This is a genomic window from Paenibacillus qinlingensis, assembly GCF_013204845.1.
In the GTDB taxonomy this organism is placed as follows: domain Bacteria; phylum Bacillota; class Bacilli; order Paenibacillales; family NBRC-103111; genus Paenibacillus_E; species Paenibacillus_E qinlingensis.
The window spans coordinates 1-56874 of sequence record NZ_JABMKY010000001.1 but is presented as its reverse complement, the minus strand read 5'-3'; the positions used below and the strand labels follow the sequence as shown (position 1 = coordinate 56874).

At 45.6% G+C, this 56874-nt stretch carries 61 protein-coding genes and 1 other annotated feature (1 of these 62 only partly in view); of the genes, 53 read left to right on the top strand and 8 right to left on the bottom strand.

Going from position 1 to position 56874, the window contains the following annotated elements:
* The 4 genes from HQN88_RS00300 to HQN88_RS00285 form a co-directional block, all read left to right on the top strand.
* On the top strand, positions 1 to 595 hold the 3' portion of the coding sequence (locus tag HQN88_RS00300) for a YjgB family protein (RefSeq protein ID WP_173108291.1). 80 nt of this gene lie to the left of the window's left edge; only the last 595 of its 675 coding nucleotides appear in the window; the start codon falls outside the window, past its left edge; the stop codon is at positions 593 to 595.
* Positions 596 to 695: 100 nt separating this feature from the next.
* Positions 696 to 1259, top strand: a complete 564-nt coding sequence (locus HQN88_RS00295) for a TetR/AcrR family transcriptional regulator (protein WP_173108289.1) — start codon at positions 696 to 698, stop codon at positions 1257 to 1259.
* A gap of 275 nt (positions 1260 to 1534) precedes the next feature.
* The gene (locus HQN88_RS00290) at positions 1535 to 2428 is read left to right on the top strand and encodes an oxidoreductase (RefSeq protein WP_173108287.1); all 894 of its coding nucleotides are present in this window, start codon (positions 1535 to 1537) and stop codon (positions 2426 to 2428) included.
* Between the two features lie 66 nt (positions 2429 to 2494).
* Positions 2495 to 2824 (top strand): antibiotic biosynthesis monooxygenase family protein, encoded by a 330-nt coding sequence (locus tag HQN88_RS00285; RefSeq protein ID WP_216855582.1) that lies wholly within the window; start codon positions 2495 to 2497, stop codon positions 2822 to 2824.
* 4 nt (positions 2825 to 2828) lie between these two features.
* On the opposite strand, the gene xerS is transcribed toward HQN88_RS00285, so the two are convergent.
* Positions 2829 to 3911, bottom strand: coding sequence for a tyrosine recombinase XerS (gene xerS, locus HQN88_RS00280; RefSeq protein ID WP_173108285.1), 1083 nt, complete (start codon positions 3909 to 3911; stop codon positions 2829 to 2831).
* A gap of 155 nt (positions 3912 to 4066) precedes the next feature.
* Here xerS and HQN88_RS00275 point away from each other — a divergent pair, with 155 nt between their 5' ends.
* The 4 genes from HQN88_RS00275 (at position 4067) to HQN88_RS00260 (ending at position 6105) form a co-directional block, all read left to right on the top strand.
* Positions 4067 to 4576 carry an RNA polymerase sigma factor gene (locus HQN88_RS00275; RefSeq protein ID WP_173108277.1) on the top strand — a complete coding sequence of 170 codons (510 nt, stop codon included), beginning with the start codon at positions 4067 to 4069 and terminating at the stop codon, positions 4574 to 4576.
* Between the two features lie 2 nt (positions 4577 to 4578).
* Positions 4579 to 5466, top strand: coding sequence for an anti-sigma-V factor RsiV (gene rsiV, locus HQN88_RS00270; RefSeq protein WP_173108275.1), 888 nt, complete (start codon positions 4579 to 4581; stop codon positions 5464 to 5466).
* A gap of 59 nt (positions 5467 to 5525) precedes the next feature.
* On the top strand, positions 5526 to 5765 hold the full coding sequence (locus tag HQN88_RS00265) for a hypothetical protein (RefSeq protein ID WP_173108273.1): 240 nt from the start codon (positions 5526 to 5528) through the stop codon (positions 5763 to 5765).
* 76 nt (positions 5766 to 5841) lie between these two features.
* On the top strand, positions 5842 to 6105 hold the full coding sequence (locus HQN88_RS00260) for a DUF3892 domain-containing protein (RefSeq protein WP_246319989.1): 264 nt from the start codon (positions 5842 to 5844) through the stop codon (positions 6103 to 6105).
* A gap of 98 nt (positions 6106 to 6203) precedes the next feature.
* Here the strand turns inward: HQN88_RS00260 and HQN88_RS00255 are convergent, their stop codons facing one another.
* On the bottom strand, positions 6204 to 6488 hold the full coding sequence (locus tag HQN88_RS00255; protein WP_173108271.1) for a hypothetical protein: 285 nt from the start codon (positions 6486 to 6488) through the stop codon (positions 6204 to 6206).
* Positions 6489 to 6580: 92 nt separating this feature from the next.
* The gene (locus HQN88_RS00250; RefSeq protein WP_246319988.1) at positions 6581 to 7444 is read right to left on the bottom strand and encodes a helix-turn-helix transcriptional regulator; all 864 of its coding nucleotides are present in this window, start codon (positions 7442 to 7444) and stop codon (positions 6581 to 6583) included.
* A gap of 141 nt (positions 7445 to 7585) precedes the next feature.
* Between HQN88_RS00250 and HQN88_RS00245 the strand changes: the two genes are divergently transcribed.
* The 5 genes from HQN88_RS00245 (at position 7586) to HQN88_RS00225 (ending at position 11533) form a co-directional block, all read left to right on the top strand.
* Entirely contained in the window at positions 7586 to 8785 is a 1200-nt protein-coding gene (locus HQN88_RS00245) for an MFS transporter (protein ID WP_173108269.1), read from the top strand.
* 160 nt (positions 8786 to 8945) lie between these two features.
* Positions 8946 to 9149, top strand: coding sequence for a YwbE family protein (locus HQN88_RS00240; protein WP_173108842.1), 204 nt, complete (start codon positions 8946 to 8948; stop codon positions 9147 to 9149).
* 23 nt (positions 9150 to 9172) lie between these two features.
* Positions 9173 to 9424: a YolD-like family protein gene (locus HQN88_RS00235; protein ID WP_173108267.1), complete on the top strand. Its 252-nt coding sequence runs from the start codon at positions 9173 to 9175 to the stop codon at positions 9422 to 9424.
* A 169-nt stretch (positions 9425 to 9593) separates the two neighbouring features.
* Positions 9594 to 10517: a tyrosine-type recombinase/integrase gene (locus HQN88_RS00230; RefSeq protein WP_173108265.1), complete on the top strand. Its 924-nt coding sequence runs from the start codon at positions 9594 to 9596 to the stop codon at positions 10515 to 10517.
* A gap of 92 nt (positions 10518 to 10609) precedes the next feature.
* The gene (locus tag HQN88_RS00225) at positions 10610 to 11533 is read left to right on the top strand and encodes a S66 peptidase family protein (protein ID WP_173108262.1); all 924 of its coding nucleotides are present in this window, start codon (positions 10610 to 10612) and stop codon (positions 11531 to 11533) included.
* Positions 11534 to 11932: 399 nt separating this feature from the next.
* Here HQN88_RS00225 and HQN88_RS00220 read toward each other — a convergent pair whose 3' ends face one another.
* Positions 11933 to 12559, bottom strand: a complete 627-nt coding sequence (locus HQN88_RS00220) for a C40 family peptidase (RefSeq protein WP_173108260.1) — start codon at positions 12557 to 12559, stop codon at positions 11933 to 11935.
* Between the two features lie 331 nt (positions 12560 to 12890).
* On the opposite strand from HQN88_RS00220, the gene HQN88_RS00215 reads away from it, so the two are divergent.
* From HQN88_RS00215 to HQN88_RS00185, 7 genes are all read left to right on the top strand, one after another.
* Entirely contained in the window at positions 12891 to 13694 is an 804-nt protein-coding gene (locus tag HQN88_RS00215; protein WP_274319926.1) for an ABC transporter ATP-binding protein, read from the top strand.
* Positions 13695 to 13858: 164 nt separating this feature from the next.
* A complete protein-coding gene (locus HQN88_RS00210) occupies positions 13859 to 15232 on the top strand; it encodes an aspartate aminotransferase family protein (protein ID WP_173108258.1) in 1374 nt (457 codons plus the stop codon).
* A 15-nt stretch (positions 15233 to 15247) separates the two neighbouring features.
* A complete protein-coding gene (locus HQN88_RS00205) occupies positions 15248 to 16510 on the top strand; it encodes a M20 family metallo-hydrolase (RefSeq protein ID WP_173108840.1) in 1263 nt (420 codons plus the stop codon).
* Between the two features lie 16 nt (positions 16511 to 16526).
* A complete protein-coding gene (locus HQN88_RS00200) occupies positions 16527 to 17897 on the top strand; it encodes an NAD(P)-dependent oxidoreductase (protein ID WP_173108256.1) in 1371 nt (456 codons plus the stop codon).
* A 33-nt stretch (positions 17898 to 17930) separates the two neighbouring features.
* The gene (gene preA, locus HQN88_RS00195) at positions 17931 to 19226 is read left to right on the top strand and encodes an NAD-dependent dihydropyrimidine dehydrogenase subunit PreA (protein ID WP_173108254.1); all 1296 of its coding nucleotides are present in this window, start codon (positions 17931 to 17933) and stop codon (positions 19224 to 19226) included.
* Positions 19227 to 19228: 2 nt separating this feature from the next.
* Positions 19229 to 20671 carry a dihydropyrimidinase gene (gene hydA / locus HQN88_RS00190; RefSeq protein WP_173108252.1) on the top strand — a complete coding sequence of 481 codons (1443 nt, stop codon included), beginning with the start codon at positions 19229 to 19231 and terminating at the stop codon, positions 20669 to 20671.
* Positions 20664 to 20879, top strand: a complete 216-nt coding sequence (locus tag HQN88_RS00185; protein ID WP_173108250.1) for a hypothetical protein — start codon at positions 20664 to 20666, stop codon at positions 20877 to 20879. The genes hydA and HQN88_RS00185 overlap by 8 nt, the downstream gene beginning before the upstream one ends.
* Here the strand turns inward: HQN88_RS00185 and HQN88_RS00180 are convergent.
* The gene (locus HQN88_RS00180) at positions 20876 to 22483 is read right to left on the bottom strand and encodes a PucR family transcriptional regulator (protein WP_173108248.1); all 1608 of its coding nucleotides are present in this window, start codon (positions 22481 to 22483) and stop codon (positions 20876 to 20878) included. The two genes, HQN88_RS00185 and HQN88_RS00180, sit on opposite strands and share 4 nt — an antisense overlap.
* 124 nt (positions 22484 to 22607) lie before the next feature.
* On the opposite strand from HQN88_RS00180, the gene HQN88_RS00175 reads away from it, so the two are divergent.
* From HQN88_RS00175 to HQN88_RS00090, 18 genes are all read left to right on the top strand, one after another.
* Positions 22608 to 24050, top strand: coding sequence for a CoA-acylating methylmalonate-semialdehyde dehydrogenase (locus HQN88_RS00175; protein ID WP_173108246.1), 1443 nt, complete (start codon positions 22608 to 22610; stop codon positions 24048 to 24050).
* Between the two features lie 226 nt (positions 24051 to 24276).
* A complete protein-coding gene (locus tag HQN88_RS00170) occupies positions 24277 to 26040 on the top strand; it encodes an ABC transporter ATP-binding protein (RefSeq protein WP_173108244.1) in 1764 nt (587 codons plus the stop codon).
* Positions 26037 to 27830: an ABC transporter ATP-binding protein gene (locus HQN88_RS00165; RefSeq protein ID WP_173108242.1), complete on the top strand. Its 1794-nt coding sequence runs from the start codon at positions 26037 to 26039 to the stop codon at positions 27828 to 27830. Before HQN88_RS00170 ends, HQN88_RS00165 begins: the two co-directional genes overlap by 4 nt.
* A gap of 594 nt (positions 27831 to 28424) precedes the next feature.
* Positions 28425 to 29219: a lipid II flippase Amj family protein gene (locus HQN88_RS00160; protein WP_173108240.1), complete on the top strand. Its 795-nt coding sequence runs from the start codon at positions 28425 to 28427 to the stop codon at positions 29217 to 29219.
* An 86-nt stretch (positions 29220 to 29305) separates the two neighbouring features.
* Complete coding sequence (locus HQN88_RS00155; protein ID WP_173108238.1) at positions 29306 to 30184, top strand: radical SAM/SPASM domain-containing protein; 879 nt, start codon at positions 29306 to 29308, stop codon at positions 30182 to 30184.
* 148 nt (positions 30185 to 30332) lie between these two features.
* Positions 30333 to 32279, top strand: a complete 1947-nt coding sequence (locus tag HQN88_RS00150) for an ATP-dependent DNA helicase (RefSeq protein ID WP_173108236.1) — start codon at positions 30333 to 30335, stop codon at positions 32277 to 32279.
* A gap of 819 nt (positions 32280 to 33098) precedes the next feature.
* Positions 33099 to 34232 (top strand): acyl-CoA dehydrogenase family protein, encoded by a 1134-nt coding sequence (locus HQN88_RS00145; protein WP_173108234.1) that lies wholly within the window; start codon positions 33099 to 33101, stop codon positions 34230 to 34232.
* Between the two features lie 17 nt (positions 34233 to 34249).
* Complete coding sequence (mmgD, locus tag HQN88_RS00140; protein WP_173108232.1) at positions 34250 to 35401, top strand: citrate synthase; 1152 nt, start codon at positions 34250 to 34252, stop codon at positions 35399 to 35401.
* Positions 35398 to 36846, top strand: a complete 1449-nt coding sequence (locus HQN88_RS00135; protein WP_173108230.1) for a bifunctional 2-methylcitrate dehydratase/aconitate hydratase — start codon at positions 35398 to 35400, stop codon at positions 36844 to 36846. Before mmgD ends, HQN88_RS00135 begins: the two co-directional genes overlap by 4 nt.
* Positions 36847 to 36885: 39 nt before the next feature.
* Positions 36886 to 37794, top strand: a complete 909-nt coding sequence (gene prpB / locus HQN88_RS00130; protein ID WP_173108228.1) for a methylisocitrate lyase — start codon at positions 36886 to 36888, stop codon at positions 37792 to 37794.
* A 214-nt stretch (positions 37795 to 38008) separates the two neighbouring features.
* On the top strand, positions 38009 to 39148 hold the full coding sequence (locus HQN88_RS00125) for an acyl-CoA dehydrogenase family protein (protein WP_173108226.1): 1140 nt from the start codon (positions 38009 to 38011) through the stop codon (positions 39146 to 39148).
* 23 nt (positions 39149 to 39171) lie between these two features.
* Positions 39172 to 40338, top strand: a complete 1167-nt coding sequence (locus HQN88_RS00120) for an acetyl-CoA C-acetyltransferase (RefSeq protein ID WP_173108224.1) — start codon at positions 39172 to 39174, stop codon at positions 40336 to 40338.
* Positions 40339 to 40396: 58 nt separating this feature from the next.
* Positions 40397 to 41251 (top strand): 3-hydroxybutyryl-CoA dehydrogenase, encoded by an 855-nt coding sequence (locus HQN88_RS00115; RefSeq protein ID WP_173108222.1) that lies wholly within the window; start codon positions 40397 to 40399, stop codon positions 41249 to 41251.
* 124 nt (positions 41252 to 41375) lie between these two features.
* Positions 41376 to 41804 (top strand): HIT family protein, encoded by a 429-nt coding sequence (locus HQN88_RS00110; protein ID WP_246319986.1) that lies wholly within the window; start codon positions 41376 to 41378, stop codon positions 41802 to 41804.
* 123 nt (positions 41805 to 41927) lie between these two features.
* Entirely contained in the window at positions 41928 to 42326 is a 399-nt protein-coding gene (locus tag HQN88_RS00105) for a DUF1871 family protein (RefSeq protein ID WP_173108218.1), read from the top strand.
* On the top strand, positions 42319 to 42579 hold the full coding sequence (locus HQN88_RS00100) for a hypothetical protein (protein ID WP_173108216.1): 261 nt from the start codon (positions 42319 to 42321) through the stop codon (positions 42577 to 42579). The genes HQN88_RS00105 and HQN88_RS00100 overlap by 8 nt, the downstream gene beginning before the upstream one ends.
* Positions 42580 to 42861: 282 nt before the next feature.
* On the top strand, positions 42862 to 43419 hold the full coding sequence (locus HQN88_RS00095) for an AAA family ATPase (RefSeq protein ID WP_173108214.1): 558 nt from the start codon (positions 42862 to 42864) through the stop codon (positions 43417 to 43419).
* Between the two features lie 34 nt (positions 43420 to 43453).
* Positions 43454 to 43906 carry a GNAT family N-acetyltransferase gene (locus tag HQN88_RS00090; RefSeq protein ID WP_171636245.1) on the top strand — a complete coding sequence of 151 codons (453 nt, stop codon included), beginning with the start codon at positions 43454 to 43456 and terminating at the stop codon, positions 43904 to 43906.
* Between the two features lie 87 nt (positions 43907 to 43993).
* Here the strand turns inward: HQN88_RS00090 and HQN88_RS00085 are convergent, their stop codons facing one another.
* Complete coding sequence (locus tag HQN88_RS00085) at positions 43994 to 44842, bottom strand: SDR family NAD(P)-dependent oxidoreductase (protein WP_173108212.1); 849 nt, start codon at positions 44840 to 44842, stop codon at positions 43994 to 43996.
* Between the two features lie 168 nt (positions 44843 to 45010).
* Here HQN88_RS00085 and HQN88_RS00080 point away from each other — a divergent pair, with 168 nt between their 5' ends.
* The 11 genes from HQN88_RS00080 (at position 45011) to HQN88_RS00030 (ending at position 53075) form a co-directional block, all read left to right on the top strand.
* Positions 45011 to 45439, top strand: a complete 429-nt coding sequence (locus tag HQN88_RS00080) for a MerR family transcriptional regulator (protein ID WP_173108210.1) — start codon at positions 45011 to 45013, stop codon at positions 45437 to 45439.
* A gap of 201 nt (positions 45440 to 45640) precedes the next feature.
* Positions 45641 to 46123, top strand: coding sequence for a DUF6530 family protein (locus tag HQN88_RS00075; RefSeq protein WP_173108208.1), 483 nt, complete (start codon positions 45641 to 45643; stop codon positions 46121 to 46123).
* A 5-nt stretch (positions 46124 to 46128) separates the two neighbouring features.
* Complete coding sequence (locus HQN88_RS00070; RefSeq protein ID WP_173108206.1) at positions 46129 to 46512, top strand: GIY-YIG nuclease family protein; 384 nt, start codon at positions 46129 to 46131, stop codon at positions 46510 to 46512.
* A gap of 145 nt (positions 46513 to 46657) precedes the next feature.
* On the top strand, positions 46658 to 47641 hold the full coding sequence (locus tag HQN88_RS00065; RefSeq protein ID WP_173108204.1) for an aldo/keto reductase: 984 nt from the start codon (positions 46658 to 46660) through the stop codon (positions 47639 to 47641).
* Positions 47642 to 47679: 38 nt separating this feature from the next.
* Positions 47680 to 48294: a DUF3990 domain-containing protein gene (locus tag HQN88_RS00060; RefSeq protein WP_173108202.1), complete on the top strand. Its 615-nt coding sequence runs from the start codon at positions 47680 to 47682 to the stop codon at positions 48292 to 48294.
* Entirely contained in the window at positions 48263 to 48559 is a 297-nt protein-coding gene (locus HQN88_RS00055) for a hypothetical protein (RefSeq protein ID WP_173108200.1), read from the top strand. Before HQN88_RS00060 ends, HQN88_RS00055 begins: the two co-directional genes overlap by 32 nt.
* A gap of 65 nt (positions 48560 to 48624) precedes the next feature.
* On the top strand, positions 48625 to 49443 hold the full coding sequence (locus tag HQN88_RS00050; protein WP_173108198.1) for a class I SAM-dependent methyltransferase: 819 nt from the start codon (positions 48625 to 48627) through the stop codon (positions 49441 to 49443).
* 49 nt (positions 49444 to 49492) lie between these two features.
* Positions 49493 to 50623 carry an MFS transporter gene (locus HQN88_RS00045; RefSeq protein ID WP_337995209.1) on the top strand — a complete coding sequence of 377 codons (1131 nt, stop codon included), beginning with the start codon at positions 49493 to 49495 and terminating at the stop codon, positions 50621 to 50623.
* Positions 50624 to 50736: 113 nt separating this feature from the next.
* The gene (locus HQN88_RS00040) at positions 50737 to 51225 is read left to right on the top strand and encodes an SRPBCC family protein (protein ID WP_173108196.1); all 489 of its coding nucleotides are present in this window, start codon (positions 50737 to 50739) and stop codon (positions 51223 to 51225) included.
* A gap of 511 nt (positions 51226 to 51736) precedes the next feature.
* Entirely contained in the window at positions 51737 to 52567 is an 831-nt protein-coding gene (locus HQN88_RS00035) for a sugar phosphate isomerase/epimerase family protein (protein ID WP_173108194.1), read from the top strand.
* Between the two features lie 88 nt (positions 52568 to 52655).
* Positions 52656 to 53075, top strand: coding sequence for an HIT family protein (locus HQN88_RS00030; protein ID WP_173108192.1), 420 nt, complete (start codon positions 52656 to 52658; stop codon positions 53073 to 53075).
* 66 nt (positions 53076 to 53141) lie between these two features.
* On the opposite strand, the gene HQN88_RS00025 is transcribed toward HQN88_RS00030, so the two are convergent.
* Both HQN88_RS00025 and HQN88_RS00020 read right to left on the bottom strand, forming a co-directional pair.
* Entirely contained in the window at positions 53142 to 53561 is a 420-nt protein-coding gene (locus HQN88_RS00025) for a DUF3995 domain-containing protein (protein WP_173108190.1), read from the bottom strand.
* Positions 53558 to 54142, bottom strand: coding sequence for a TetR/AcrR family transcriptional regulator (locus tag HQN88_RS00020; protein WP_173108188.1), 585 nt, complete (start codon positions 54140 to 54142; stop codon positions 53558 to 53560). The genes HQN88_RS00025 and HQN88_RS00020 overlap by 4 nt, the downstream gene beginning before the upstream one ends.
* 162 nt (positions 54143 to 54304) lie before the next feature.
* Positions 54305 to 54530, top strand: a binding site (T-box leader).
* A 47-nt stretch (positions 54531 to 54577) separates the two neighbouring features.
* Here HQN88_RS00020 and HQN88_RS38255 point away from each other — a divergent pair.
* From HQN88_RS38255 to HQN88_RS00005, 4 genes are read left to right on the top strand one after another with little or no spacing between them, the layout of a single operon-like run.
* Positions 54578 to 54943 carry a class I SAM-dependent methyltransferase gene (locus tag HQN88_RS38255; RefSeq protein ID WP_337995208.1) on the top strand — a complete coding sequence of 122 codons (366 nt, stop codon included), beginning with the start codon at positions 54578 to 54580 and terminating at the stop codon, positions 54941 to 54943.
* Positions 54933 to 55391, top strand: a complete 459-nt coding sequence (locus HQN88_RS38250; protein WP_337995207.1) for a hypothetical protein — start codon at positions 54933 to 54935, stop codon at positions 55389 to 55391. Before HQN88_RS38255 ends, HQN88_RS38250 begins: the two co-directional genes overlap by 11 nt.
* A 4-nt stretch (positions 55392 to 55395) precedes the next feature.
* Complete coding sequence (locus HQN88_RS00010; RefSeq protein WP_173108186.1) at positions 55396 to 56028, top strand: NUDIX hydrolase; 633 nt, start codon at positions 55396 to 55398, stop codon at positions 56026 to 56028.
* An 18-nt stretch (positions 56029 to 56046) separates the two neighbouring features.
* On the top strand, positions 56047 to 56568 hold the full coding sequence (locus tag HQN88_RS00005; protein ID WP_173108184.1) for a YfiT family bacillithiol transferase: 522 nt from the start codon (positions 56047 to 56049) through the stop codon (positions 56566 to 56568).
* Positions 56569 to 56874: the final 306 nt, after the last annotated feature.

Sequence of the window (56874 nt, the reverse complement as noted above, 5' to 3'; positions counted from 1 at the left end):
ACAAGAGGGAGCGTCCAATACGACGACTCCAAGTCCTAGCTCATCACCGTCCGCTACACCTGCAACAACTTCAGTAGCGAGTCCCACTGCAAGTCCTACTAGTAATCCTTCAGTGGCTCCTACTGCTTCACCGGTGCCTTCGTCATCTACAAGTACTAGTACGGTATCTAAGCAAATAAAAGATATGTTTGAGCTTGCCAAATCAGGCAAAGTTAGCGGGATTCCATTTGCAGCGAACACTAGTCTTACCGACGATGTCGAAAAATCGTGGGGGAAAGCTGATAAGACAGAATCAGCAGGAAGTGGGATCTACGCCACCTACTCCAAGAAGAATGCTGTTATTGGCTTTAATAAGGGAAGTCAAATCATAGATCTTCGCTCGAATGATGCTAAGTTGCACACCTTGACGTTAAGTCAGATTGAACAAGCCTTAGGCAAACCGACGGACACCAAAGTCAATGGCGATGATACCATTTATATTTATAAAGCTTCACAAGAGTTTCAACTCAAATTTATTATTCCTAAATCCACTGGCAAAGTAGATCATATTTCTGTGTTTGATACTATACATTCTATTAATAATATGGCTGGGTAAAGTTAACGATATGAGCGTGTGCAGCTATTTTGTTTTTTCCAGCACATACTTGACATCTGCCTAAGGCTCGTACTAATGTAAGTGTCAAGAGGTGGAAACAATGAGTAAGAAGCAGGACATAATGGCTGCCACGCTCGACTTAATTCATGAAGAAGGGCTTCAATCAGTAACCTTCTCCAAAATATTTAAGAGAGCAAATGTAGGATCTGGCACGATCTATAACTATTTCGCAAATAAAGAAGAAATCGTTCATGCTGTTTATAAAGAATCACGGATGCATATGGGCGAATGCCTAGTGAAGGGTTTCACACCCGAAGCCAGTTTATATGAGCGTTTTAAACGCCTTCAGTTAAACAGGCTTCAGTTCGGCATCGATTTTCCGAAGGAGTACCTGTTTATTGACAGTTTTTCCTTTTCGCCGTATATATCGCCTGAGATTCGAAATATGGATGATGCCCATAATTCCCGAGAGGTTGTACTTTCCGTTATTATCGAAGGACAGAAGAATGGAATCTTTAAGGAAATGGAATCTCATTTATGCCACCAACTGATTCACGGCATCATTACTTCCATCCTGAAAGGATATTATGTGCAGAAGTATCCATTGAACGAGATTCAGATTCAACAGATTCTAGAGGCATCATGGAAAGCGATACTTGTATAGAAACAGCCATTTGGTAGACTGTGATACGCGGTCACAAAGGGCTTTTTTTTATATTAAATTGGAATTAATATTCCATTATTGAGTTAGTTAGGGATAGCAAGTCATAAAGTGTTTTCAAAAATGTAAAGAAAAACTTTATCTACATAATTCCCTAACTCAATTAGCAATGTTTGGAGTGGAATAATAATTCCAAAATCTATTGACGAAAGGTGTGTGTAAGGACTATACTAACTCATGGAATAAACATTCCAAACATAGCTGAGGAGGAACATGATATGTCTAAAGTTTGGCTTATTACAGGAAGTTCACGAGGTTTTGGCCGCAGTCTTGCGGAAGCGGTGCTCGCTAATGGAGATCGATTAGTTGCGACTGCCCGCAAAACAGAGCAGCTTGACGACCTTTCAGCGCGTTACGGTGATCAGGTTCGCATCGTACAATTGGATGTAAATCGATTTGATCAAGCCGAAGCAGCCATTCATACCGCTTTCGATACTTTCGGACGTCTAGATGTCCTTGTAAATAATGCAGGTTACGGGAATGTCTCTTCGATTGAAGAAACCTCGATGGAAGATTTTCGTGCTCAAATAGAAACGAATCTTTGGGGCGTCATCAACGTAACCAAAGCCGCATTGCCCAAGCTGAGAGAACAGGGCTACGGCCATATCATTCAATTCTCTTCTATTGGGGGCCGGACTGGTGCTCCCGGTCTTGGAGCTTATCAAACGGCAAAGTGGGCAGTAGAGGGGTTTTCTGAGGTATTATCCAAAGAAGTGAGTCCATTAGGATTAAAGGTTACGATAATCGAACCAGGAGGCTTTCGCACGGATTGGGCGGGTTCTTCCATGCAGCATATCGAACCTCGCGAGGCGTATACACAAACGGTTGGCGGTTTGCTGAAACATTTGCGCGACACAACAGGAAAAGAGAACGGTGATCCGGATAAAGCCGCACAAGCTATTATAACGATTGTAAATGAAGACAATCCGCCGCTCCGGCTATTGCTTGGAAGTGATGCTGTTAACATTGCTAACGCGGTTGACGAAGGGAAATTAGCTGAAACCAAGCGTTGGGAAAAGCTTAGCCGTTCTGCTGACTTTGAAGCAAAAGAGTTAGATCCTGCTGTATCGCAAATGTACGATGAGATCGAGACGTATAGGAAATTGCAATAAACCCAAAGATAAGCAAAAAAACTTATCCAATTGGATAAGTTCATCGACGTGAAGGGAGACAACAACATGACACAAATATCAATGCATACTGAGATGGTTACACTCATCAATGTATTTACAGTAGAACCGATTAATCAGGCTCGTCTAATTGAGTTGCTTACTCAAGCGACTGAAGTTTCTGTGAAATATGCTCCTGGATTTGTTTCTTCGAGTCTTCATCAAAGTCTAGATGGCACGAAAGTAACCATGTATGCACAATGGAGAAGCGCCGAAGATTACCAAGCTATGCGAAATGATCCTAGACCTCTTCCATATTTGCAGGAAGCTATGACGTTCGCTACATTTGAACCCGGTATGTATGAAGTCGTCAAAACGTTTGAACCTGCTAAGGAATAAGTTATTAAGACTCCGCACGTTTATCAATCGCTTCAGACATCGTACGATCGGTGAGATGCGCATAGATTTGTGTGGTCTCAGGGGAAGCATGGCCAAGCTGTTCTTGCGTTTTGTACAAGTCGTTCTGTAAGTAATAATCGGTGGCAAACGAGTGTCGCAGCTTATGTACAGATAAATATGGTTTGCCAAAACGCTTCGCATATTTGATTACCAGCTCTTGAATTGCTCGCTTAGTCATACGTTCGCCTTCTTTTTTGCCATTGGCCATGGCAACGAAGAGGGCTTTTTCTTTTTTAGCTGGCTTGTATCGGGAGGAGCGAATACTCAAGTAGTCCGTGATGGCTTGTATAGCATCGAGACGGAAGTAGACTGGCGTTTTGAAAGTATCGTCATTTTTACCTTTTCGATACACATGGACGAGCTTCAATTTCATATCGATATCATCGACGTTTAGGTTAAACACCTCTGATACCCGAAGTCCTGAATTGAGGATCAGGGTGACGATACAGGCATCTCTAACTTTATTTAACTCATAGGCATATAGTGCTTGTTTATTCGTTGCAACATCCTGCTCATAGCCTTCTTTTACATATGCAATGAACTCGGCAATTTCTTCTTCTTGCAGCAGCTTGCCTTCGAGCTTCGCCGCGCTGTCTTTGGCTTTGTGGGCACGCTTGATCTCTACCTTTGCCATCACATTCCTCTTAAGGAGCGGGTAGAAATTATCATCCTCGGCAATTTGACTCAAATAATGAAATAAGGATCGAAGTGCAGACAATTTGCGGTTAATCGTTGTTTTACCATTAGCTTGTGCTTTACGCGTCGCAAGGAACATGCGAAAATTATTGACGCTGTCCATATGCAATCGTTCTAAGTCCTCAAGGGGAACTTGATTCATTGCAGTTGCCGTACTTAATCCCTCAGCAAGAAGCCAGGAGAGGAAAATTTCATAATCACGTACATATTCGAGAAGTGATGAAGGAGAAAGATCAGGAAGCTTATAATTAATAAATTTCTCAATATACCAAGGCATCGAAGGGACTCGTCGATCTAACTCATGGCGGTCTTTGACTTTAATAATATTCATACGGTTCACCTCATAAGCGTCTTGCTGTTAGTATACCAGTGGATTCCCTAAATTGGTAGGCATCGTAATCAAACTATTTGGCCCCCTTAAACGTCTTAGCTACAACATGATTCAATTCTGATTAACCGCGCGGTAAAAGGAGCGTCATCAACGATATGACTAAGAATAGGAAGCTAGAAACCGAACTAATAACCTGTATAACGGAGCATAAGGAACATGTATATCGTCTTGCCTATAGCTATGTGAAAAATCAAGAGGATGCACTGGATATCGTGCAAGAGGCGATTCAGAAAGCTTTTGCAGCTTCAGATTCATTAAAAAGCCATGTGGCAATTAAAAGTTGGTTTTACCGGATTGTCGTCAATACCTCATTAGACTTCTTACGTAAACATAAGAAACTTACGGTTATGGATGATGTGACGATGGAAGCCATAACGCCTGGCAGTGAAGATGCCTACACGAATATTGATTTGGAGAGGGCGTTAGAAGATTTACCTACCATGTATCGCAGTGTGATTACGCTTCGCTATTTTGAAGATTTGAAGATCGATGAAATTGCCGATGTGTTAAAAGAAAACACGAGTACGATTAAGACTCGGCTTTATCAAGCACTTAAGCTTTTACGGATAAAAATGAACGATGATACGCTTGTGGAGGTAAACTAACCATGGACGAGAAGCTAGAACAAATGAAACAAACCTATATGGACATACCCATTCCTGCAGAGCTCGATTTTATTGTCAAGCAAGCGATTAAACAACACAGAAAAAAGCCTAGGACTAACCTGAAGTGGACAACTGTTGCTGTCGCGGCAGCAGCTATCGTATTTGTAGCGGGTCTTAATACAAGTCCAGCTTTCGCTGGGTCGTTAGCGGATATGCCCGTCGTTGGGAAACTGATCAAAGTTCTGACATTTCGAGAATATCAGTATGATGATGGCGCGAATAAAGCAAAAGTAGAAGTTCCGATCATCACGAATTTAGAGAACAAAGTATTAGAAGAATCGCTAAACAACAAATATTTGGAAGAAAGCAAGAAGCTCTACACGGATTTCATGAGCGATATTGAGAAGATGAAAGAGAGTGGATTAGAGGGACACCTTGGCGTAGATAGTGGGTATATCGTTAAAACGGACAATGACCAGATCTTCGCGGTAGGCAGATATGTTGTTAACACAGCGGCTTCTTCATCCACAACCTTCCAATATGACACGATTGATAAGAAAAATCAGTTGTTAATCACATTACCGAGCTTATTTAAGGATGAGGGTTATATTCAAGTGATCAGTGACTATATTAAGGCGCAAATGATCCAACGAATGAAGGAGGACCCTACCAAAATTTATTGGGTGGAAGGGGTCCCGAATGATGTGAAATTTAACTTTAAGTCGATCAAAAAGGATCAAAGTTTCTATATCAATAAGGATGGCAAGCTTGTCATCGTGTTTCAAAAATATGAGGTTACGCCTGGTTATATGGGGACACCGGAATTCATCATACCGACTAACCTTTTAGCTGATCAGTTAAGTACACATGCTTATCTTTTGCCCGAATAAAAAAGGACTAGGTTGCCTACATTAATTGGGTATGCAAAACATCAGCTGGGGGTATTACCATGCCGCAACAAAAGGAACTTGGTTTAGCACAAATCAAAGATGTTGCCCAAAAAGCAGAGCAAGCAGCCGAACAAACCTTGCAGGTTGCTCAGCAAATCTATTCACAAGCTACAGCAGCGGCACTTACAGAGGCCGAGCAGCAGGTAGAGGATCTTCAAAATCAAATTAAGCAAGCGCAGCAGAAGACAGAAGATCTGAAGCAGGAAATTAAATCCCAGAGTGAGTCTACACAGTCATAGTATCTGAATGAAGCTACAACGAGACCCCACTGTCGTGGGGTTGATCAACTTTCAGGAAGATAGAGGAGGAGACTTTATGCCGCGACGACGTAGTAGTGGTCCACATACGATTGATCCGAATAAAGCAATGATCCAATCTGTACATTATGAAAATGGTAGTATTGAGGCTGTACAATTTCAAAATGGTCAAGTGGTTGATGTCCAGACGGCAATTGAGATGACTGAAGCGGATTTAATCGAAGATGCGAATACGGGGGTAAATCGGAAAGGCGAGAAAACCTTGCGTTCATATCCGGACGGAGATCCAAGCAATAATTTATCAAATTTACCGCGATTCTAAAGGATTTGAAAAGCTGTTTACCAATCTATGGTAGGCAGCTTTTTTGTGCATTAAAAAAGCTGCTGAGCATCTCAGCAGCTTTGAATGCGATTGCAAAATTATTTTTTAAAATAGCCTCCAACATAATTATAGAGGACGCCAAGCACACCGATATAATAGGCAATTTTGATAATATAATCGGTATGATCTAGCGGCATCATGTTGGAAAGTAAGAATAAAGGGAACACAAAGTACAAAAGGTCTCTCAAGTAATTGGTAATCGTAGAACTGGAGAAAGTGCCAGTTGAGAACGATTTGAACAATTCTACTACGAAGCTAAGACCCATGACTCCCAAGACAAGCCACATTGCATAAAGCATTAAACCCGATAGTGTAAGTGCCATGTCTGATTCACCTCCACATACGATGATTTGCTTTCAATCTATCATATGCGGCAATGTGACAAGTCGTGCTAAGTAGTCGGAAATTTTTGTGACTAGGTGTGCATCGTATTTCGGAAAATATGAGGGGAGACCCCTACATACTTTTTGAAAATACGCGAGAAGTAGAAGACATCTTTATAACCTAGCGAGTCGGCAATTTCCTTTACAGAAATAGTTGTATTCAACAAAATGTTTTTGGCTTCCGCTATTTTCATTCTATGCATGTAAGTATTTAGCGGATAACCGGAGTAATCGCTGACGATTCTGCGAAGGGTAGAAAGTGAAATATGGTGTCGCTTGGCAATACTTTGCGCATCAAATGGTTGATATAATGAATCGCTGAGCTCGTTGATCAGATGGATGAACTGACCCTTCTTCGTTGTTTCCGTTGTGGCTTCCGCACGCTGAATGAATTCAAATAGTAATGACTCAAGAAGTAAAGCTGCACGATCAATATTAGCAGGAACACCACTTTCCATCGCAATGAATATCCGCTCAATCCGATTATGTTGGGCAGCATCCTCAGAACCAACCTGCTTCACTTGATCTAAATCGGTTAACCAACTGTTCTGCCATTCCTTTACTCGGCTGCCTTCAAGCGTAAAATAATACTCATCCCAGAAGCCTCCGGGATCAGGACCATATTGATATACCTGATTAGGCCGGAAGAAGAAGAGGCTGCCGCTTTCCACTTTTTGAACCGGACCGTCGTTAACTCGGTAAGTTCCCTTGCCTCCTGCTATATATACAATGGCAAAACTCTCGAATGTGGCATGTCCGCGAAACATAATCCGTCCAGGCAGATGTCCGACATGTCGAATCTGTAGCGACTGCAGCTTCAATTTACTAGCATCGATAGGCAAAGTAATGATTCGAAGTGGATAAGGACTTATCGTATCGTCCATGAACCTAGGCATAACATACATTCCTTCCGAGCTGACGCCGTGATATGATTATGAAAGTTAAACCGCATAAACTTTCGTATGTTTTCATTATAAGGGAGAATCTATGCCCACGTAACTAGTTTATCAAAATTTCGTTCAGAGAGAGTGGACACCATGACGACCGCGCTAAAACGACTATTATGGATGAGTATAAGTTCTGGCATTATTTTTAACTATATGGGCATATTTATTAATCTTTTTATTTGGGAAAAAGGAAATCAAATCTTCGACGTTGCCTGGTTTAATCTAGTTATGTTTCTAGCTTGGGGAGTGGCCTTTATGTACGGGGCAAATCTCCTATCCAAGTTTACGATTGGCTCAGTGATGCGAGTTGCTGCCATAGGGGCAGGAGTCACATTTGTCCTTCTATCTTGGGTGCATTTTGAACCGAAAATCCTTTACATAACATTGATCGCAATTCCTGTAGGACTTACGAACGGGTTATATGGTTCAGCGAATAATATGGGTATATCGCTTTTCGGAAAAGGGAAGGAATTCACTGTATTTTTTTCAGCTGTCAATGTGATCGGTCAGTTGATTTCTTTCCTTAATCCATTATTATTTGCAGTGATTATTAAATGGATGGGTTTTACAGCGTCCTTCTTCATTATGTTCATTTTCATCGCACTTATGATTTTTACATCCTTTTTCGTCCCGCCTATTTCTTTGAAAGAAGCGAATGAACCCGTGTTTCGTAAGTTCCGCTTGGGTCAAGTTTTCGCAACCCCACAATTGAAATGGATGATCCCTTCGCTTGTTGCTGGCGGATTTTTCATTCAGTTTCAAGGGATATTCTCACTGATCTTTACCTTTTCGGTTACTCAAGATAAGCTCAACATTGCTTTGTTGCAAATTATGTACACTTCATTCACGATTGCCTGTGTATTCATCTACCGCCGTTTTAGTCGTACGCGTGAGATTAGTGATAACAAATGGTTAACCTTTGGCATGGGGGCCGCGGCGGCAGGTTTCTTATTAGCGTTATTTCCGACGCCTTTGATTTTGGTCCTTTCCAACATATTAACGACGATTGGATTGTTTTTCTTCGCTACAATTTGGAGTTCACGGCAATTTCTATTGACGTACCCATTAGAACCCATTCATCAAACAAGGGTGATGGTATGGCGCGAGCTTATCCTTGTTATTTCACGAATGTTCCTGTTGGCACTGATCCTCGGGATTCAGGATTTTGATGGATACGTATTTAAGGCTGTAATGATCTTTAGTTTCTCAAGTGCCTTGCTAATCCCTTATTTTTCTAGAAAAAGCGATGAGGCAGCAGAAAAGACTGTTATCAGAGGCGTGGAATCTTAGGATTCCCGTTTTTTTGTGCTTGAATTTTACTTAATGAGATAAATCATTAATATCATTAATTAAATATCGTGAGTAAAATCCTTCATCGAGATGGGGTAGATGGGGAAACTATGATATAATGAATCAACATTATGGCATGAAAGCAGGCGACTTAGGCAGCATGAATGGACAAAATCGGAAAGATGTTGTACCTGGCAGAGAAGTGAACATTGTGTTAAAGCAAGACCAACGAAGCGGGAAACTTACACGCGGGATCGTGAAGGATTTATTAACCAACTCACCTACACATCCTCATGGTATAAAAGTAAGACTCACAGATGGCCAAGTTGGTCGTGTGAAAGAAATTATTATGCCGTCCAGCTGACGGAACACGGAGGAGAATAGGGGATGGCAAAAGCAAAGGTAGCGAAACGGCCAACACGCGATGAATTCGTATTAGAAGAAATCGGTAACCAGTTGTCGGAAGCGAAGATGGAGAATTCCGAGATCGTGTTAACGGTATGGGGGCGCGAGGAAACGGTAAGAGGAACAATCGCAACGATGGATTCACGTACGGGAAGAGTACATATGGATTGTAAAGGCGAATTGGATAAGGTGCCATTCATGGATATTATGAAGGTGGAGTATCCGCGGGATTAAGAGTTGTTTTTCTCAAATGATTCCAACAATACGCTTATTCTTATCTCTAGTAATTACCAGTGACAGAAACTGGTTCTGAGAGGAAGAATAAGCGAATTTTTTATCAAAAAAAATTGCACTAAATCTATATTTAACGCAATTTAGTTTGTAACGAACGGAGTTTACTAGCATGGACACTAGATTCACATATGATGACGAGTATTTGGAGCTTTTTGACACCTGGATGAAAGATCAGGGGTTCACGAAACGAACACAACAAGCGTATCTAGGAGATGTTCGTTTATTTCTGACAAGCCTCGGAGAGAAAGAGTTGTCTACGATTGAGGCGATTGATATTATGCGTTTCTTGACCAAGATGCGCCAAGGTGGGGCGGGAGATGCCGCGAGGAATCGCTATCTCTCCTCGATCCGAACATTTTTCTCAGCACTCATAGAATTGCAGATGGTGAAGAACAATCCTTCAATTGCAGTCAAGAAATCGAAAGTAGAGAAGAATTCCGTTCCGACTTTTTTGAGTGAGGAGCTGCTATCTGTCTTTCTACAATCCATTGAAGGGAAGTACCAGATTCGCAATGTAGCCATGTTTTTACTGATGAGCTATGCGGGACTGCGGGTCAGTGAGCTTCATCGGTTAAATATCTCCGATTTCAATCGCGGAACGAATTCATTGATGGTCTTAGGGAAAGGGCGTAAGTGGCGTGTCATCCCGCTTCCCCTAGAAATCGTCCAAGTACTTGAGCGCGCGCTAGTTGAGCGACTGGAGGCGAGGAGTGGGAGCGAGCAGCCATTCTTTGTATCCCAATTCGGCCGGCGCATTAGTATACGAATGATTCAATCGATTGCAGAGAAGCAGTTCGGGCAGTTGAAAGGGCAATTTATGGAGCTGCAGGGGAAATCATTCTCCAGCCATAAGTTGAGACACACATTTGCAACGATGCAAGTATTAGCAGGGACGGATATTCGAACGCTGCAAGAGCTGCTCGGACATGCCAGTATTCAAACGACGCAAATATACACACACGTTGGGGATAAACAAAAGCAGGAAGCCATGAATCGTGTTTCCACATTTATTCCAGTTGGTATGGGAATCTGAAGGAGATGTTGTCATAATTCACTATTTTGAAGCATAAAAGGGATTGAGGAGAAGTTCTTTTTTCTCCAATGTCATTGGTAGGAGGTATAGCGATGGCAATACGCCCACCCATCTTACAAAGTGGAGATACCATTGGCATTGTTACATTAGGGAGCCCACTTGATGCGAGCACGATTGATGCTAGAATAGGGACGCTCGGAGACATGGGGTTCAATGTTGTCGTGGGCAAATACACATACGCGTATGGAGGGATCGTTGCAGCGACAGCAGAACAGCGAGCGGAAGACCTGATGAGTATGTTTGTCAATCCGAAGGTAAAAATGATTCTCCCGACACGAGGTGGTACGGGGGTTAAGGATATTTTGCCGCTTCTGGATTATCCCCTCATCAATAGTCATCCGAAAATTGTTACGGGCTACAGTGATATTACGATTTTATTAAATATTTTATTCCAATTTGCCAATCTCATTACGTTTCAAAGCCTGTTGTTAATTGATTTTAACTCCAATACACCAGCCTATAATTTCGATCAATTTTATGCGGCAACTTCTACACTCGTAAGCCCCAGAGTGATTCAAAATCCACCGAGTATGGTGCTGAATGGCCCAGTGAAAGGTACAGTGAGAGGGCGAATTGTTGGTGGTAATCTCACCTCGTTCGTCGGGACACTCGGGACACCTTTCGAAATCAATACAATGGGTAAAATAATCGTCATCGAAGAGACGCACGAGCCAACGAATGCGGTATACCGCTACTTGACACAATTAATTATGGCGGGAAAATTTCGAGATTGCGTGGGGATCGTGATGGGGCAATGCACGAATTGTACGACTTCCTACGCGACATCATATAATGATTTAATAGCGGGGATTATCGTTCCTTTAGGAAAACCACTTTTGACTAACTTTAGTACGGCACATGGCTATTACAAAGCAGCGATACCCATTGGGGCTATGGCTGAACTGGATACGTATGCGAACAAACTGACTGTTTTAGAACCAGCTGTTACGGGATAGTTCGTCGTAAATGTGTGGAGTGGTGTTGAGAGGGAGAAGTTTTAGAGTTAGTGATTTGATGGATTTTCTGTAGTTAAATCTTCGGATATTCCGATTAAAGCTAGAATAAATGGATAATCTCCAGTTAATTTTAACCATTTTATTGGATTTGAACAAAAGCGTTAGTTATAACTACATATTTTCCAGTTAAATCAAGTTTTTGAGGGAAATCATCATAAATAGCTGTACTTTTTCCAGTTATTATAAGTGTGTATATAAAACCAGTTAACAATCCGATGTTGCGGCTGTTAACTGGTTTTTGGAGTTGCTTCAAACTGCCACATTTGTAGTTTTGGCTGAAAAAACTTCAATAGAAGTGCTGTTGTCCTTTTTAGCTTATTTTTTGTTCTTCGTTCGTGGTTAGTTAATCAAACGGCGTGCTCCCCAATAATGCGCATCATAATAAGGTGTGCCAAATAACGTGCTGACTTTCACTTCTCTTGTTCCCATGGTTCCTGCTTGCAGGATTTGATTATTGCCTAGATAGATCGCCACATGGGAAACACCCGTTGTATAGGTGCCTTGTAGGAAAACTAAGTCTCCTTTACGAAGGTTGCTCTTCTCTACAGGTGTTCCTAATTGACTTTGTAAAGCCGCAGAATGCAGCAAATTAAAACCTTGCTGATTAAACGCATATTGAACAAAGCCAGAGCAATCAAAGGCTACATAAGGTGTACTGCCGCCAAAAACATAAGGCACGCCGAGCTGTTTCATCCCTACAGCAATGATCGCATCGGCTTTGACTTCCCAACTTGCTTTTGGAGTGGCCTTCGAAGGTATAGAAATGATAACGCCTTCATAAATATTATCCGCATTCACTTTGGGGTTACTTGCAATAAGCTCAGACAAAGGCACATTAAACTTCTGAGAAATGGACCAGAAAGTGTCAGAATCCGTAGCTATGTAAGAATTAGCAGGCGTGGCATTCACGATTCCACCGAACATAAGACTCGTAGCAACAACTGTTGTAAGAATGATCTTTTTCATCGTCTTCCTCCTAGATGTCGAATGTGGGTACTTACACATTCTATCAAAATGAAGAAATAGAGAATATGAACAAAATATGGATATAAAGCTTGAATCGATAATTTGTTTACATAATATAAGTTATGTATCATACTCATGCGCAAGATAACTAAACCGCGAGCGCGGGGTGCAGAAATGAGTAAGTGATTTTACACTATGTCAAATATGGATTCTAAATTAGGAACAGAATGTATAATGAAAATATAGGAAATCAAGATATAATATAACATATAGAGTTACTAATACTCACAGAGATATAACGCAATGATCAGTGGATAGAAGGAGGAACCCGGTGAATTCAGACTTTTCCCGTCAGAAAGTGGAAATTTCATTGGATGGCGTCGGTATGGTGTTCGGTAAAAAAGGGAGGCAAGTGACCGTCCTTCAGAACATTACCTTTGATGTTGGGCAGAATGAATTCGTCACAGTATTAGGACCTTCATGCTGCGGCAAATCAACGTTGCTTCGACTTATGGCTGATCTTTTACAGCCCTCCAGTGGGCAGATTACGATTCAGAAGGAACACCCCAAGGAAGTGAGGCTGCGCCGGAAATTCGGCATTATTTTTCGAACACCTAACTTATTTGAATGGCGGACTGTACGAGAGAATATCGAACTGCCGCTGGAAGTTCACGAACAATCCCGACATTCGTACCAAGATAGGGTAGACCAAGTACTCGATACCGTCGGATTAACAAAGTTTAAGGATTATTACCCCTGGCAGCTCAGCGTTGGTATGCAAATAAGAGTTGCTATAGCACGTGCGTTATCCCTCGATCCTCCCATACTCTTTATGGATGAACCCTTCTCAACCTTGGACGAATTTACGAAGGACAAATTACAATTGGATTTACTGGAAATAAAGAAGAAAATGAACAAAACCATCGTTTTTGTCACCCGAAGTGTACCTGAGGCCGTATTCCTCTCGAATCGGATCATCGTCTTATCCGCAAATCCAGGTCGTGTACATGCGATCCACCAGATCCCATTAGGTGGCGATCGCATTTTGCAAACGCGGGAATCCCCACTTTTTCAGGAATTAACCACTGCAATTCGAAAGTCTGTTTATGAGGGAAGCGAATCCTCTGAAGAGTAACTTTTAAACAATGCTAAGGTTTCCTTTCGTTAACCCCCAACCTTCAACTCTGCCAAAACCAAGTCTACCAATTGAAAAATAACAACTAAAGCTAGGGATGACATCCTCTTTTTGAACATAGAAATAGAGTAAGAACGAATGGACAAGAGATGGAGGAACTGCTTATGAGCGCTCAAGATGACGTTGATCCATTGGTTAAAGAGGAGCTGCTAGAGAAAGATCGCAAATATGTGTGGCATCATATGTCCCCACATAATGAGAATCCCATGATTATCGCTTCCGGCGAGGGCAGTTGGGTAACTGATATTGACGGTAACCGCTATTTGGACGGCATGTCAGGCTTATGGTGCGTGAATGTCGGCCATGGAAGGCGTGAAATTGCTGAAGCAGCCGCTGATCAAATGATGAAGATTGCTTATGCGACATTGGTTCAATCCCATATACCGGCTATTGAGTTAGCGGCGAAATTGAATGAATGGCTCGAAGGGGAGTACCGCATTTTTTACTCCAATTCAGGATCAGATGCGAATGAAGTCGCGTTCAAAATCGCCCGTCAATATCACCACCAGAATGGAAAACCCAGTAAACATAAGTTTATTTCAAGGCACCGAGCGTATCATGGAAATTCCATGGGTGCATTGGGAGCAACGGGTCAAGCACAACGCAAGTTGAAATATGAACCGCTTGGTGTAGGCTTCCAGCATGTGCCCCCGCCTTATTGTTATCGTTGCCCGTTCGGACAGACGAAAGAAACCTGCTCCTTACAATGTGTCAAAGCAATCGAGAATGCCATCGTGTGGGAGGGCGCAGATTCCGTTGCTGGTGTGATTCTGGAGCCTGTTATTACTGGCGGTGGAATGCTTGTTCCTCACGAGGGTTATTTACCGGCGGTTAGAAGTATTTGTGATCAATACGATGTCTTGCTAATTGTTGATGAGGTCATTTGTGGTTTTGGGCGCTCGGGCAAGCCCTTCGGTCATCAGAATTATGGGGTAAGACCGGACATTGTCACGATGGCCAAAGGGTTAACAAGCGCCTATTCGCCTCTTTCAGCCACCGCTGTATCAGCCGAATTATACGATTCTTTCAAAGAGAAAGAAGCAACTAGCCATTTTAGACATGTCAATACGTTTGGTGGAAATCCTGTTTCCTGTAAAGTCGCCTTAACGAATCTCGACATTATTGAGCGTGAGGGGCTTGTTGAGCGTTCGGCTGAGATTGGGCAAGCATTCAGAGCTCGATTAGATCCGTTGAATGAGCATCCTCATGTCGGGGAAATCCGGATTTTCGGATCGGCTATGGGGATTGAGTTGGTAGAGGATCGGAAATCGAAGATTCCCGCTTCGGTAGAACGGGTAACAAACATTATACTAGCTTGCAAAAGTAAGGGACTGCTCGTCGGTAAGAATGGGGATACCGTTCCTGGCTACGCCAATATCATTACGCTCAGTCCGCCATTATCCTCTACGGATGAAGATGTGAATTTCATGATTGAAACCTTACTCAGTGTGTTTGGCAACGAGCAAGAGAAAGGATGATTGGACTTGTCTACAATGCAACCTATCCAAATCAATGCAGAACGTCTTGGACAGCACATTCATGATTTAGCACAAATTGGGAAAATCGGTGAAACGGGCGTATGCAGACTTGCGCTATCGAAAGAAGATCGAGCTGGTGTGGAGCTTGTGAAATCCTGGATGGAAGAAGCTGGTATGGAGGCTTATATCGATCCCTTCGCTAATCTAATCGGCGTATGGCGCGGGAGAGATCAGGAAGCTCCTGTGTTAATGCTCGGTTCGCATGTGGATTCACAGCCCTATGGAGGGCGGTTCGATGGGGCAATCGGTGTGCTTGGCGCGATAGAAGCTGTGCAAACGATGGTGGAACAAGGTGTGACACCCGCATGTAATGTTGAAGTTGTTGCTTTCTGTGATGAGGAAGGCTGTCGCTTCAATAAAGGGTTGTTCGGTGTAAGAGGCATGACGGGTAAACTCGAAGCGGATGAGTTGGAACGTACTGATAAAAACGGTGTCACCCGCCGTGAAGCGCTGTTGGAATTCGGCTGTGATCCAGCGAATATGGAAGGCTATATGTTCCAAGATGGCCGAATTGGCGCTTTTCTGGAGCTACATATCGAACAGGGGCCAATCTTGGAATCTCTCAATGAGCCGATCGGTATCGTGAGCGGCATCTCCGGTCCCTTATGGCTCACCGTGGAAGTGACGGGCTTCGCGGGTCATGCTGGCTCCGTACCGATGTCGATGCGGCAAGATGCCCTGCTAGGCAGTGCTAAGATCATCGTTGCGCTGAACGAACTTGTTCGTCGTGAACCAAGCGCTCCAACCGTTGGGACTGTCGGGTCACTTTCGGTTTTTCCTAATTCTCGCAACATTATCCCCGAGAAAGTCAGCTTTACAATTGATTTACGAGACATCGATATCTGCCGTCGAAACGCGCTTGAGGCGGAACTCCTTAGTGTCATCGAGAACGTAGCCTGTGAGCATGGACTCACTTATACAATTCGAGAAGATACGAATAGCGATCCTCGCTATTGTGCGAATTGGATTAAAGCTGCGCTGCACAAGGAAGCGGGCTTAATGGGGATCAACCCGCCTGAGCTTATGAGTGGTCCTTTTCATGATTCGTTATCCATGTCATATGTGTGCGATTACGGCATGATTTTCGTGCGCTGCCTAGCGGGTATTAGTCACAATCCGAAGGAATATGCTAGCCCAGAGGATATTACCTTGGGGACGGAGCTTCTATACCGAACCGCCCGCCAGATGGTTGTAGACAAAGTTGGCAACTTTAAATGAGGGAGGAGGAGCGAAGATGGGTACGACATTTATTTCACTAACGGAATTGAAGCGTAACTTTGCGGAAGTAAAGGCGGGTATGAAGCCTAAAGAGGCGATCGAAGAATCGAACCGGTGCTTGTTTTGTTATGACGCTCCTTGCACGCACGCTTGTCCAACAGGCATTGATATCCCTTCCTTTATTAAAAAGATCGCCACTGGCAATCTAAAAGGCTCCGCCAGAACGATTATGGATGCCAATCCTGTTGGCGCTTCCTGTTCGCGAGTATGTCCCACAGAGGAACTATGCGAAGGGGCATGTGTTCTCAATCATTCGTCCAAGCCTATCTTAATTGGCCAGTTGCAGCGGTATGCAACCGACTGGGCCATTAAGAATGAGCAGATTTTATTTAAAGCAGGGGCAAGTAATGGTAAAACGATTGCGGTTGTGGGCAGCGGACCTGCGGGACTTGCGGCAGCTCGTGAGTTAGCTCGCTTCGGCTTTAAGGTGACTGTATTCGAAGCGAAGGAGCAAGCTGGCGGCTTAGATACGTACGGCATCGTATCGTTCCGACTTCCGCAGGAAATCTCGCTTTGGGAGGTCGAGCAAGTCAGGCAGCTTGGTGTTGAATTTAGGATGAACACACGTGTCGGAGTTGACGTCAGTGCTGCTGAATTGATAAGTGATTACGACGCGGTGGTGATCGCGGTTGGGATGTCTAAAGTGCCCATGCTAGGCATCGATGGTGAAGAATTGACCGGTGTCTATGACGCCATTGATTTCGTAGAGTCGACGAAAACGGCACCAGATCTAGATGAGTCTCTCGTAGGGAAGCGAATTGCTGTGATTGGCGCGGGGAATACCGCCATAGATGCGGCTACGTGCTCTGTCAGACTTGGTGCGGATAATGTGCAAATCGTTTACAGACGAACACAAGAAGAAATGACCGCGTATGATTTTGAATATGAGTTTGCGAAGCTCGATGGCGTTGCCTTTCAGTGGTTGACGGCGCCGAAACGGATCCTCGGTGATGAGCAGGGGAACGTCATTGGCATCGAGTGTCTACGGATGGAGCTTCTTGTGACTGATGACGGAGGTCGCAAGCGCCCGGTACCTATTGCAGGTTCTGAATTTATCATCGACGTGGACGCGGTGATCAAGGCGATCGGCCAGACGAAACATATCTCGCTGATTGAGCAGTTCGGACTCGCTCATTCAAGGGGCACAGTAACGTTGGTAGACGCAGCTTCTGGAATGACATCGAATCCGAAGGTGTTCGCAGCCGGTGATGTTATTTTCGGAGATGGACAGGGCGAAGCCATGGTCGTATCAGCTGCACAACAAGGTAAACTAGCGGCTTATGCGATATATAAGGGGTTGGTGAAGGGGCAAGAGGCATCAGCTTAGGTAGGGTTACTTCAGAATCAGGAGGGATTCAGCATGGCTGATTTACGAACGAATCTAGCTGGAATTAATTCACCCAACCCTTTCTGGTTGGCATCGGCTCCGCCAACGAACACGGGGTATCAGGTTCAACGGGCTTTTGAAGCGGGATGGGGAGGAGCCGTGTGGAAAACGCTTGGTGATCCCATTATCAATACATCCTCGCGCTTCGCAGCTGTACATTTTAACGGACAACGTGTTGCAGGATTTAATAATATCGAGCTGATCACTGACCGTCCGTTGGAGGTTAATCTGAAGGAAATTTATGAAACAAAGAAGCGATTTCCAAATCATGCGCTAGTGGTTTCTCTGATGGTTGAGCCCAAGCGAGAGAAGTGGCATGAGATCGTCAAGAAGGTCGAAGCCGTTGGCGTAGACGGCCTTGAACTGAACTTCGGATGTCCGCACGGTATGGCGGAGCGTGGAATGGGAGCGGCGTCTGGGCAGCAGCCTGATCTTGTAGAAGCGCAGACGATGTGGGCGAAGGAAGCGGCACAGACACCTGTGATCGTCAAGCTGACGCCGAACATCACGGATATCACGAGCACCGCTTTAGCAGCGGTTCGTGGCGGGGCAGATGCGATCTCGCTCATCAATACGATTAATTCGCTCGCAGGCGTTGACATAGACTCGTGGAACACGATTCCACATGTCGGCGGCAAAGGCTCACACGGAGGTTATTGCGGTCCTGCTGTGAAGCCCATTGCCCTTCATATGGTTGCGGATTGCGCGCGTAATCCAGGGGTGAACATTCCGATTTCCGGCATTGGCGGCATTTCCAATTGGCGCGATGCGGTTGAATTTATGCTTATGGGTGCAACAGGTGTCCAAGTGTGCACAGCCGCCATGCATCATGGCTTCCGGATTGTGGAGGATATGATCGATGGGCTGAACAACTATTTGGATGAAAAAGGATTAGCCAGCGTCTCCGAACTGATCGGGAAATCCGTTCCGCGCTATTCGGATTGGGGAAATTTGGATTTGAACTATGCCGTCGTTGCCAAGATCGACACGGAAACGTGTATTAACTGCAATAAGTGCCATATTGCCTGCGAGGATACCTCGCATCAATGCATTGAGCGACATACGGATGAGCAAGGGAAGTCCTTTTTGCAGGTGAGGGAAGAAGACTGTGTAGGCTGTAACTTATGCGCGATTGTGTGCCCCGTAGATGGAGCGATCTCCATGGTTGAGGTGAAGGGAACCGAGGAGCCAATGACGTGGAACGAGCGTCAAACGGCTGTTGCCAAGCTGACAGAAGGAAAAGATGCCGATAAGAAGGAGGCTGTGTAGTCATGGCCAAACTCATTAAGAATGGAACGATTGTCACTGCAACGGATCATTATCAAGGGGATATTCTTATTGAAGATGGGCTTATTACGGGAATCGGGTTGAACCTTGCACGCGAAGGGGCCGAAATTGTAGATGCCACAGGGAAATATGTATTTCCTGGCGGTATTGATCCACATACCCATCTGGATATGCCATTTGGCGGGACGGTCACTGCAGATGATTTCGAGACAGGCACGATAGCTGCGGCCTTTGGGGGAACGACGACGGTGATCGATTTCTGTTTGACGAATAAAGGGAAACCGCTCCATCAATCTGTTCAGACATGGCATCAGAAAGCACAAGGCAAAGCCGTCATTGACTATAGCTTCCATCTTATGATTGCGGAAATCAACGATGAGGTGCTGGCAGAGCTGCCGAGCATGATTCATGATGAAGGCATCACGTCACTTAAAGTGTTTATGGCTTATAAGAACGTCTTTCAGGCGGATGACGGCACACTATACAGGACTTTACTTGAGGCGAAAAAGCATGGCGCACTCGTGATGGTACACGCAGAGAATGGTGATGTAATTGAGTATTTGATTAAAGAAGCACTCGAAGCGGGTCAGACGGATCCGATTTATCACGCGTTGACACGGCCATCCCTAATTGAAGGTGAAGCGACAGGGCGTGCTGCGAAGCTCACAGAACTAGCCAATTCTCAGCTCTATGTAGTGCATGTGACGTGTGAAGAGGCTGTGCAGCAAATTACAGAAGCACGCAATCGTGGAGTCGATATCTGGGGAGAAACGTGTCCGCAGTATTTGATGCTCGATCAAACATATTTGGAAAAGCCGAATTTCGAAGGTGCGAAATACGTATGGTCTCCGCCACTTCGGCCGAAGTTTCACCAAGACGTGCTGTGGAATGCATTGAAAACGGGGCAGCTGCAGACGTTGGGCTCAGATCAGTGTTCGTTTAATTGGAACGGTCAAAAAGATTTGGGGCTCGGGGACTTCAGCAAAATTCCCAACGGCGGGCCTTGTATCGAGGATCGTTTCTCTATTCTGTTCTCTGAAGGGGTAGGGAAAGGCCGAATTACACTGAATCAGTTCGTGGACATTGTGTCGACGCGAAGCGCGAAGCTGTTTGGTCTATTCCCGAAAAAGGGGACGATTGCGGTCGGCGGGGATGCGGATATGGTGATTTTTGATCCGAATGTGAAGCGCACGATCTCCGCCGAGACCCACCATATGAACGTGGATTATAATCCGTTCGAAGGCATTGAAATTACAGGGGAGCCAGTGACGGTGTTGTCTCGCGGAGCCTATGTCATTCGGGATAAACAATTCGTAGGCGAAGCCGGAAATGGCCAATTCATCAAGAGGGGAACATATGTTTCATCATCCTCGCAGGTGAGTCAGGCGAAGAAGGAAAGAGTCCAAGGAGGTGTTCCTCATGTCTGAATTTGAGCTATTTCAATCGGAAAAGCAAAAACTTGACGGCTACGTCGCCCTGAAATTCAAAATAGTCGGTGTGCTCGAGGATCTAGAAGGGGCATGGCTGGATCTCGAGCACCCCGGCGGTGAAACGGCGCGGCTTCATTTGACGACGGCGAACGCGAGGAAGTATTACGTCAATGTGCTTTTGTCGCAAGGCAAAACCAAAGCTTAATGGATAGCTCCGTTCAAATATTCGTACCCATGTAGGGCGAGCTCGAGTGCGATTCGCTTTTGTGGCTGCATGAAATCGTCTCCGAGGATCGCAGCAATTTTGTCCAGCCGATGGTATAGCGTTTGCCTAACAATGAACAGTTCCTTTGCTGTTTCCTGTTTCGAACCGGATAGAGCTAGATACATGTGCAATGTTTTCAGCAGCTGGCCATTTTTCTCGAGATCATAGGCGATAATCCCGCTGAGATACCCGTCAATGTAGGAAGTAAGTTCGCCAGTTTGTTTCATAAGCAGGATCACTTTGTAGACGTGAAGTTCGTGATAGAAAGGCTTCGGGAGAACACCGATATCTTTCTGGATCTCTAGCGTTTGTAAGGCAGTTTTATAACTGACTTGAATGTGGAGCGGATCGGTAATTGTTTGGCCAATGCCCATTAGTGCTGGAAATAGCTGTGTTTCTTGCGTTTTATGAAAGCGCTGGATCGTACGTAAAATTCGTTCATGGCTAGTTCCAGACGGCATTTGATCGAAGAGGATGAAGACGATACGGTGCTCATACACGGTAGGGAGTAAATAAAAGCCTTCTCTTTCGAATAAGGAGCGGGCGATCATTTGTTTCTGAATTAGGAGTGTTTCCTGCTCTCTGGATCCATTGCTTCCTAGGGCTTTATCGAAGACACAGAGAATAATTGAACCTAGTTTCATTGGAGGTTTGATGGACATGACATAGTCACGAATATCCTGAAGTGAATGCTTGCCGGCTAACCAATCGGTCACCCACAGATCCTGTTTGTAGCGGGTTTTCTCTTCGATATAGGTTGTGCGCATCATCTCTTGGGCAATTGCAGTTGCACATCGATCCAAAGCAAGGATTTGGAACTCGCTGAGCTCTTGTTCGGCATATAAAAGCAGGTCTGCGAACAAATGTTCTAGTGCGAGGATTGGACGATGGGCTAACGTGTTTTTGACATCCGTAAGGTGAAACATTTCGCCATATATCCATTTCTCATAAAACGCTGCACCATCAGCTACGGGAAGTGAAGGTACGAAAACGGCAGTATCCGTATCGAAAGGGAAAAAAGCAACCTGTGTTTGGGTCGTCTCGTGCAAGAGTTTAAGAAGTGGTTGCAAACCTTTGCCTGACAGAAGCAGCTGATTGAGCTTGGTGGAGAGTGATTCTAGATCGGATACCATTTTGTGATGTTGGTGAATGAAATGCGTATGTAAATCCTGTGTGATATCAATGTAACGGACTTCTTCATGGAAAAAAATAAGTGGGAAATTCGCTTGCAGGGCAATCGCCTTCATACTCTCAAGCGGTTGCTTCGTATAGGTGCCAAGCTCGATACACAGGCCAGAAGCACCGTTGTCGATCAATTGCTGCAGGAACGAAAGGCTCGTTTCCTCATTATCTTGCCAACCAATTCCCGTGCTAAGGATGAGTTCGTTTCCATTCAAAAGGTGACCGACTTGCGTGACTTCCATAATGTGAACCCAGCGAACTTTACGGGCCAGAGCTTCTTCAGTAGCAATTGCTTCGGCCTTATGAAAGAGCGGTCGCTGCAATATATCGTGGACGGTTAATTGCAAAAGGGTCTGTACCAAGCGAAATCACCACTTTCATGTAAGGAAAGTTGACGTAATTGCGAAAAGTAAGGGAATGAACCCTATTATACAATGTGTCCAATGACTTGTGGAGAAAATTTGTTGCCCCAGGAGATGAACGGCCATGACGGACCTGCAAAATTTTATTAATGGCGTTTGGGTAGACGCAACAAGTGGTGAAATGAGTGATGTCATCAATCCTGCAACAGGAGAAGTGATTGCGCGTGTGCCGCTTTCCAGTGCTAAGGATGTAGAGCAAGCTGTGTGTGCTGCCCATGATGCGTATGAATCATGGAGTAGAACGCCTGTTCCCAAACGTGCACGAGTCTTATTTCATTATTGGCAGCTGCTCCAAGCTCACGAGCATGAACTCGCTGAGTTGATAACGCGAGAGAATGGGAAAAGCTACAAAGAAGCACTTGGTGAAGTGCTGCGCGGCATCGAGTGTGTAGAATTTGCAGCTGGCGCACCGTCTCACATGATGGGGACGACGCTTGCAAATATTTCTGCGGACATGGATTCCGAATTATTTCGGGTACCGCTTGGTGTAGTCGGAGGTATCACACCTTTTAACTTCCCGATGATGGTACCATGCTGGATGTTTCCGCTCGCGATTGCGCTTGGGAATACTTTCGTTTTGAAGCCTTCCGAACGTACACCTTTAACAGCTATGAAATTAGCCGCATTACTGCAAGAAGCTGGACTCCCTGATGGTGTACTGAATGTCGTGCATGGTGCCCACGATGTGGTCAATGCGCTGACGACATCTCCATCTGTCAAAGCTGTATCCTTTGTTGGCTCGCAGCCTGTTGCTAAATATGTGTATGAACGAGCCTCCGCTGCTGGTAAAAGGGTGCAAGCCCTCGCAGGCGCTAAGAACTATCATATCGTGATGCCCGATGCGCATCCAGAGAAAACAATCGAGAATATCATCATGTCTTCGTTCGGTTCTGCAGGAGAACGCTGTATGGCCTGTTCCGCAGTTGTTGTTGTGGGCGATGGGGATGCGTTTGTTGGCGGTTTGAAAGAAGCTGCTGCACAGTTGGTGCTTGGCAGTGGGATGGAGGAGCAAGTCACATTGACGCCAATCATCCGAGATGAGCAGCGTTCGCGGATCGCGAGCTACATTGAGAAAGGGATCGCGGAAGGAGCTGATCTACTGATCGATGGACGAACCGCGGAGGCGTGTGCGGGCGATGGCTTCTTCCTCGGAGCCACAATATTCGATCATGTCACACCGGAGATGACGATTGCGAAAGAGGAGATATTCGGACCCCTTTTATCGTTATTCCGCGCAGCGGATTTGACTAGCGCTTTGGCGTTAGTCAATCAGTCCCGCTTCGGAAACTCAGCAGTTATATACACGGAGAATGCGAAAGCTGTACGCCAATTCCGCGAGGAAGTCGAAGCGGGGATGCTTGGCGTCAACGTTGGAGTGCCAGCGCCGATGGCCTTTTTTCCCTTTTCGGGCTGGAAGGATTCATTCTATGGCGATTTGCATGCCAACGGGAAAGACGGCGTTGAGTTTTATACGAAAAAGAAGATGATTACATCGCGCTATTTTTGAGTATGGGTGACGTTTGTAGTGCTAAAAAACATCACTACATTAGCAGGATGAGTTGAAAAGCTGCGCTCCAACGCTTGCTGTAAAACGGATTCCACTAAATATGGTACGATTAGCCACCGCCAAAAAGGCGGTTTTTTTCATTTTAGCCAAACAGTCCGTTGTCGAGAAGGAGTCAATTTAGTATGATGGAGTGTACGTCGAGAGGAATACGGAGGACTCCATAACAATGAAGAAAAATCGAAAAAACAGCAACTCCATGGGACAATACCGCGAGCTGCTGGGCCGCTATTTGTTCCCTCAGAAGGGGACGCTGATTGGACTAACTCTTCTGTTGTTCGCATCTATTGGGCTGCAGTTGATTAATCCGCAAATTATCCGCTATTTCATTGATACCGCACAGTCGCAAGGGGCGATGCAGCCACTTTTTACTGCGGCGCTTCTGTTTATCGGATTTGCATTGGTGCAGCAGCTGGTATCTGTGATTGCGACGTATTTTAGTGAAAATGTCGGTTGGAAAACGACCAACAAGCTGCGCGTTGATTTAGCCTCACACTGTCTGTCGCTGGATATGTCTTTTCATAAAAGTCATACTTCTGGCTCGCTGATCGAACGTGTGGATGGGGATGTGAATGCGCTTGCGAATTTCTTTTCGAGCATGATCATTCATTTGTTTGGGAATGTGCTGCTTATGGCGGGTATTCTTGTCCTTTTATTCCGGGAAAATTGGTTAATTGGTGTGGGAATGGCTGTTTTCGTCGTTTGTGCGATTTACATGATTCAGTGGATTCGTCAGTTTGCTGTGCCTGTTTGGGCGGGATGGCGGCAAGCAAATGCAGAGTTTTATGGGTTTATCGGGGAACATTTGGAGGGAACGGAAGATATTCGCGCCAATGGTGCGGTTCGCTTCGTGATGAATCGCTTCTATACGATGCTCCGTAAAATGCTGCCTTTACGCGTCAAAGCTTTCCTCGGTTTCTGTGCGATGTGGAACATGTCGATCTTCGTTTTTGCGTTAGGGAATGCGATGGCGTTCGGGATCAGCGCCTATTTATGGCATGGCAATCATATTTCCTTAGGTACTGTGTATTTAATTTTCTTTTACACGGAATTACTTGCTAAGCCGATCGAGAAGATCCGGACGCAAATGGAAGATCTGCAAAAAGCAGATGCAAGTATCTCCCGTATTCGAGAGCTATTCGCAATTAAATCTAAGATTCAAGATGGACCTGGGGTTCAGCTTCCTGATGGACCTCTTGGGGTTGATTTCAAGGATGTCGTATTCAGTTATGATGACGATCAGCCGACGATTGATCACTTGACGATGACTTTGAAGCCGGGTGAGGTCCTTGGTTTGCTTGGTCGAACCGGGAGTGGAAAGTCGACGCTTGCAAGGTTATTATTGCGATTCTATGATCCGCAGAGTGGTGTGATTGCACTTAGCGGTACAGACATTCGCGCTTGTAAGCTAGCTGATCTGCGGAAGCGTGTAGCGCTAGTGACACAAAATATTGAAATCATCCAAGGGACAATTCGCGATAATTTAACCTTTTATGATGCGTCGATTGAGGATGAACAGATTGTTGCGGTACTTCATGAACTTGGCTTGGGTGCTTGGTATGAAGCGATGCCAGATGGCTTGGATACCGGACTCGCATCAGGGGGAAGCAGCTTATCTGCTGGAGAGGCGCAGTTGTTGGCTTTTGCACGCGTATTCCTGACGAACCCGGGACTGGTTATTATGGATGAAGCTTCATCTCGTCTGGATCCTTTGACAGAGCAACGTATGGAGAAAGCCGTTTCCAAATTGTTAACGGAGCGATCCTGCATTATGATTGCCCATCGACTTGCCACCGTTCAGCGGGCTGATTACATCGTTATTTTGGATGGAGGGCGTGTGCTGGAATCAGGTCGAAGAGAAGTGCTGGCCGCCGACCCGAATTCCCGCTTCAGCCAATTGCTCGCGACAGGGTTAGAGGAGGTGTTGGCATGACAACGTTTCAGTATTTAAAAGGTCTTATCATGTATAAACCTTTCCGATATTTCATTAATGCTCTTGCCTGGACCATCATTTATTTGGCTCCTATTGCGCCAGGGCTTATTACAAAAGCTTTTTTCGATACGTTGACGGGGAATGCCACTTTGAAGTTTGGCGTGTGGGGATTGATCGCGTTGCTGATCGGAGCGGCATTGGGACGAATCCTATTGATCATCATTGGATTCATTACGGATGTGCATTTCCGCTTTCGCATGGGGATGTTGCTTCGCCGTAATTTGCTAGAGCATGTTCTGAAGCAACCAGGTGCACAAGCCATTCCAGTATCGCCAGGAGAAGCAATTAGCCATTTCAGAGACGATGTGGATCAATCCGAGGAAGCGGCTAGCTGGTCGGTTGATGTGTTTGGGATGACGGTTTTCGCCCTCGTGTCCGGATACATATTGATTCGTATCGATGCGCAAATGACACTTCTCGTGTTTATGCCCATCGTCATTGTCATCACTGCTGCACAACTTGCCACTGTTCGTTTGCAGAAATATCGCGCAGCGAGTAGAGAATCTACCTCGAAAGTAACGGGGGAGATTAGCGAAATGTTCGGCAATGTGCAGGCCATTCAAGTAGCTGGCGCAGAGAAAAGAGTCATGGAGCGATTCAGCAGTTTCGGTGATCAGCGTCGCAAAGCCATGCTGAAAGATCGACTGATGAGTGAATTACTCGACTCCGTTTTCTCGAATTCGGTCAACCTGGGGACAGGATTATTGCTTCTTTTGGCTGGGACGAAAATGAGAGCAGGGACGTTCACTGTCGGAGACCTCGCCTTGTTCGTTTACTATTTGACCTTCGTGACGCAGTTTATTACGAATGTCGGGAAGTTTATCACGTACTTTAAGCAAATGAGTGTTTCGCTGGAGCGATTGACCTTCTTGTTGCAAGGCGCGTCGGCGAAGGTGTTGACGATGGTGAAGCCGTTGTATTTGAAGAAGGAGATTGTGAAGGAAGAGCTAAAGCTAGAAAAAGATCAAGATCAAGAGGAAGACAGCGTCGTTGCGCCTCCGCTGCAACGATTGGAAGTGAATGGGCTCAGCTACACCTACCCGGATACGGGTAGAGGTATTGCTGACATTCACTTCGCTATGCAAAGAGGATCGTTCACCGTTATCACGGGAACGATCGGATCTGGCAAAACCACGCTGGTTCGTTCCCTTCTTGGGCTACTGCCCAAGGAGGGCGGAACGATTGCGTGGAATGGTGTGCCCGTCGAGGATCCGGGCACCTTCTTTACACCGCCGCAGAGCGCCTATACCGCGCAGGTGCCGCGGTTGTACAGCGATACGCTGCGCAATAATATTTTGCTCGGGCAAGCTGAGCAAGGCGATAGCTTGCCCCAGGCTTTGAACGCGGCGGTGCTCGAGTTTGACGTCGCGCAGCTGCCTGGCGGGCTGGACACGGTCATCGGCCCGCGGGGGGTGAAGCTCTCCGGCGGCCAAGCGCAGCGGACCGCCGCAGCCCGGATGCTCGTGCGGGACGCGGAGCTGTACGTCTTCGACGACCTGTCGAGCGCGCTCGACGTCGAGACGGAGCAGAAGCTCTGGGAGCGGATGTTCCAGCGCCGCAGTGAAGCGACGTGTCTGGTCGTCTCCCACCGCAAAACCGCGTTGACGCGCGCCGATCACATCATCGTGATGAAAGATGGCCGCATCGAGGCGGAGGGCACGTCGGAGGAACTATTACGACACAGCTCCACGTTCCGGGAGCTGTGGTACGGGGACGACCGTAAGGCTTAGTCTGTAATTCTTGTGCCTTTTGTGATTACCAAATGAAGGTAATCCGAGTTGCGTCACGAATAATAAAAATAAAAACATAGCTAAGTTAGTCTGTCGTCACTTCAATCAATAACATCACACCTAGGCTCTTAAACAAATTAAATCAATTAACTGTATAAACTACAGCTAATCTTCACAATTTCGCACAAAATTTTATTTTAACTGGATTTCCTGTAGTTAATTTCACCGGAATTCGCTGCAAACGTTGAAACCCGTGAAATTAGCTACATCTTTTCCATTTAAATTGTCCAGCTTGGTGAAATCAGCGAAATTAACGACAATATTTCCATCTATTTCAGGCAGCTACTCTGAACAGAGTGGATTGAGGTAAGTAACTCACCCAAACCAAGATCAGGAGGGCGCGAGGCTAGATTTTGCCACTCGAACCCACTCTATCCTTCACCACAATCACCAAGAAACCCACCCAATGCTACCAACAGAAGGTGGGTTTTCGTTTTGGCTTCCATTATGGCTTCCATTTTGGTTTTCGTTTTTCCATCTATTTTTCGTACCCGTTCTCCCACCTATCACTCAAGTAAAGGATGAACCCTTCGCATGATCAACACACTCATTTTGGTTTTCATATTGACGATGATCATTCACACAGCAGAGACACTGTCATACTCCATTCGTTATGCAGGGGTGCGGGTGAACAAACTAGCAGTGGCACTTTCACTTGTCGGTATCGTCGTACTGGTATCGCGCACTGCGAACCTGATTCAGGCGCCGATGACGGCGAATTTTGTGGATTTTGCCAAACATGAGCCCACGTTTGATTTGGTGCGCTATCTACGCATTTCACTGTTAGCATCGTCAATTGGGACGATCATCGCGATTGCGCTATTTCCTACTTTTATCAACTTAAGTGCTAGAGTCATTGCTCGCCTCGAACTTGCAGGATCACTGCCGAAGATGCTCACGAATGTGACGATTTCACAGTTGAAGAACACGACCAAATATATCAAAAAGCCTAAAGTGAAGCTAAGTCAGTTTCGTTATCTCGGCATTTCCAAACGATTCCTATTCATCAATATTGTCGTGACGGCTTTCTATTCCGTAGGTGTTCTGGCCTCTTTATATGCAGCTCATTTATGGCCAGATTATGCAACTACAGCCTCACAAGCGTCGGGTCTGATCAACGGAATTGCGACGATTTTGCTCACTATATTCATCGATCCCCAGTTGGGACTCATTACTGATAAAGCATTGCATGACGAAGATCAACGTAAGCAGCTAGGCAAAATCTACGCTTTACTCATGACAACACGCTTCCTAGGAACGCTTCTAGCACAAGTTTTTCTTGTACCTTCAGCGTATTTTATTGGCTGGATGGTGCAGTTGTTTTTCTAAAAAGTGTGAAATCCTTTCATTCAGCCGCTTCGCTTGGTATAATAGCCTCTATCATAGTAGTAGTGCACAAGAAACGGAGTCCGACCATGAAGAAGTTTAAGAAGTTTTATATTGAAATTACGAGCGTATGTAATTTGGCTTGCACATTCTGTCCTCAAACGAAACGTCAAGCGAATTTCATCAAAATAGATACGTTTACGAATATCCTTGATCAAATTAAGCCGCATACCGATCATATTTATTTGCATGTGAAGGGTGAGCCGTTGCTTCATCCCAAAATCGACGAATTACTAGACTTGAGTCACGAAAAGGGCTTCAAAGTAAATATAACAACAAACGGGACGCTTATTAATAAAAATAGGCACAAACTGCTTGATAAACCGGCACTTCGTCAAATGAATTTTTCCCTGCACAGTTTTGATGGTCATGAAGGCTCCGAGGATAAAGAAGGTTATGTGACAAGCATTCTCCGTTTTGCCAAGGAAATCGTCGCCAAATCGAATGTTATCATTTCTTTCCGATTATGGAATTTGGATACCGATAATCAGACGAATTTGGAACGGAATCGGAATCGTGAAGTACTGGATTTGCTAGAGAAAGAGTTCGAGCTCGATTACAAAATCGATGAGAAATTCGTCCGCGGTACTGGCGTAAAGCTCGCCGATCGCGTCTATCTGAATCAGGATCATGAGTTCCAGTGGCCGGATTTGAAGGCGGAGGAGATTGAGGGACCTGGCTTTTGCCATGCGCTGCGCAATCAAGCAGGTATTCTCGTTGATGGAACCGTCATTCCTTGTTGCCTAGATGGGGAAGGGGTTATTAACCTAGGGAATATTAACCACACACCATTCTCCGAAATCGTGGAAGGTGAACGAGCGAATCGATTATTCGAAGGCTTTTCGAGACGTGAAGTGGTTGAAGAGTTATGCCGTAAATGCGGATATCGCGAACGTTTTAGTATGTAAAAGTAAGGCTCATTCCAGACAGCTGCTATGCAGTGGGAATGGGCTTTTCTTTTTCACTCTGCGACTTTGGTTCGTTTTTTTGCTTTTAACCAACTTTCATGAGATAATACAAGTTTGATTCTTAACTTAGAGGGTTGGGGGCACACACGTGGGACGATATCCATTTGCATATGATCATGCACAGCCATATATGCAGCAGGTGTCCGACTGGATTGCGGATATCTTTTATGACATTTTGCCTGAAGCGGGCTTTGAGGTTCGGGATGAACAGATTTACATGGCGTTTCAGCTAGAGCGGGCTTATGCGGAGAAGCAGACGATTTTTGCGGAAGCTGGCGTTGGAACAGGCAAAACGTTAGTCTATTTATTGTATGCGCTATGCTATTCACGCTTTACGAAGAAGCCGGCCATTATTGCTTGTGCTGATGAATCACTCATCGAGCAACTTGTGAAGCCTGGCGGGGATATTGATAAAATTGCTCGCCATTTGAATATGGAAATCGATGCACGACTTGCAAAATCACCAGATCAGTATGCTTGTTTGGTCAAGCTAGATGAGGCCAGATTCGGTCATGAAGATACGGGGCTATACCGTGAGGTGTACGAGGGACTTCCTGATTTTGTGCATACGCGTGAAGCACTACAAACGTTCTATGCCTACGGTGATCGCAAAAATTATCCGCAACTAAACGATGAACAATGGCACCGGATGAACTGGGATGCATATCAAGACTGTTTTGTGTGTGATAAGCGGCATCGTTGTGGACAAACCTTGTCACGTGAATCATACCGGAAGTCGGCAGATTTAATCATCTGTTCGCATGATTTCTATATGGAGCATGTATGGACATATGATGGAAGAAAACGTGAAGGGCAGCTGCCACTATTACCGGATCATTGCACCGTTGTGTTTGACGAAGGACATTTGATGGAATCCGCTGCTCAAAAGGCGTTGACCTATAAGCTGAAGCATATGGTGTTCGAGGAATTGGTCATTCGTTTGTTAAAAGGGGAAGTTCGTGAAACACTAGCCGTCTGTATTGATCGTGCGATTGAGCAAAGCGAACGAATGTTTGAAGTGTTGGAAAGTTGTTGTCGCCCGATTGCGGGCTCTGACCGTAAACAAATCGTCATGAGTGATCTCTTGAAAAAAGAGATTCATACGCTCTGTGATATTTTGTCCGAGATCGAAGAGGAGCTCGTTTTTGAAGGGGAGATGTTTACCCTTAACGACTATCAGCTTAAAATTGTTGAAGAGCACTTGGAGATGATGCAGAAGGCGTTTGCGTTATTCCGTAATGATCATTCTTTCATTTGCTGGGCAACAGAAAGTATTACAGGACTCAGTCTTGTGGTTATGCCAAGAACGGTGAAGGAAGTGCTCAAGGAGTATGTCTTTTCATCTAAAATGCCGATTGTCTTCTCCTCGGCGACACTTTCAGTGGAAGGCAGCTTCGACTATGTGGCGAACAGCTTAGGCTTGGAGAAGTATCTCTCCTTCTCGGTTGACTCACCGTATGACTACGCGGAACGGATGGAGGTCATTGCTCCACGCTTCACGGAAGGCGGAACATTCCAAGAGAAGATGACTTCAGCCGCCAGCTTGTTGAAAAGAACAGAAGGCAGAGCGCTTATTTTGTTCCCGACACATCAGGAATTGCAGCGTTTCAAAAAAGAGATGGCATTGCGTTCGGATTGCATGGATTTAACCTTCTTCTATGAAGGAGATCAAGAAATCTCGCATGTGATCGCCTCGTTCCAAGAGAATGAGCACAGTGTGTTGGCTGCCGTTAGCTTGTGGGAGGGGCTGGATATTCCAGGCCCATCACTATCCAATGTCATTGTCTGGGCGCTGCCGTTTCCTCCACAGGACCCCGTATTTAACGCGAAGCGTGAAGCATCTGCTTCTCCTTATGAAGAAGTGGATATTCCATACATGCTGCTCCGATTGCGACAAGGGATGGGCCGATTGATTCGAACCCGTGAGGACAGTGGGATTATTGCGATTTTCAGCGAAGAATTATATACGAATACTTCACTGCGTGAGCATGTTGAGCGGGTATTGCCAACTGGTGTTGTGATGAAATCGGAGTAAAGATTGAAAAAAGTTAGGCAAAGAGGAGCAGATCACTGCTCCTCTTTTTATGTTTTGCATTTCGATTACAAGGTATCGAAAAAATGCAATTAACTGGAAAATGTACAGCTAATTCAGCTGTATTTGTTATGAAAAATGTAATAACTGGATTTTCTGACGTTAATTTGGTCCAGAACGGGCAGAAACAATGAAAACTGTAAAATTAACAACATAATTTCCATCTAATCATTATTAAATCAAATTTAGCGCTGAATTAACTGTATGTTTTCCATCTAATCCCCGTTGGGGGGCGTGCAGTGGTAAAGCAGATAAGTAGGCGAGAGGTTGATTGGTGGTAAAGTAGGTAAGTAGGCGAGAGGTTGATTGGTGGTAAAGGAGATAAGGAGACGAGAGGTTGATTGATGGTAAAGGAGATAAGGAGGCGAGAGGTTGATTAATGGTGAGGGAGATAGGAGGTGAGGGGGGATTCAGGGTAAAAGAGTAGAGGAGGCTGGGTGCTGATTAGTGTCAATGGACCCATAGTTGGCTGCAACAAGATTTTAAACGCGTTCAAGAGTGATAAGTTTTAAGTGGTATGTGAAGTGCGGTTAACGGAGCGACGGTTAGTGGTAAGGGAAAATGATAGTCATGCAGGTTAAAAGGCAATGGACAGCATGAATAGATCATTTTTTGCCGCGGCACAGTCTAATGCCTAACAAAAGCGTGTATATATAACATATATTGAAAGCGTTTACAACTTGTCCAAAGAAGTACGATCGACCCAATCAACCTCGGCCAATCCAGTGAGAGCAGCATGAACACGTCGAAGGAGGTCGTCGCATGCAATTCTCTTATACCCAAGATCAGCAAAATATCAGGGCAAAAGTCCGTGAGTTTGCACTCGCGAAGATGGAGCCGACTTCTGACGAAAGGGATGAATTTGAACGGTTTGATCGAGATATTTTCGACAGTATCGGTGAGCTTGGATGGTCGGGAATTCCTTGGCCACGTGAATTCGGCGGAGCAGGCTACGATTTTCTCACCTATGCGATGGTGATCGAAGAGCTTTCTCGTGTCTGTGCGTCAACAGGGGTGATGCTCTCCGTGCATACGTCGCTGGCTAGTTGGGCGATTCATACGTATGGGACAGAAGCGCAGAAACAAGCGTATCTACTCCCCATGGCACAAGGGAAAAAGCTCGGCGCCTACTGTCTAACGGAAAGCGAGTCCGGCTCTGATGCCGGTGCGATGCGCACGACAGCAACGAAGGAAGGGGATGCCTACGTACTTAACGGCTCCAAGCTATTCGTTACCAATGGCGGGGAGGCGGAGGTGTATATTGTTTTTGCTATAACGGATGCACAGAACAAGTCGAAGAGCTGTACAGCTTTCATCGTGGAAAAAGGCATGGAAGGGCTTATTTTCGGCACGAAAGAAAATAAGCTCGGCATCCGCTCATCCACCACGATGGAGTTGAGGTTTGAGGCATGCAGCGTGCCTGCGGACAACCGATTAGGTCCGGAAGGCGAAGGCTTCCGCATCGCGATGCGAAGTCTAGATGGCGGGCGAATCGGGATTGCTGCGCAGGCAACAGGAATCGGCCAAGGGGCCTTGGACGCTGTTATTGCTTATGGAGCGCGCCCAAACGGGCTCGGCGGGGAGCAATTCCATGCTCATATATCGGAGATGACCACGCACATCGAAGGCGCAAGACTGCTGACCTATCAAGCCGCTTGGCGCAAAAGCAAGGGGTTCTCCTATGGGAAGCAGGCTGCCATAGCGAAGCTTTTTGCCAGCGATATGGCTGTTAAGGTATGTTTGCGTGCTGTACAACTCTGTGGCGTGTGGGGTTGCCTGAAGGAGTCTAAGGTAGAGCGGTATCTGCGAGATGCCAAAGTGACGCAAATTTATGAAGGGACGAATGAGATTCAGCGAATTGTGATTTCGCGTTTGCTGCTTTCTGAAAGCACGTAGGAAGGGAGAGCGAAAACATGAGTGATCACTATTTACCTGGACTTGAGCATGTGATAGCCAGTGAGACCAGCATTTCATTTCTCGATGTGGAGAAGGAAGAAATCGTGATTCGAGGGTATGATCTGATGGAGCTTGCTGAGCAAATGACCTATTTGGATGTAGTTGGACTGCTGTTAGAGGGTGAATTACCGAATGAGACGAGGCGTCAAGCGATTGAATCACAGATTCAAGCGGTTTATGGATTACCGCCAAATGTACGTGCGATGCTCCATTTGATGCCGGATCGGGCAGATATGATGGATGTCCTGCGAACGAGTATTTCCGCGTTAGCGAGCTTCGATGACGAACTCGATGATCGATCATCCGCTGCGAATGGACGTAAAGCGATACGTTTGTTGGCCAAAGTGCCACAAATTGTCGCCTATGGCTATCGGGCTATTACGAAGCAGCCGCTGATCGAACCAGATCCTACCTTGTCTTATTCAGCTAATTTTCTATACATGATAACGGGAACGATTCCGTCACCAATGGAGGTGGCGATTTTTGATCAATCGCTGATTGTGTATAGTGAGCATGAATTGCCGAATTCGACTTTTGCAGCGCGCGTCATCGCCTCCACACAGTCTGATATTTATGGTGCGCTTGTTGGTTCGGTTGCTTCTCTGAAAGGAACGCTGCACGGGGGAGCGAACGAAGCGGTCATGCACATGCTGCTTGAAGCGGGTTCAGAAGATGATTTGGAAGCGTTGATTCGTTCAAAGCTTGCTCGAAAGGAGCGCATTATGGGCTTCGGACACCGCGTGTATATGCGAAAACCTGATCCACGCGCGCTGTTGATGAAGGAGGCACTGTCGAAACTCGCACCCGCATGCCAACAACAGGAGTTATACGACATGTGTGTACGTGGGGAAAATGTGATGCGAACTGAGAAAGGGCTGCATCCTAATTTGGATTACTATGCCGCGCCTGTCTATTACTTGCTTGGCATCCCAATTGAGCTGTTTACACCTGTTTTTCTTGCAGCGCGCACAGTTGGCATTAGTGCACATGTGATGGAGCAGCATGCGAACAATCGCCTCTTCCGACCACGTGTTCGTTACACAGGTGAGCGAGATTTACATCCTCCTCAGGGAGATGCGCTTTCAGAAAGTGAGGACGAGATCGTATGAGTACGTCTAGAGAAGGGGCTCAGAGGGAGATGATTTTCGATCCACTTATTGTAGAGATTGCAGATTACGCCCTGCATGCCGAGATTGAGAGTGAGGAAGCGTATCTAATTGCACATCATGTCCTTATGGACTCATTGGGAACAGGCTTGCTTGCGCTGCGTTTTCCAGCTTGTACGAAACATCTGGGTCCAATTGTTCCGGGTGCAGATGTGATCGGAGGTGCTCGTGTTCCTGGCACACGATACGAATTGGACCCCGTTCAAGCTGCTTTCAATATCGGCTGTATGATTCGGTGGCTCGATTATAACGACACGTGGCTAGCGGCAGAATGGGGGCATCCATCCGACAACTTAGGCAGTATCCTTGCGATTGCCGACTATGAGAGTCGGAAACGTATAGCAGAAGGGCTGACCCCTTTTACGATGAAAGATGTTCTAACGATGGCGATCAAAGCGCATGAAATTCAAGGTGTGCTCGCATTGGAAAATAGTTTGAACTCAGTTGGCTTGGATCATGTGCATCTGGTGAAAATAGCCTCCACGGCAGTGGCTACAGTGATGCTGGGAGGGACGAAGGAGGAGGTATGCAGCGCCATCTCCAATGCCTGGATTGATGGAGCAAGCTTGCGCACCTATCGGCACGCGCCGAATACAGGATCAAGGAAATCATGGGCTGCAGGTGATGCAACAAGCCGGGCTGTTCGCTTAGCCCTGATGGCAGTCGGTGGTGAGATGGGCTATGCTTCAGCACTGACAGCGCCGAACTGGGGATTCCAAGATGTGCTTTTCGAAGGCAAGACACTTACTTTGGCAAGACCCTTGAGCAGCTATGTGATGGAACATATTTTGTTCAAAATTTCGTTTCCAGCCGAGTTTCACGCACAAACCGCGGTGGAGTGCGCACTCACACTTCATGAGCTTGTAAAAGATCGTTTAGGAGACATAACAAAAGTTATGTTAACAACTCATAGGTCAGCGCTCCGCATTATTGATAAAAAAGGTCCTTTGCACAACCCAGCGGATCGTGATCATTGCTTGCAGTACATGGTTGCCATCGGACTGCTTTATGGTACGTTGACTGCGGAGCATTATGAAGAGGATATCGCTGGTGATCCGCGTATTGATGCACTTCGAGAACGAATGGTTGTTGTCGAGAACGAACAGTACAGCAAGGATTACCTGGATCCAGATAAGCGATCTATCGCGAATAGCATTCAAATTTATTTTAAGGATGGAACGTCAACGGGAAAAATTGTTTGTGAATACCCCATCGGACACCGCAAGCGGAGGGCGGAGGGTCTGCCGAAAGTGATCGATAAGTTCAAAGCGAATGTGCAAACGCGGTTCCCAAGAAAGCAAACGGAAGAGATTATGAGGCTATCGCTCGATTACGAGAAGCTTATTCAGACACCTGTAGCTGCGTATATGTCGCTTTTCGTCATTTGAAATGCTGGGCAGATCGGCTGAGTGAGGCAGGAGGTTACTATGTCGTGGTTGATTGAGGAGGAGCCGAGTCAAGAACAGTTAGCTGCGGGGTGGCGTCGTTTAGTTGAAGCGGGTCCTATTGTCCAAATCGTTGGCACCCACGATGGCATGGCAGCTAGAATCGCCAAGCAAGCAAGGTTTGGGGCCCTTTACTTATCAGGTGCTGCTTATACGGCTAGTCGAGGATTGCCTGATTTGGGACTCATTTATTCCAACGAGGTTGCAGAGCGAGCTAGGGAACTCGTTCGAGCATCGGGACTTCCGTTACTGGTTGATATTGATACAGGTTATGGCGGTATCTTGAATGTCGCGCGGACAGCAAAGGAGATGGTGGAGGCGAAAGTTGCCGCTGTGCAAATTGAGGATCAAGATATGCCGAAAAAATGCGGACATCTGAGCGGTAAAAAACTCATTTCCACCGAGGAAATGTGTCAAAAAATCCGTACGCTCAAAGCCGTCAGCCCGACGCTGTATATTGTTGCACGGACAGATGCGAAAGGAGTAGAAGGCATGGCGGATGCCATTACCCGTGCCAAGCACTATCTTGCCGCTGGCGCAGATGCTATTTTCCCAGAAGCACTCGAGCGTGAGGAGGACTTTCAGCATTTTCGAAAGGAAGTAGATGCGCCTCTTTTGGCCAATATGACCGAATTTGGACGTACACCGTACTACACGGCAGCCCAATTTGAAAGCTGGGGTTATCGGATGGTTCTCTATCCGGTTACGTCCTTACGTGTCGCTGCGAAAGCTTATGAGCGAGTATTTGAAGGGATTCGAGAGCAAGGGACTCAGATCGGATCGTTGGCTGACATGCAAACACGCAGTGAGTTATATCAAGCGATTCGCTATGAAGATTATGAGGCCTTGGATGGTTCTATTGCACGATCAACTTGGGAGGATAAGAGCTAGAAGTGCGTGTTCAAAAAGTCGGGTTTTCAGCACCGAGAAGATTGAAAGAAGCTAGGAAATGAGGAGCGGAGCGTAGTGGAAGCTACGTGAGCACCGGAAGTTCCGGCTGAATTCAATATTCGATGTCGAATACGCTTCATGGACTACTTCGTGATCAAAATTGGACTTTTTGAACAACCTCTAGAAGTGCAAGCGGCTTGAGGGAGGGCTCCACATGGACTATAGCCTTTCAGAGGAATTGGAAATGATTCGTACGATGGTGCGCGATTTTGCTGCAGGGGAGGTTGCGCCAACGGCGGCGCTTCGAGATGAAGAAGAACGGTTTGATCGCCATATATTCAAAATGATGGGTGAGCTTGGCTTAGCAGGAATTCTGGTGTCTGAGTTATATGGCGGGCTTGGCTCAGATGCTTTGACGAATTGCTTGGTTCTAGAGGAGTTATCTCGTGCTTGCGCTTCAATGGGTTATACGCTTTTCGTGCACAGTGCTTTGGCAAGTTCGGCTATTTCGATGTTCGGTACTGAAGAGCAGAAGAAGTTGTTTCTAGTACCGATGGGAAACGGGCAAAAGCTAGGGGCATACACATCGTCTGAATGTATGAAAACTGCGGGGGCTCCTGGCGTAATTCTGCAAACGCGGGCGACACGTGATGGGGACAATTACGTGCTGCAAGGCACGAAGTTTTTCGTTTCCCATGCAGGGGAAGCAGATGTATTTGTAGTGTTTGCATCGACGGGCAATGATTCTCCGGTGGAGGAGACTAGTGCTTTTATCATTGAGAAAGGCACACCGGGGTTCATATTAGGTCAAAAGGAAAGAAAACTCGGACTACGTGGCTCACCTAGCATGACTATTGAACTGGTAGATTGCCGAATTCCAATAGCGAATCGTCTTGGGAAGGAAGGAGAGGGTCTGCAGATTGCGCTGCAGACCCTGGATTCCGCACGCAGCGGCATCGCTGCACTGGCGGTTGGGCTCGCGCAAGCGGCGATGGATGTTTCAATCGCCTATGCGAAGACGCGCAAGCAATTCGGTAAGCCAATAGCACAGCAGCAGGCTATCGCATTCAAGCTTGCGAATATGGCAACGCACATTGAAGCTGCGAGGCTGCTCACGTATCAAGCCGCTTGGCGTGAGAGTCAGGGTGGAGTTGGAGATGCGTATTCCAATCTATTTGCAGGGGATACGGCGATGGCGGTTGCGATTGAAGCTGTTCAAATCCACGGCGGCTATGGCTATACGAAAGCTTTCCCCGTTGAACGGTACATGCGGGATGCGAAAATGCTCCAAATGGTTGAAGCAACAATGGATGAGGAGCGAAGAGCAATAGCACGTTTGATTAAGTGGACGTGAGTGTGGACTGGAGGGCGAGGTGTATGCGAGAAAGCGTCATTGTTGGCGGTGCGAGAACCCCGTTTGGTAAGTTTGGCGGCGCTTTGAAGGATGTCCCAGCTGCCCAGCTGGGGGGAATCGTCATTAAGGAAGCCATACGACGTGCGACTCTGGATCCTTCATTGATCGAAGAAGTCATCATGGGCATGGTGCTGCAAGGAGGTGCAGGACAAATTCCTTCACGTCAGGCAGCTCGCAAGGCGGGTCTTGCTTGGAATGTGACGTCAGAGACGATCAACAAAGTGTGTGCTTCAGGTTTGCGAAGTGTGACCATGGCTGACCAAATTATCCGCGCAGGCGATGCGTCGCTACTTGTGGCAGGCGGGATGGAAAGCATGAGCTCCGCACCTTATTTGGCGACACATGCGCGTTGGGGCGCTAGAATGGGCGAACAGCGACTGATCGATCTGATGATTCATGATGGTCTGACATGTCCATTCGAACACGTGCATATGGTGCTTCACGGCAGTCGTATTGCTGCTGAATACAATATTGGACGTCAGGAGCAAGACGAGTGGGCTTTACGCAGTCATCAATTAGCTTTGCAAGCGATGTCTAATGGATTCTGCGCAGAGGAAATCGTACCTGTTCAAGTGGGGGCCGTTGTTGTGGATCGTGATGAGGGACCGCGAGCGGATACGAATATAGCTAAGTTAGCCGGATTAGTCCCTGTATTCGATAAGCAAGGCAGCATTACAGCTGGGAATGCACCAGGTGTGAATGATGGTGCATCAGCTTTGGTCGTCATGGCGAGAGAAGCGGCTTTAGAACAGGGCGTAATTCCGCTCGCTACGATTCTCGGACATACAAGTGTAGGTGAGCGAGCACCATATATCGCGACGACACCTGCGTTAGCGATTCGGAAGTTGCTGCAGCAAACGGGTATGACACTGGATCAAATTGATCGATTCGAGGTGAATGAGGCTTTTGCCGCTGTCGTGCTCACATGCGAGAGAATGCTAGGGTGGAAAACACAGCGCGTTAACGTTAATGGCGGTGCCATTGCACTCGGTCATCCCATCGGCGCTAGTGGAACACGGATCATTCTTACTTTAATCCATGAGCTTCGCAGAATTGGCGGTGGCTATGGGATTGCAGCGATCTGTAGCGGTACGGCGCAAGGTGATGCCATCTTGCTGCGTGTGGAATAGCAGAGAATCCATATCGGTGATAATAGTTCGGTTCAATGAGGCGTAGGAGCGATGAAAGATGTCCATACAATCTATCATGGTAGTTGGGGCAGGGCAGATGGGGAGCGGCATTGCGCAAGTGGCTGCCTCTGCAGGCCGCAAGGTACTTTGGCATGATCTATCTATGCCTTTGATCGATAAGGGCATGCTGGTTATCCATAAGCAATTAGAACGGAGTGTTGCGAAGGGGCGGTTGACGGAGGAATCCCAAGCAAGTATTCTTAGCTGCATTCAACCGACGGAAGTTATTGAAGAGGCTGAGAAGGTTGACCTTGTGATCGAGGCCATATCTGAGAATATGGCTTGGAAAACGGCACTTTTTCAGAAGTTGGACGGGATCTGTCCACCTCATGTGATTCTGGCAACGAATACGTCATCACTTCCAATCACGGAGATTGCTGCGGCGACTCTACGTCCCTCGCAAGTTATCGGGATGCATTTCATGAACCCGGTTCCAGTGATGCCGCTGATTGAAATTATTCGTGGCCTTGAAACGTCTCAGACTGTATTCGATGCCATCTTTCAGCTTAGTAAAGAGCTTGGTAAAACACCGGTTGAGGTTCAGGATTTTCCAGGATTCGTTTCGAATCGTATTCTCATGCCAATGATTAATGAAGCCATTTTTACAGTATATGAGGGAGTAGCAACGGTTGAAGCCGTAGACACGGTGATGAAGCTTGGGATGAACCATCCGATGGGACCGCTGGAGCTCGCTGATTTCATTGGGTTGGATACGTGTCTATCGATCATGGAGGTTCTCTACGAGGGGTTCAAGGATTCCAAATATCGACCCTGTCCACTCCTCAGGAAATATGTGAAGGCAGGGCGACTCGGACGCAAGTCTGGGCAAGGATTTTATACGTATTCAACTTGAACAGTTTGCTAGGCAGTCACTCTACTGAGGGGCTGTTTTTTATTTGGGCAGGTATACTTAAGGGATGAATGGAATTGATAAGTAGCAAATGATGCTAGCTTGTGATCAGGAAGGATGAATGTGTATGATTGAAAATACGTGCTTAGGTTGCCAGTTAGCGAACGGACAAGTTCAAGCTCACGTTGTATACGAGAATGAGTGGTTGACCTGCTTCTTAGATATCGCTCCGTTAAATGAAGGACATGTTCTATTGCTTCCCAAGCGCCATGTGGCTGAATTAGAGGATATGGAAGAGGCGACTTCCGCAGCTATGCTGAAAGCGGTGATGAAAATGTCGCGCGTATTGAAAATACGCTATCAACCAGATGGCGTTACGATCCTCCAAAATGGTGGTACATTCAATGATTTAGGGCATGTACATGTTCACGTTTTTCCAAGATATAAAGGGGATGGTTTTGGTTGGGTAGAGCCTGAGGATCGAAATGACAATCGGAATCGCTTGGCAGAGACGAAATTAGATTTAGTTAATATCATTAATAATTTACGTGATTAATCATAAAAAGTTGGCATCTAACTGCATACGTGATAAACTGCTAGGTGCGACACTGCAGCGAATTGCTCTGATTAAGATGGAATCGGCAGATGAAGCTGGTGTCCAATAAAGGAGGCAATCTCTGTGAAATTTCGTGCGGTATCGCAGGAGACCAAGATAAATTATATGCTTTGGAGTATAAAGAATGAAATTAGGAAAGAGAATAAGTATTTAGCATCCTTACCATTTGACCCTTCGCCGATCATTGGCGTTGTGAAATATCATTTAGATCAGTGGGATCCGATTCAATTGTTAGAGGATGGAAATCAAGAAGATGAATACGATGGTGAAGCTCGCAGCATTACCATTTATATAATTAAGCATATGGAAGAGATAAGTGTTGCCGATTTGGGGCAAGAGATCCAACGTATTTTCAGGAAATCCTTTCTGGACGAATTTCAATCCAATGAGGATACGTTTGTAATCGCTATTGGCATACTACGTGATTTGACTAATGGAAATGAGGATGTTTCAAGTGAGTGAAATGGTTGGGAAGTACTGTGCAAAGTTTTTTGGTAAAACAGGTGTTATTCTTGAAATTGGTGTTGTGAAAAAGGTAGCGAGTCGTACTATTCATGTGGATTGGGGTACGAAAACGTGGGTGTACCAGAATCGTGATTTCAATTGGACACCACTGACGAAGGAAGAGTTCGAAGCCAAATACAAAAAGCCGAAATTCTCTGACGCAGCTCTGGTGCGTGCTGCAGAATTAGGCCTCAAAATTACGTATAATTAAGTTGCGGCTGCCCTTGGGTGGCCGTTTTTTTATACCGAATCTTATGAGGCACTTCACTGTAGTTCACTTCACTGTTTCGCTGGAGGGTTGCATTAGTTTGTTTTTCGGACTAACTATGTCATATTGACACGGACAGTGAGATTAGTTCGGCAAAGTCGGACTATTAGTAACCAGGAGTAGTAAGCATAACTAGGAAAGATTGAGTTTACTTATTTTATACAAATAAAGCGCCATTAGGCATGATAAAATAGAAGTAGGGATGAACAATAGTGAGGTGCTGCTATGAAATTTGTGCTCATTTTTGGTCCGCAAGCTGTTGGTAAAATGACAGTGGGCCACGCACTTGAACAAACAACCGCGTTGAAGCTCTTTCACAATCATATGACGATTGATCTCCTTCATCCCTATTTCGGGTTTTCTCAAGAAACGTGGCGGTTAGTTGATTTATTTCGTTGTGAGATTTTTGAGGCTGTGGCGAAAAGCGAGCTGTACGGATTGATTTTCACGTACGTATGGGCTTTCGATGTGCAAGCCGATTGGGACTTCGTGCAGAAAGTTTGCGCTATTTTCGAATCCAATGGTGGCGAGATCTATTTCGTTGAACTTGAAGCACCTATGGAAGAGAGAGTGGAACGGAATAAAACCCCTCATCGACTCGCGCATAAGCCTACCAAACGAAATGTTGAACAATCGGAACAGAATTTACTAGAAAGCATGGAAAAGAACCGTTTAAACTCACTAGATGGTGAAATCACTAGAGAAAATTACATGCGTATCAACAACGCAGGGGTAAGTCCAGAGGATGTCGCAGCCATGATTAAAACAAAGTTTCACTTCTGAAACCCATCACAGTTGGATGGAGGCATACAGCATGTTGCATATTCGAGAATTACAAGTAACGGAAGAATATCCGATTCACTTATTTCTATTAGCTGACCCCGAGCTTGCGATGGTCGAGTCGTATGTGTACCAAAGTAAATGTTTCGTTTTGGAAGAAAACCATGAAGTTATCGGTGCTTATTTGCTGCTCCCTACGAGACCGAAGACGATTGAGCTGGTGAATATCGCGGTGATTACGAAGAAACAAGGCCGTGGCTATGGGAAGGAATTAGTGAAACACGCAGTGGAAACGGCAAGAACGCTAAACTATCAGACAATTGAGGTTGGTACAGGAAATTCTGGTGTTCAGCAGTTGAGTCTCTATCAGAAGTGCGGATTTCGTATTTACGGTGTGGATCTCGATTTCTTTACTAGGCATTATAAGGAACCTATTTTCGAAAATGGCATTCAGTGCCGCGATATGATTCGCCTAAGTCAGGACTTATAGGTAAGTAGGAAAAACTCCTGCAAAAGTGCTAGTAAAGCACGATTGCAGGAGTTTTTCTGTATAGACAACGCCGTTCGCGTCTATTCATTATTTCCCAACTTCCGTATACATATACTCATAAATAGCACGAACTTTCTCAAGCACCCGTGGCGCATGCTGGACGAATTTCAGCTCAGCCCGCTTGTTTTTCGTCAGATAAGCACCAGGAATATGGTCAGCTAGGGCACCTTGATAGAGAAGTGAAGCCCCTTTACTAGGATGTGGAAAAAATAAATGAATGATCGGCTTGAGATAGAAGGGAATGCCTGATTGTTTGCCTTTGCGCATCGTATTGTTGCCGCCTGGGTCGACCGTGATCATCGTAATCCCTTCTAGGGCGAGATGGGGAGCGAGTTCTTGCGTCCATAAGGATAGCGCGAGCTTAGACGCCGCGTAGGGGCCGAATAGCATTTTAAATTGCGCGGGGTGATCCAATGTTTCTGGGTCAAATCGTTTCATCGTGTTGAACGCGTTAGTAGAGGTATGCACGACCCTTTTCAGCGAACCCTTCATCAAAAGCGTCTTTAACTCCATCGTGATGATATAGGGGACGACGGTTTGTAGTTCGTAATGCAGTTCTCGACCTTGCTTTGAAAAAACGAGCTCGGGGAAGCTGCCACCTGCATTGTTGAAAAGGAGATCAATCATCTGCTCATTGTTTTTAATTTGTTCTAGTGCCTCCCTTAAGCTTGTAAAATCACTCAAATCCGCTTGGTAGACACGCAATTGTCGCGTTCCTATCGCTGATTGAATTGCTGTATCGTTTTTCGGGTATCCTGTGCGAATTAATGCAATGATCTGCGCGCCTTCTTGCAGCAACTGGTGAGTCAAAGCCAATCCGATCCCGCTGCTGGCGCCTGTAAGTAGGACGATTTTACCTGAAAGATTCTTATTCATGTTTATTTTCCTCCATTTTCAGAGCATGCATTTGTGTATGGATTTGACTATACAACTTGGAGTCGACTTCAAGTCAACACTAGATGAAAATAAAATTATTTAGGATTGACTTCGAGTCAACTCCAAGTTTTATAATGAATTCAATGTACATAAAGGGAGCTGGAGTAAATGCGTGAGTCGGTAGGATTTTCAATTAAAGAAGCAGCGGTGCAATCCGATTTATCCGAAGATACGATTCGATACTATGAAAAAATTGGGCTGTTGCCTCAGGCGGATCGGAAGAAGAACCGTCATCGTATTTATCATCCAGAAGATCTCACTGTAATGAAACTCATCACTTGTCTGAAGAAGACAGGTATGTCTTTGGACGAGATGAAGCCGTTTCTAGGTCTAACCTATGAGTCCGATTTGACAGAGCATCCAGATCTACAAGTCAAGCTGCAGCAACATAAGGAGAATATTCAACATCAGATTAATTCCTTACAAATGATCATAGATGTGATTGATTCGAAAATGACATCCGGCAGCATGCTTCCAGAGGCATGCGTGCTTGCTGAGCCAACGAAACGGGTACCGCGGGTAGGGCATAGCGGATAAGAAGGAAAAACACAGTGCTTCCCTGTTGGGGTGGTCCTGTGTTTTTTTCGGCGAAGATTTCCTAGTATCTGTCATACCGCAACATACAGGCATCCATTGACTTGAAAAAGAAGCTGAGGTATACTTCAATCAACGGTTTTATATTTAGTAAATTAGTAAATTACTAAGATAAAACATGATTTCAAACTTGGAGGAATCTCAATGAAAATCCCAACAACACTTAAACATAAACCTGTTATCGTAGCTGAGAACTATGCCAATATTGACGGTAGATACACGCAAAACACGGATACACAAGGTCTTTCCTTAGGTCTAGCTCAGTGGAATGACAGAGGAAAGGTTGATATTTCGGCTAAAGTATGGCGCTACACAGGCGAGAAATGGTCACGCCAATCGGAAGAGTTGCCTTTGCACCGTGTGTTAGATCTAGCTATCCTCGTCTGTCGTACGAAGCTTCATTTCCAAGAGGACGCATATCGGTATGAGAACGGGTATGACGCGGAGAATCCTGTTATCGACAGAATCGGCCTGCAAGGCGATGCGATGACGGTAGGCGTATGTACAGATAATGAGAAAATCAATGAAGATATCAAGCTTTTCAGTCAAGCGTTGAGTGATGACGGGGAGTTGATTGGAGAACGTTTAAGTACGCTTTCCAGGATTTTAAAAGAAATGGGGTATTAATCAACATGTTAGACAAACAGAAAAAGAAGGAGCTTGCGACCAACTATAAACAAACGTTTCGTGCCATGGGTGTTTATCAAATTCGCAATACCCAGAACGATAAAATACTTGTAAACGGCAGTATGGATCTCGACGGCATGAAGAACCGGCTTGAATTTTGCAAGCAGATGAATACCAATACATTCAATGAGCTTCAGAAGGACTGGGCGACGTTCGGTGGCCAATCGTTCGTGTTTGAGGTTCTGGATCGCATCGAGCCTCGGGATGAAATCATCTTGGATGCCGCGGAGTTGAAAAGTTATCGAGCTGAAGTTGATGCATTGCTTGAATTATGGCTCGAAAATCTGGAGCCGTATGAAGAGAAGGGTTACAATAAACGCAAACGTTAGTCATTCGTTTTTTCACCATCTAACCAGGGGGCCGTTCTAAGCGGACTCCTTTTTTTTGCATAAATAGGGAGGTTTCCTCTTATCCTATGGCGAAATGGTGATAGATGAAATGGTTCATGACATCTACATAGAAGGAGTTGGAAGGATGAAATACCGTCAACTTGGTGATACAGAGCTTCGAATTAGTGAGGTTAGCTTCGGTACTTGGGCTATTGGTGGAGGCTGGGGTGAGGCGAATGATGATGAATCTATTCGAGGTTTACACCGTGCCATGGAGGCAGGTGTGAACTTTTTTGATACAGCGGATGTGTATGGCTCAGGTCATGCAGAAGAGCTCCTTGCGAAAGCGACGAAAGGCAAAGAAGATGAGATACACATTGCCACGAAGTTTTGCCGTTCGGGTGATATTCATGATCTTGCGACTTACTCGGAGCAAGCAGTTCGCCAATTTGCAGAAAACAGCTTGAAACGCTTAAATCGTGAGCGCATTGACCTTTATCAAATTCACTGTCCACCGCTTGCGATCTTAAAGGATGGATCCGTCTTCGAAGTGCTTGAGAAATTGAAAGCTGAAGGTAAAATTCGCCACTATGGCGTGAGCGTTGAAACGGTGGAGGAAGGTTTGTTCTGTCTCACTGTTCCAGGTGTCAAAGCGCTGCAAGTGATTTTTAACTTGTTCCGTCAAAAGCCTGCTGACATTCTATTCCCGCAAGCGAATGCTGCAGGGGTAGGCATCCTGGTTCGGCTTCCGTTGGCCAGCGGCTTACTAACAGGGAAATTCACGACATCCAGCACATTTGCAGCGGATGATCACCGGAATTTCAATGCGAATGGCGATCAATTTAACGTGGGTGAGACGTTTGCTGGACTGCCGTTTGCGAAAGGCGTAGAACTCGCACAGGAGTTGGCTTGGATTGGCGAAGGTCGTGGCAATATGGCGCGTGCTGCAATGCGATGGATTCTGGAGAATCCGCACATTACTTGTATTATCCCTGGCTTCAAGAACGTCAAGCAGATTGAAGATAATCTAGCTGCCCTTGATGTTCCAGAATTTACACCAGAAGAGCAAGTGCGTCTGAAGAGCTTCTATGCGACTGACGTTCACGATCATATTCGTGGTGCTTACTAGCCTATTTAGAAGGGAAAGGGGTTTCAGAGCAAAGCGAAATGGATATAATAACACCACAACGTTTATATCATGGAACAACAGATAATCTTGTCAACCTTTTCCAAGCGAAATTATTGGATAGCAAGTATTGGCGACCTGGCCGTGATTTCGGCGAAGGATTTTATACAACCATCTCAGCAGCGCAGGCGCGAAACTGGGCACGTAAGGCAGCAGCACGATCGATTATGGGGCATGAGCTTGCCTGTGTGCTTGAAATTGAACTGATCTCCATTCCGGCTAAGATGGAGCCTCTTATCTTTCTAAGTGATTCCTTACCTTGGGCTGAATTTGTGATGTCGCATCGGCGTGTTATGAATAAGGGAGAATCGGACCCTTGCCATAAGCATCCAGATATCATTATAGGCCCAATGGCAGATGGTGATACTGGACGAATTATTGAAGAAGCAGTACAATTAAATAAGGATGTACATTGGTTTTATGATCAAATTTTACGCACCACACGCGGTCGGAAATTGGATGCGTTACGTCTTGGCAATCAAGTGGTATTTTCCTCAGAGAAGTGGGAAGCATCCCTTCGGTTTGTTGGTTATAACATTTTTACGGGAGGCAGGTGGATCTACTATGAAAACACAAGTTCGGCTGAATCTGTATGAACGCGGAATCGTTGATGCTCTTGTTCAGAATTTCGGTTACACCACGCAAGGTGCTCGAAAGCTTGTTGTTGAGTATGTCGAGGTCATTCGTAAATTAGGTGGCTATGACACCTGTTATGATCATGCAGAGCGATTAGTCCAAGCGATAACCAACCATTACAAGCCAGAAGAGTGGTTGAAACGAATCAATGTCCTCGCGAAGGAAGCCGTCCAAGATAAAGGCATACTTCACTTAGAGGGACGATTGCACGTTCATGTACGTTAAATAAGTAGAGTTGAAGCTCATCCTATGGTTGAGCTTTTTTTGTGAGCACTCAGAGGAGGGTATCTATGATTGAACATATTCGTACGAGTAATGTACAGCGATTTACCGGGTTCGGTGCGCTGTATGATGAAAGCCGCCCAACTGCGCCGCAGGAATTGATTAAGATTTTGACATCTTATCTGGGTAGTAAACCCGCAACCGTTGTAGATGTAGGCTGTGGTACGGGGTTATCTTCGTTTCTATGGTTGAATGACGCAGCGCGTATCATTGGCGTTGAGCCGAGTGATGACATGCGCGCAGTAGCGCTAGCCAAATGGGAGCGTATGAACAAGCCAGAGGCTATTCAATTCGTCAATGGACTGTCGCATGAGCTGGGACTGCCTTCCGATTTTGCGGACATTGTAACGTGTTCACAATCGTTTCACTGGATGGAGCCGCAAAGTACTTTGCCTGAATTCGCGCGGATCCTTCGCCCAGGCGGTGTCTTCGCCGCGTATGATTGCGATTGGCCGCCTGTCATTGACTGGGAAATCGAGCAGCAATATGTGAAGCTTACAACCCTAGGTGATCAGTTGGCTGTCCAGCTGGCACCGAAGCATGAGCAAGCGCACAGATGGAACAAGGACGAGCATTTGAAGCAAATCCAATCATCAGGTTTATTCCGTTATGCAAGAGAAATTGTGTTTCATAATTGGGAATCTTGCGATGCAACTCGCTATGCCAATCTCGCTTTAAGTCAAGGCAGTATACAATCCGCGATAAAGTTAGGAGCCAAAGAGCTTGAAGCAGAGGCAGCAGCGTTTCGCCAGTTTGTGGAGAAGGTATTCGCTGGTGAACAACGATCGATATTATTCGCTTACCGCATGAGGGTGGGCATCGTTTAGCAATCACAGATGAAAGAAGGGAACAGCTACGAAACTGAATGCATTTGTATTGTTTTATGTCGTTATTTATATGGGAAACGCGGTTTATGGAACTTTCATGCCGGTGTATCTTAACAACGCGAAGTTTTCTCAGGAGCAGATCGGAGTTCTCCTAAGTCTCGGACCCTTGATTGCCATGATTGGTCAACCTGTATGGGGGGCGCTAGGGGACCGTGCCAAATCAAAAAATTACATCCTGCGATTATTAATTATTGGCAGTGGTATTTCGATTCTATTCTTCCCGATCTCGCATCAATTTCTCTTTATTCTTGTTATCATTTGCATTTTCACTTTTTTCCAGACCTCTATATTTGCGCTAAGTGATGCGATTACCTTAGAGGAATTAGATCGGCAGCCCACTTGGAGCTTTGGCTTGATTCGGCTGGGAGGAACGGTAGGCTTTGCCATCATGTCACTCCTATTCGGGTTCGTTGCCAAGTCGTATATTAATTCAATGTTCCCGGTTTACGCTTGTACAATGGTTGCCGCTTTGCTTTGTTTATGGCGGTTTCCAGCTGCCGCTGGGCGACCAGCGAATGTGATGGGGCGGAAATTCCGTGAGCTGTTCAAGAATGGCAAACTCATGTTTTATATTGGCATGAATTTTATTATCCAAATTACACTTGGCTATTATTATGCTTTCTTTCCGATTTATTTCAAGCAAATGGGTGGGGATAGTGTACTGTTAGGCTGGTCGATGACGATTTCGTCCTTAAGCGAACTGCCTTTTCTGTTATTTTCAGCAAAAATTTTCAAGCGAATCCCTATCTCGATCATTTTACTCGTGGCTGCTCTAGCGTCATCCTTACGGTGGTTCTTATTCTCCCAGATTGAAGTGGCGCACTGGTTATTACCTGTTCAAGTCTTGCATGGCGTTATCTTTATCGTACTATCCGTTACGATTGCCACAATCATTAACCGCGAAGTACCTGCGGAATGGAAGGCAAGCGGACAAACGCTCAATGGCTTACTTAACCTTGGGGCCGCGCGCATTATCGGCAGCTTCTTAGGTGGCTTCATGAGTGCGGCTTATGGGATGAGACAAGTGTTCCTCTATAGTTCATGGCTATCTATGGCGTGTGTCGTGGTGATTGGCGTCGTTCTATTTACACGAAGAAAGCACAATGAACTAGGGATATAATGCGGAAAAAGGGTTATGGCGAATCGCAAGGTAAAAGGTTGAATGATTGGAGCTCGACGGCGAATTCGTTTATGATAGTGAAATGGTACTTTGATGAAAGGAAGTGAACGGTTATGATCGAGCATGAAGCGATTCTTACCTATGAGCCTGGAGGTCAACAGATTTGCATGACACGCGTGTTCAATGCACCACGGGAGTTAGTGTTTCAAGCATTTACGGATGCGGCGCTGTTCGTGGAATGGCTTGGACCTCGAAAGCTGACAATGAAATTAGACACTTTTGAGCCAAGAAGTGGCGGCAACTGGCGGTATATACATCTGGACAGTCAAGGAAATGAGTATGCGTTCCGCGGGGTGTTTCATGAAGTTACTGCGCCGGAACGAATTATTCAGACGTTCGAGTTTGAAGGGCTTCCAGAGAAGGGACATGTTATCCTCGAAACGGCTAAATTCGAAGAACTCGAAGGCGGAAAGACCAAGCTAGTGATGGAATCTGTATTCCAATCGGTTGCTGATCGAGACGGCATGCTGCATTCAGGCATGGAGCAAGGGATGCAGGACTCGTATGAGCGGTTAGCGGAGCTTTTGGATCGCATAAAGTAATTGGGAGAGAGCAGGCGCTGAGGCGGCCTGCTTTTTTTCTTGAGTTCCCTAACTGCCGAGAGGCTCGTGTTGTTTGACTAAGTAACGGACATGAGAGTCCTTATTCATGAGAAAAGCAGGGGTTTCAAATTCTAACGGCCACTACGGCCGTTATTCACTCCATTGGATTGCATATTGGCACATCAAAGAGTAATTAGCGGCTCTGGTGACCTTTAGAAGTGAGAAATGGCTGATTTCCAGACAATAGAAGCTGTCATGTCCGTTAGAAAAATCAACCAGCTATTTCCCCGTAAGCCTCTAGGTTTGGTGCTCTGCTCGTTCGCTTAACCTGACAACGTCGGACATCCCTCTCTATGTACAACCCATTAGGATTATACAAGGACCTGAGGCATAGTCTCAGGTTTTCTTTAAAAATAGCATAATAAGATATCTTTTTGCGCATTCGAATATGGCGATTCCAGGACGACTTTGATAAGATATGTCAAAACAGAGGAATGAAAGGATGGTAGCTATGCCATTTATATCACTAACGAGCTGGAGTTTACATCGAAATTTAGGTCCGTTGCGTTGGACTCGCTGGGATGACAACACGCAAACGCAATTCACGGAAGCTCAAGATCAACCAGAGCTGCTTTCTTTGCTCGAATTACCAGCAGTACTAGCGGAGAAGGGATTCAGCTCGCTGGAAGTTTGTCATTTTCATTTCCCAGAGACGAATGAAGCTTATCTGCTTGCGTTGAAAGGGGCATTTACGGATGCGGGGCTTCGCTTCTATACATTACTGCTTGAATACGGGGATATCTCTAGCCCAGATGAGGTTCGTAGACAATCCGATATCGCTTGGATCAAAGGTTGGATAGATATTGCAGCACACGCAGGAGCGGAAAGAGTACGAATAATTGCCGGAGAAGCGGATCCATCGGACAGGGATGCCTTGGCACGATCAATTGAAGCCCTCCGTGAGCTGGGACAATATGGTAAAGAGCGAGGCGTTCGCGTCGTGACAGAAAATTTCAAATCTCTATCCTCAACAGGCGACAACTGTCTTGCGATTATAAAAGGATGTGGAGATGTTATTGGATTCACCTCTGATTTCGGCAATTTCAAAGGGGAACAGAAATTCGATGAGTTAGTCCAAACGATTCCGCATAGTGAATCCATTCATGCCAAAGCGCAAACCAATGCCGCGGGAGTTCCTGATGAAGCTGAGTTTATTCGCTGCTTAAACATCGCCAAGCAGGCTGGTTATGAAGGTCCGCTTACACTTGTTTATGATGGTCCTGGTGACATGTGGGATGGTATTGAGCGAGTTAAGCAGCTAGCGGAGCCGTATTGTTCCTAATAGGAAGTGTATCTGCTCCTGTGTGAATTATGCTATGATACTAGTAATGTTATCCATTAACTTATTACTAGAATAGGAGACTTCCACAATGACCCCCGTATGTAATTATTGCAGCAAGAATGAGGCATTAGCGAACTTAATGATTGAAATTGGGCAATTGCGTGTATCGACGTTGTACTTATTTAGAGAACAAACATATAAGGGCCGCTGTATTGTTGCTTTGAATGAGCATCATACCGAATTCTTTCACTTGTCTCAAGAGAATCAGGATGCATACATGCGTGATGTTGCGCAGGCTGCAGCTGCTGTGGAACGTGCTTTTTCTCCGGACAAAATTAATTATGGCGCCTTTGGCGATACGATGCCACATGTCCATTTCCATATTGTTCCAAAATATAAGGATGGGTACACGTGGGGCAAAATGTTCGAAATGAATCCCGCTGATAATAAGCAATTGACTGAGCAAGAATATGAGGAAATCATTGGTCAATTGAAAGAACATCTGTAGCGTCAATAGGTTAGACAACGAAAATCCACCAATCATCTATCGGATGAGAGGTGGATTTTTATACTTTTACACAACAGTTAGTAGAAATGAGAATGCCAAGAAAAGACAGAGAGGACTATAGAATCGCGTGTCATAGTAGGAGAAAGCTGTGTGTTTGACTCTTTTGGAAAAACCTAAATAATTGAAATCCCCGATCGCCCTTAAGAAGAAAACACTCCCACAAAGGATACATGACCATTTGGTAAATGAGTTTGCTTGTAGGAATGACAGCGTTTCAGACTGGGCAACCAATACGGTACACACGCCTAGCATCAATATGGCAACTGCTAGTGTCTCAGGCATACGAGGTAGGAATAAAGCAGCGCCATCTTTGGTCTGCGGCAGAGACGCGCGGCTGCCCCATCTGCCGCCAAATGCCCAATACACATGGATCAAGCTGATTAACACCAGGAACGTGGCTGATACATAAACAAGAAGTGAGCTCATTGTTCAATCCCCTCCCAAATAACATCCATTTGCTTGTTAAACATAACGGTGAGATCTTCACATTGAGACTGGTTCATCGCCCAAGAGAGGAGTGAGTTAAAGTAAATACCGACTAAAACGGAAGCGATAATGGACGATTCCCAACGTGATTGAAAGGCATGTAAGTCCTTAGCCTCATTAATGATTTGACAGAGGGTCTGTTGAAAAATAAGGATGTTAGGTGATTCTTCTTTCATAAGCAAGGCGGACTTCATCGTCTCGGATAACGTAAGCTTTAACAAATCGGAATGTTGTGCATAGGTGGTGAGCAGGTCATTGAAGATCAGTCGAAGACGCTCTCTAAGATTCGCGATTTGATGTTTCTGGACAATTTCGCTCATAAATTGAATTTGCGATTGACCGAGATGAAGGAGGACATGCTCCTTTTTGGGGAAATAATTGAAGAAGGTACCCTTGGCAATGCCGCAGGATGAGGCAATTTCTTCTACGGTCACATGGTCGTAGCCTTTCTCCTGGAACAACTCAATTGCTTTTAAAAATAGTTGCTGTTTGAGCTCGTGCTTGCGGATTTCTCTAAGCATGAATGTCACCTCACTAATAAATGACCGTGGTCATTATTTGACTAAGGTCATTATAATTGTGTTTACCATAAATTTCAAGTGGGAAATATGCCAGAAAAAAGAATCCATTGACAGGGATTATTTGGGAATATAAACTTACATCACATCCAACTAATTACATATCCAAACGCAATGATTGGGACTAGTAAGGAACACCTATTGTCCAGAGAGCTGTCGCTTCGGTGGAAGACAGCCAATAGCTTCCCCAACTCACCCTTGAGCGGTAAGGTCGAAGTGTCTTGTAGATCTTAACGGTTAACCTCCGTAATCGGGTCTCGAGGATTGGCAACTATTCACGTTGCGAATCAAGAAGAGTGGTACCGCGAAGGTTAGACCTGTCGCCTCTTTGTAGGCGATGGGTCTTTTTTGTATTTTCAAATAGGGAGGGAACAACGAATGAAGAATGTGATCGATTATTATGCCAAGTTTGATGAGTGGGGAAGACTAGATCGCGAGCCTATTGAGTTTACGGTAAATTGGCACTACATGAGGAAATATCTCCCACGTGAAGGCTATGTCCTCGATAACGGGGCTGGACCAGGCAAATACGCCATGGAATTAGCGAAACTCGGCTATAAAGTGACTCTTTCCGATCTTACACCTAAGCTCGTCGAGCTAGCGAAAGATAAAGCAAGTGAGCTTGGTTTAGCAGAAATGTTTAATGGTTTTCATACGCTGAACGCAACGAGTTTAGAGGGGATTCCAGATGCAACCTATGATGCTTCGTTGATGTTTGGAACCTCTCTATCACTTGCAGGTTGAAGCGGAGCGCGTTGCTGCCACTAGGGAATTGTATCGTGTAACCAAGAACGATGGTGTCGTATTTGTCGCTTTTCAAAGTCGGATGCGGATGCTTCTAACTTCGTTGCTCTTCCCCCAGGCTTGGAAACCGAATGATCATATGGCAGCTGTTGAACATTTTATAGAAGAAGGTACGTTTAATCATACAGATGCAGGTCGTTTCACGGGTGCTTATTATTACAATGTGGAAGACATCAACCCTTTTATGGAAAGCCAAGGATTTGAGACATTAGATCTGATTGGATCTTCCAATCTGGGAGCATTGTTATCACAAGAACAGAAGCAATATTGGACGGATCGAGGGGAAAAGGATGCGTTCATTGATCTTCTCATTCGACTAGCGCGTGATCCATCGGTGTTGGGAGTTTCCTCGCATTTGTTATATATCGGGAGAAAAGTAGGAGAGTGAAGAGATGACAGAACAGGATGTAAGCCTTAAATGGTTAGAGTGGGCCAAACAAATTCAAGCGATTGCCCAAATCGGTTTAACGTATTCGAAGGATGTCTTTGATTTGGAACGATTCCAAGCGCTTCGGGAAATAAGTGTGGATATTATGGATACGTACACTTTGGTGGGGAAGGAAACGATTAACCTAAGCTTTGCGAATGAAACTGGATACGCAACACCGAAGGTTGATATTCGTGGCGTTGTTTTTGAAGAGAATAAAATACTACTTGTGAAGGAGAAAGCAGATGGTGCCTGGGCGCTCCCTGGGGGTTGGGCTGACATTGGGTACTCACCTTCGGAAGTTGCAGTGAAAGAGATCAGAGAAGAGGCAGGCTTTGATGTAGTGCCCGTCAGATTGCTCGCTGTTCTGGATAAAAAGTTCCATGACCATCCACCAGAGCCCTATCACATCTACAAAATGTTTATTCTTTGTAAAATAGTTGGCGGAGAAGCGTTGGGCGGAGTGGAAACGAGTGAGGTGCGCTTTTTCGGTGAAAGTGAACTCCCTGAATTATCAGCAGAACGAAACACGGTTGCTCAGGTGAAGAGTATGTTTGAATATTTGAGAGAACCGGATAAAGCAATTAGATTGGACTAAGAGAGGAAGACTGACGATATGGAACATCTGCGATATCCGATAGGGAGATTTGAGCGGATCGAACATCCCACACATGTTGAACGAGATAAATGGGTGAAGGACGTTGCGGAGACAGTTGATCTTTTGCGAAAAACTGTGTTAAACCTCAATGAGGAACAACGATTAACGCCATATCGTCCAGGCGGATGGACGGTTCAACAAGTCGTTCACCATATGGCAGACAATGATATGAATGCATTTATGCGCTTCAAGCGTGCTCTTACGGAGGATAGTCCCGTTGCAAGCTCTTATCGGGAAGATTTATGGGCAGAGCTAAGTGATTATCAACTGCCGATGGAAGCTTCGATTCAGCTATTGGAATCGATACATATTCGATTTGCAGCTGTGCTTCGCTCGTTAGATCCTTCCGAGTACAAGAAGACTTTTACTAGTCCAGTCCTTGGTGTACTAAGTCTGGAAACGGCACTGCAACGTTTTGTTTGGCATGACCGACATCACATTGCTCAGATCGCTTCACTGAAAGAACGAATGGGGTGGTAGGTGCACTTCTTAGGGCCAAACAAATCTCTATTCCAAGATTGAATGATAAATTTATAGGGCTGCCGAGTCTAATCTGAGGCCACTGAAAAAGTCTATTCATAGGAAAAGGTACAGACCTTCAAGAAAATTGAAGCGGCTGTACCTTTTTTTTGCTCTATAATAGAGTCATCACGAAAAGTAGGTGAGAGAGCGGATGATTCGGCATCAACAGACCTTGATTTTAAGTCCTTACGCGGCACTGTATGACATCGTCGTGCCGAAGGATAACATACTTCGGCAAATTAATGAATTAGTGGATTTCACTTT

Bases quoted from the DNA above. Each gene is read 5' to 3' on its own strand.
- HQN88_RS00250 (WP_246319988.1), bottom strand. From the start codon at position 7,444: ATGCCTAGGTTCATGGACGATACGATAAGTCCTTATCCACTTCGAATC.
- HQN88_RS38255 (WP_337995208.1), top strand. From the start codon at position 54,578: ATGAAGAATGTGATCGATTATTATGCCAAGTTTGATGAGTGGGGAAGA.
- HQN88_RS00260 (WP_246319989.1), top strand. From the start codon at position 5,842: ATGCCGCGACGACGTAGTAGTGGTCCACATACGATTGATCCGAATAAA.
- HQN88_RS00085 (WP_173108212.1), bottom strand. From the start codon at position 44,842: ATGAATAAGAATCTTTCAGGTAAAATCGTCCTACTTACAGGCGCCAGC.
- HQN88_RS00185 (WP_173108250.1), top strand. From the start codon at position 20,664: ATGTCTGAATTTGAGCTATTTCAATCGGAAAAGCAAAAACTTGACGGC.
- HQN88_RS00155 (WP_173108238.1), top strand. From the start codon at position 29,306: ATGAAGAAGTTTAAGAAGTTTTATATTGAAATTACGAGCGTATGTAAT.
- HQN88_RS00295 (WP_173108289.1), top strand. From the start codon at position 696: ATGAGTAAGAAGCAGGACATAATGGCTGCCACGCTCGACTTAATTCAT.
- HQN88_RS00035 (WP_173108194.1), top strand. From the start codon at position 51,737: ATGCCATTTATATCACTAACGAGCTGGAGTTTACATCGAAATTTAGGT.
- xerS (WP_173108285.1), bottom strand. From the start codon at position 3,911: ATGAATATTATTAAAGTCAAAGACCGCCATGAGTTAGATCGACGAGTC.
- HQN88_RS00255 (WP_173108271.1), bottom strand. From the start codon at position 6,488: ATGGCACTTACACTATCGGGTTTAATGCTTTATGCAATGTGGCTTGTC.
- HQN88_RS00235 (WP_173108267.1), top strand. From the start codon at position 9,173: ATGGCAAAAGCAAAGGTAGCGAAACGGCCAACACGCGATGAATTCGTA.
- HQN88_RS00065 (WP_173108204.1), top strand. From the start codon at position 46,658: ATGAAATACCGTCAACTTGGTGATACAGAGCTTCGAATTAGTGAGGTT.
- prpB (WP_173108228.1), top strand. From the start codon at position 36,886: ATGTCGTGGTTGATTGAGGAGGAGCCGAGTCAAGAACAGTTAGCTGCG.
- HQN88_RS00210 (WP_173108258.1), top strand. From the start codon at position 13,859: ATGAGCGCTCAAGATGACGTTGATCCATTGGTTAAAGAGGAGCTGCTA.
- HQN88_RS00080 (WP_173108210.1), top strand. From the start codon at position 45,011: ATGCGTGAGTCGGTAGGATTTTCAATTAAAGAAGCAGCGGTGCAATCC.
- HQN88_RS00110 (WP_246319986.1), top strand. From the start codon at position 41,376: ATGATTGAAAATACGTGCTTAGGTTGCCAGTTAGCGAACGGACAAGTT.
- HQN88_RS00160 (WP_173108240.1), top strand. From the start codon at position 28,425: ATGATCAACACACTCATTTTGGTTTTCATATTGACGATGATCATTCAC.
- rsiV (WP_173108275.1), top strand. From the start codon at position 4,579: ATGGACGAGAAGCTAGAACAAATGAAACAAACCTATATGGACATACCC.
- HQN88_RS00165 (WP_173108242.1), top strand. From the start codon at position 26,037: ATGACAACGTTTCAGTATTTAAAAGGTCTTATCATGTATAAACCTTTC.
- HQN88_RS00275 (WP_173108277.1), top strand. From the start codon at position 4,067: ATGACTAAGAATAGGAAGCTAGAAACCGAACTAATAACCTGTATAACG.
- HQN88_RS00200 (WP_173108256.1), top strand. From the start codon at position 16,527: ATGGGTACGACATTTATTTCACTAACGGAATTGAAGCGTAACTTTGCG.
- HQN88_RS00030 (WP_173108192.1), top strand. From the start codon at position 52,656: ATGACCCCCGTATGTAATTATTGCAGCAAGAATGAGGCATTAGCGAAC.
- HQN88_RS00145 (WP_173108234.1), top strand. From the start codon at position 33,099: ATGCAATTCTCTTATACCCAAGATCAGCAAAATATCAGGGCAAAAGTC.
- HQN88_RS00285 (WP_216855582.1), top strand. From the start codon at position 2,495: ATGACACAAATATCAATGCATACTGAGATGGTTACACTCATCAATGTA.
- HQN88_RS00095 (WP_173108214.1), top strand. From the start codon at position 42,862: ATGAAATTTGTGCTCATTTTTGGTCCGCAAGCTGTTGGTAAAATGACA.
- preA (WP_173108254.1), top strand. From the start codon at position 17,931: ATGGCTGATTTACGAACGAATCTAGCTGGAATTAATTCACCCAACCCT.
- hydA (WP_173108252.1), top strand. From the start codon at position 19,229: ATGGCCAAACTCATTAAGAATGGAACGATTGTCACTGCAACGGATCAT.
- HQN88_RS00240 (WP_173108842.1), top strand. From the start codon at position 8,946: ATGAATGGACAAAATCGGAAAGATGTTGTACCTGGCAGAGAAGTGAAC.
- HQN88_RS00245 (WP_173108269.1), top strand. From the start codon at position 7,586: ATGACGACCGCGCTAAAACGACTATTATGGATGAGTATAAGTTCTGGC.
- HQN88_RS00265 (WP_173108273.1), top strand. From the start codon at position 5,526: ATGCCGCAACAAAAGGAACTTGGTTTAGCACAAATCAAAGATGTTGCC.
- mmgD (WP_173108232.1), top strand. From the start codon at position 34,250: ATGAGTGATCACTATTTACCTGGACTTGAGCATGTGATAGCCAGTGAG.
- HQN88_RS00115 (WP_173108222.1), top strand. From the start codon at position 40,397: ATGTCCATACAATCTATCATGGTAGTTGGGGCAGGGCAGATGGGGAGC.
- HQN88_RS00175 (WP_173108246.1), top strand. From the start codon at position 22,608: ATGACGGACCTGCAAAATTTTATTAATGGCGTTTGGGTAGACGCAACA.
- HQN88_RS00170 (WP_173108244.1), top strand. From the start codon at position 24,277: ATGAAGAAAAATCGAAAAAACAGCAACTCCATGGGACAATACCGCGAG.
- HQN88_RS00205 (WP_173108840.1), top strand. From the start codon at position 15,248: ATGCAACCTATCCAAATCAATGCAGAACGTCTTGGACAGCACATTCAT.
- HQN88_RS00220 (WP_173108260.1), bottom strand. From the start codon at position 12,559: ATGAAAAAGATCATTCTTACAACAGTTGTTGCTACGAGTCTTATGTTC.
- HQN88_RS00055 (WP_173108200.1), top strand. From the start codon at position 48,263: ATGAAAACACAAGTTCGGCTGAATCTGTATGAACGCGGAATCGTTGAT.
- HQN88_RS00230 (WP_173108265.1), top strand. From the start codon at position 9,594: ATGGACACTAGATTCACATATGATGACGAGTATTTGGAGCTTTTTGAC.
- HQN88_RS00120 (WP_173108224.1), top strand. From the start codon at position 39,172: ATGCGAGAAAGCGTCATTGTTGGCGGTGCGAGAACCCCGTTTGGTAAG.
- HQN88_RS00135 (WP_173108230.1), top strand. From the start codon at position 35,398: ATGAGTACGTCTAGAGAAGGGGCTCAGAGGGAGATGATTTTCGATCCA.
- HQN88_RS00075 (WP_173108208.1), top strand. From the start codon at position 45,641: ATGAAAATCCCAACAACACTTAAACATAAACCTGTTATCGTAGCTGAG.
- HQN88_RS00060 (WP_173108202.1), top strand. From the start codon at position 47,680: ATGGATATAATAACACCACAACGTTTATATCATGGAACAACAGATAAT.
- HQN88_RS00125 (WP_173108226.1), top strand. From the start codon at position 38,009: ATGGACTATAGCCTTTCAGAGGAATTGGAAATGATTCGTACGATGGTG.
- HQN88_RS00050 (WP_173108198.1), top strand. From the start codon at position 48,625: ATGATTGAACATATTCGTACGAGTAATGTACAGCGATTTACCGGGTTC.
- HQN88_RS00005 (WP_173108184.1), top strand. From the start codon at position 56,047: ATGGAACATCTGCGATATCCGATAGGGAGATTTGAGCGGATCGAACAT.
- HQN88_RS00020 (WP_173108188.1), bottom strand. From the start codon at position 54,142: ATGCTTAGAGAAATCCGCAAGCACGAGCTCAAACAGCAACTATTTTTA.
- HQN88_RS00225 (WP_173108262.1), top strand. From the start codon at position 10,610: ATGGCAATACGCCCACCCATCTTACAAAGTGGAGATACCATTGGCATT.
- HQN88_RS00040 (WP_173108196.1), top strand. From the start codon at position 50,737: ATGATCGAGCATGAAGCGATTCTTACCTATGAGCCTGGAGGTCAACAG.
- HQN88_RS00070 (WP_173108206.1), top strand. From the start codon at position 46,129: ATGTTAGACAAACAGAAAAAGAAGGAGCTTGCGACCAACTATAAACAA.
- HQN88_RS00010 (WP_173108186.1), top strand. From the start codon at position 55,396: ATGACAGAACAGGATGTAAGCCTTAAATGGTTAGAGTGGGCCAAACAA.
- HQN88_RS00290 (WP_173108287.1), top strand. From the start codon at position 1,535: ATGTCTAAAGTTTGGCTTATTACAGGAAGTTCACGAGGTTTTGGCCGC.
- HQN88_RS00025 (WP_173108190.1), bottom strand. From the start codon at position 53,561: ATGAGCTCACTTCTTGTTTATGTATCAGCCACGTTCCTGGTGTTAATC.